The following is a 57,177-nucleotide window of genomic DNA, read 5'->3' as shown; positions in this document are numbered from 1 at the left end:
AGAGCCCCGTGGAGGAACAGTTGCTCCAGTACCTGGGCGGAGCTGGAGCTGGCCGCGCGGCCGTAGCGCTCGGCGTCGACCATGCCGTAGAGCATGGAGAGGAACAGTTCGGTAAACACCGCGGCAGTGATGTCGATGCGCAGTACGCCGCTTTGCTGGGCGCGCAGAAAGAAGGCGTCCACTGCTTCGGTGTAGTAGCTCCAGCGCTCGGTGGTGGCGGCCATGTCGAAGTTCTCCGCGCGGTACTGGAACAGCAGGAAGTTCAGCATGTCGCGGTGCTTGAGGTGCTCGGCAATCAGCTGGCGCAGCGCCGCCAGCGGTTCGGCCTGCTGCAGCTCGGAGGCCTCGAGGATCTGCCGGATCACCACATGCCCGTAGTCCTCCAGCATCGTCATCAGCCCATCGCGGGTACCGCAGAAGCGGTGCAGCGTGGCCTTGCTCACCCCTGCCGATTCCGCCAGCTCCTTCAGCGTCGCCCGCGGGCGGTCGACGATGGCAACGGCCAGCGCCTTGAGCAGACGTTCATCGTGGGCAGAGAGAGTCATTCGGGGCCTCTTGTCAGGTGGGCAGATCGTCTCATTGTGCAGAAAGAGACCTCTCTTTTGAAAGGTCATGGCACATTTTATACGCCACAGGAGCAAATGAGACATTCTTGACTCATTTCGGATTTGAAAGGATCATACGCACCTTTCCAGATAGATGAGACCCGGGTGAATCATGGGCAGGTTGCGTGCAGTAGGGACGATCAGTGCTTTGGTAGCGGCGCTGGCACTGGCAGGTTGCGGACAGTCCGGCGAGCCGCCGGCAGCCGCTGAGACGGCGCGCCCGGTGGATGTGGTGGCGATCGCGACCGAGCCCCTCACCCTGACGTCGGAGTTGCCGGGGCGTATCGAGCCGATGCGCGTCGCCGAAGTGCGCGCGCGGGTCGCGGGCATCGTGGTGCAGAAGCGCTTCGAGGAAGGTGCTGACGTGAAGGCCGGCGACCTGCTGTTCCAGATCGACCCGGCGCCGTTGAAAGCCGCCGTGTCCCGCGCCGAAGGCGAACTGGCGCGCGCCCAGGCCGCACAGCAGGAAGCCCAGGCGCGGGTGAAGCGCTACGAGCCGCTGGTGAAGATCGAAGCGGTCAGCCAGCAGGACTTCGATACCGCCACCGCCGACCTGCGCAGCGCCCAGGCTTCGGTGCGCTCGGCCCAGGCCGACCTGGAAACCGCCCGCCTGAACCTGGGCTATGCCTCGGTCAAGGCGCCGATTTCCGGGCGCATCGGCCGTGCGCTGGTGACCGAAGGCGCACTGGTCGGCCAGGGCGACGCCACGCTGATGGCGCGCATCCAGCAACTCGATCCGATCTACGCCGACTTCACCCAGCCGGTGGCCGATGCCCTGCGCCTACGTGAAGCGCTCAAGAGCGGCAACCTCCCCGCCGGACAGAGCCAGGCCCTGAGCCTGCGCGTCGAAGGCACGCAGTACGAGCGCCAGGGCGAGCTGCTGTTCACCGATATCTCGGTGGACCGCGGCACCGGCCAGGTCTCGCTTCGCGGCACGTTCGACAACGCCGACGGCCTGCTGCTGCCGGGCATGTACGTGCGCGTTACCGCCCCGCAGGGCACCGACGCCAAGGCCATCCTGATACCGCAACGCGCCGTGCAGCGCGCCACTGATGGCACCGCCCACGTACTGGTGATCGGCGAAGGCAGCCGCGTCGAGACCCGCCAGGTGCAGACCGGCGCCATGCAGGGTTCGCGCTGGCAGATCAGCCAGGGCCTGGCCAGCGGCGACCAGGTCATCGTCGGCGGCCTCACCGGCCTGCAGCCGGGCGCCAAGGTCGAAGCCCGTCACGCCCAGGAGCAACAGCAGGCATCGCGCCAGTAAGGCGAGGATCGCCGCGAGGAATTCCCCATGTCACTGTTCTTCATCAAGCGCCCCAACTTCGCGTGGGTGGTGGCGCTGTTCATTTCCCTGGCCGGCCTGCTGGCCATCCCGCTGCTGCCGGTGGCCCAGTACCCCAGCGTGGCGCCGCCGCAGATCACCGTCACCGCCACCTACCCCGGTGCCTCGGCGCAGGTCCTGGTGGACTCGGTCACCAGCGTGATCGAGGAGGAGCTCAACGGCGCCAAGGGCCTGCTCTACTTCGAGTCCACCAGCAACTCCAACGGCATGGCCGAAGTGGTGGTCACCTTCCAGCCCGGCACCAACCCGGAGCTGGCCCAGGTGGACGTGCAGAACCGCCTGAAGAAGGCCGAGGCGCGCATGCCCCAGGCCGTGCTCACGCAGGGGCTGGAGGTCGAGCAGACCAGCGCCGGCTTCCTGCTGATCTACGCACTCAACTACAAGGAAGGCTCCGCGCGCACCGATACCACCGCCCTGGGCGACTATGCCGCACGCAACATCAATAACGAGCTGCGCCGCGTACAAGGCGTCGGCAAGCTGCAGTTCTTCTCCTCCGAAGCCGCCATGCGGGTGTGGATCGACCCGCAGAAACTGGTCGGCTACGGGCTGTCCATCGATGACGTGGGCAACGCCATTCGCGGGCAGAACGTGCAGGTGCCGGCCGGCAGCTTCGGCGCCTCCCCCGGCAGCACCGAGCAGGAGCTGACCGCCACCCTCGCCGTGAAAGGCACACTGGACGACCCGGCGGAGTTCGGCCGCATCGTCCTGCGCGCCAACCCGGACGGCTCCACCGTCAAGCTCGCCGACGTGGCGCGCCTGGAAGTGGGCAGCGAAAGCTACAACTTCACCGCACGTCTGGACGGCAAGCCCACCGTGGCCGGCGCCATCCAGCTCTCCCCCGGCGCCAACGCGCTGCAGACCGCAGCGCTGGTGAAGGAACGCCTGGCCGAGCTGTCAGTGAACTTCCCTGACGACGTCGAATACTCAGTGCCCTATGACACCTCGCGCTTCGTCGACGTAGCCATCGAGAAGGTGATCCACACCCTGCTCGAAGCCATGGTTCTGGTGTTCCTGGTGATGTTCCTGTTCCTGCAGAACGTGCGCTACACGCTGATCCCGGCCATCGTGGTGCCGGTATGCCTGCTCGGCACGTTGACGATGATGTACCTGCTGGGCTTCTCGGTGAACATGATGACCATGTTCGGCATGGTGCTGGCCATCGGCATCCTGGTGGACGACGCCATCGTGGTGGTGGAGAACGTCGAGCGGATCATGGCCGAGGAAGGCCTCTCCCCGGCCGCCGCCACGGTCAAGGCGATGGGCCAGGTGTCCGGTGCGATCATCGGCATCACCCTGGTGCTGTCGGCGGTGTTCATGCCGCTGGCGTTCATGGCCGGTTCCGTGGGCGTGATCTACCAGCAGTTCTCCCTGTCGCTGGCGGTGTCGATCCTGTTCTCCGGCTTCCTCGCCCTGACCTTCACCCCGGCGCTGTGCGCGACGCTGCTCAAGCCGATCCCGGAAGGTCACCACGAGAAACGCGGCTTCTTCGGTGCGTTCAACCGTGGCTTCAACCGCCTGACCGAACGCTACACCCTGCTCAATACTGCGCTGGTGAAACGCGCCGGGCGCTACATGCTGATCTACGCCGGCATCGTCGCCCTGCTCGGCTACAGCTACCTGCGGCTGCCGGAATCCTTCGTGCCGGTGGAAGACCAGGGCTACATGATCGTCGACATCCAGCTGCCGCCGGGTGCCACCCGCGCGCGTGCCGATGTTACCGGCCAGGAGCTGGAGCAGTTCCTCAAGTCCCGCGAAGCCGTGGCCTCGTCCTTCCTGGTGATGGGCTTCAGCTTCTCCGGCATGGGCGAGAACGCCGCGCTGGCCTTCCCGACGCTGAAGGACTGGTCCGTGCGCGACAAATCGCAGTCCGCCGAAGCGGAAACCGCAGCGATCAACGAGCGTTTCGCCGGCATCAGCGACGGCGCGATCATGGCCGTGACCCCGCCGCCGATCGATGGTCTGGGCAACTCCGGCGGCTTCTCGCTGCGCCTGCAGGACCGCGCCGGCCTCGGCCGTGAAGCGCTGCTGGCGGCCCGCGACCAGTTGCTCGGCGAAGCCAACGGCAACCCGAAGATCCTCTACGCCATGATGGAAGGCCTCGCCGAAGCCCCCCAGCTGCGCCTGGAGATCGACCGCGAGAAGGCACGCACCCTGGGCGTCAGCTTCGAGTCCATCAGCAGCGCGCTGTCCACCGCCTTCGGCTCCGCGGTGATCAATGACTTCGCCAACGCCGGCCGCCAGCAGCGCGTGGTGGTGCAGGCCGAACAGGGCGACCGGATGACCCCGGAAGCCGTGCTCAAGCTCTACGTGCCCAACAGCGCCGGCGAGCTGGTGCCACTGTCCGCCTTCGTCAGCACCCGCTGGGAAGAAGGCCCGGTGCAGCTGGCGCGCTACAACGGCTATCCGTCGATCCGCATCTCCGGCGACGCCGCCCCGGGCGTCAGCACCGGCGAGGCCATGGCGGAAATGCAGCGTCTGGTCAGTGAGCTGCCGGCCGGCATCGGCTACGAGTGGACCGGCCTCTCCTACCAGGAGAAGGTCGCCAGCGGCCAGGCCACCCAACTGTTCGCCCTGGCGATCCTGGTGGTGTTCCTGCTACTGGTGGCGCTCTACGAGAGCTGGGCGATCCCGCTGTCGGTGATGCTCATCGTGCCCATCGGCGCCCTCGGCGCGGTGCTGGCGGTGACGGTCACCGGGCTGCCCAACGACGTGTACTTCAAGGTCGGCCTGATCACCATCATTGGTCTTGCGGCGAAGAACGCGATCCTCATCGTCGAATTCGCCAAGGAACTCTGGGAACAGGGCCACAGCCTGCGCGACGCCGCGATCCAGGCCGCGCGCCTGCGCTTCCGCCCGATCATCATGACTTCCATGGCCTTCATCCTCGGCGTGGTGCCGCTGGTGGTCGCCAGCGGAGCCGGCGCCGCCAGCCAGCGCGCCATCGGCACCGGGGTGATCGGCGGGATGCTCAGCGCCACGCTGCTGGGGGTGATCTTCGTGCCCATCTGCTTCGTCTGGATGCTGTCGCTACTGCGTCGCCAACCCACACCTGCGCATCAACCCACGGAGGCCGCGCAATGACCACCCTGCGCAAACCTGCCTTTACCGTCAGCAGCCTGCTGCTGGCGATGGTCCTGGCCGGATGCTCCATGGCGCCCACCTACGAGCGCCCCGAAGCACCGGTAGCACAGAGCTGGAGCGGCCCCGCCGCCCAGCCCGGTGCCGCGGCCAGCAACCTCGACTGGCAGACCTTCATCGTCGACAGCGAACTGCGCGAACTGGTGAACGTCGCCCTGGACAACAACCGCTCGCTGCGCCAGACCCTGCTGGACATCGAGCAGGCCCGCGCGCAGTACCGCATCCAGCGCGCCGACCGCGTGCCCGGCCTGAGCGGCGCCGCCAACGGCAACCGCCAGCGGCTGCCGGCGGACCTGTCCAACAGCGGCAGTTCGGCGGTGAGCAGCAGTTACCAGGTCGGTCTGGCGCTGCCCGAATACGAACTGGACCTGTTCGGCCGGGTGAAGAGCCTGACCGACGCCGCGCTGGAGCAGTACCTCTCCACCGAGGAAGCCGCCCGTAGTGCGCGCATCGCGCTGATCGCCGAAGTAAGCCAAGCCTACCTTACCTACGACGGTGCCCAGCGCCGCCACTTGCTCACCGAGCAGACCCTGGCCAGCCGCGAGGATTCGCTGGGCCTGATCAGCCAGCGGCGCACCGCTGGCGCGGCCACGGCGCTGGACTATCAGGAAGCGCTGGGGCTGGTCGAACAGTCCCGCGCGGAACTGGAAAGCAATGCGCGGCAGAAACAGCAGGCGCTCAATGCCCTGGTGCTGCTGCTTGGCACTGCCGACGCGGCCAAGCGAATCCCGCAGGTGCCGCAGGACAAGCCGATGCTGATCCAGGACATTGCGCCGGGCACCCCGTCCGAGCTGATCGAGCGGCGCCCGGACATCCTCGCCGCCGAGCACGTGCTCAAGGCGCGCAACGCCGACATCGGCGCGGCCCGCGCGGCGTTCTTCCCGCGCATCAGCCTGACCGGGAGCTTCGGCACCTCCAGCGCGGAGATGTCCGGGTTGTTCGACGGCGGCTCGCGTTCGTGGAGCTTCGTGCCGACCCTGTCGCTGCCGATCTTCGATGCCGGCCGCAACAGCGCCAACCTGGACCTGGCCAAGGTGCGCAAGGACTCGGCGGTTGCCGCCTACGAAGGCACCATCCAGACGGCGTTCCGGGAAGTGGCCGACGCCCTCGCGGCGACCGACACCCTGCGCCGCGAGGAAGCCGCGCGCAGGGCTTTGGCCAACACCACCAACGAAACCCTGAAGCTGGCCAAGGCACGCTACGAAGGCGGCGTCGACAGCCACCTGCGCTACCTCGACGCGCAGCGCAGCAACTTCGTCAACGAGTCGGCCTACATCGAGACCAGCACCCAGCGGCAGATCGCCCTGGTGGACCTGTTCCGCGCCCTCGGCGGCGGCTGGAGCGGAGGCGTCACGGCGCAGCGCTGATCTTCTGCCCTGCAGCGGCGGATAACGCCAAAAGCGTTATTCGCCCTACGAACAACCGGCTCGGGCCGGCGCGGCGTGTAGGGCGTATAACCCGGAACGGGTTATCCGCAGCTGGGCGATCAGCCGCCGAACACCGGCCGGAAGAAACTGCGCTCGTAGCTGAGGATGCAACGGGTTTCCTCCGCATAACGGAACGCGGCCTGGCACTCGGGATCGTCCATGGACCGCTGCCGGTAGCTTTCGTACTCGGCCAGGCTGGGGAAGGTGAACATCGCCAGGGCAATGTTGCTGGCACCCTCCGAAGGCAAAAAGTAACCGTGGTGCTGGCCGCCGAAGCGTTCCACCAGGGGGATCCATAGCCGGCCGTAGTGTTCGAACTCCTTGAGCTTGTACGGGTCCAGCACGTAACGCAGGTAACAGGTGACCATCTTGCCGACTCTCTTCTTCCATTGAATGGGACGGCCACTGTACCGGGCAATGCCGTTGATCGGTACAGGGAATCGACCTTGCGCGAGTGCTCTGTCCTTTATCACCCCGTCCGGCTCGATAGCCCGGTAGACTGGCCCCACCTTCATCCTCACCGGGGGCGCGATGCCCCTTCCCACGGGCGCTGGCGCAAGGCTGGCGCGGAGCACAAAGGCATGTACTTCGATATCTTTCTCGACCTCTTCGCGGCGCTCGCCTTCGGCGCGATGATCGGCATGGAGCGCCAGTGGCGCCAGCGCTTCACCGGCGTCGCCACCCACGGCCTGGTCGCCCTCGGTGCGGCCACCTTCGCCACCCTGCCCTTCCTCATGGGCGCAGAAGACCAGGTGGTGCGAATGTCCGCCCAGGTGGTCACCGGCATCGGCTTCCTTGGCGCCGGCGTGATCATGCGCGACGGTCTCAGCGTGCGCGGCCTGAGCACCGCCGCCACCATCTGGTGCACCGGCGCGGTGGGCGTGCTGGCAGGCAGCGGATTCCTCGCCGCGGCGTTGGTCGCCACGCTGCTCATCGTGCTGTGCAATCTCACCCTGCCCTCGGTGACCCGCTGGATCCAGCGTCACGCCCCCATCGAACCGAGCAGCGAGCGCTACTACACGGTCCAGGCGGTCACCGAGGCCCATCAGGAAGCACTGGTGCGCTCCACCCTGCTGCGCCGCCTCAGCGCCAATGGCCTCACCCTGCAGAGCCTGGAAAGCCATGCGCGCAAGACCGGTGGCGACGTGGAAGTGGCGGCTCTGGTACTGGCCCCCAACGACAAGGACAGCCTGCTTGAGTCGCTGGTTGGCGAGCTGGCCCTGGCGCCCTACGTATCGGCGGCCAGCTGGTCGGTCAGCGACGGGCCGCAGTGAACATCGCGCAATGAAAAAGGGAGCCCGTGGGCTCCCTTTTTTCGTCTCGTCTCGCGTCAGGCGAAGACGAAATACTTGCGCACCGTCTCGACTACTTCCCAGGTGCCCTTCATGCCCGGCTCGATGACGAACACGTCACCGGCGCGCAGATGGATCGGCTGCTCGCCCTCGGGGGTGATGACGCAGTAGCCGTCGAGGAAGTGGCAGTACTCCCACTTCTCGTAGTTCACCTCGAACTTGCCGGGTGTGCAGATCCAGGTGCCCATGATCTTGCTGCCGTCCGCCGATAGGTAGGCGTTGAGGTTGACGGTGTGAGGGTCGCCGCCGATGCGCTTCCACTTGGTGGCGTCCAGCACGGGCGTCGGGCAGGTATCGCGCAGCACGGTGATGAAATCGGACATGACAGCTCCAGGTCGTTGCAGTGAAGGTCCGCCACCCTAGCCACGAACCGCCGTCGGCAGTTGCCTGGATTCGACATCGATATGTCTGCCAGCGCTGCCCGTCCCGCTCTCATTCCTTGCTGACAGATTTGTCATCCGCCGCTCACCTGCCCGTTATCCGCGCTCCTACACGATGCCCGTGGCCCTCGCCACGCCTGGGCGAAAACAACAACAGCAGGCGGTCACCAACCATCCTGCCCTTAGGAGCACATCATGTACCAAAGCAAATTTCCGCTGGCGGCTTCGCTGCTGGTTCTGGGGGTCGCTTCGCCGAGCGTCTTCGCCGAGGCTGAGACCAAGGAGAAAGCAGAAGGCTTCCTCGAAGGTGCCAGCCTGGAAGTCCTCAACCGTAACCTCTACTTCAACCGTGACGCCCGCCACGGCCAGTCCGTGCCGCCGCGCGGCAACGGCTACTCGGAAGTCTGGGCCCAGGGGATCGTCGGCAAGTTCGAATCCGGCTTTACCCAGGGCACGGTCGGCGTGGGCGTCGACGCCTTCGCCATGGTTGGCTTCCAGCTCGACACCGGCGACGGACGCAACGGCGCCGGCAGCTCGGTGGACGTGCTGCCCACCGACAACGACGGACGCACCGAGAGCGACTACGCCAAGGCCGGCGGTGCGGCCAAGGTGCGCCTGTGGGACACCGTGCTGAAGGTCGGCGACGTGTTCCCGGAGACTCCCGTGGTGCACTACGGCGACTCGCGTCTGCTGCCCGAATCCTTCCGTGGCTTCACCCTCCAGAACACCACTCTCGAAGGCCTGACGCTGCAAGGCGGCCGTCTACACGCGATGAGCCAGCCACAGTCGCGGCAGATGGACGACGGCTTCGCCACCTTCTATGCCGGCCCGGTGGAATCGGCCTGGCTCGCCTACGGCGGCGGCGACTACGCCATCAACGATAACGCCAGCGTCAGCCTCTACAGCAGCCGCCTGAAGGACGCCTGGAACCAGTACTACTTCGGCACCGCGCTGAACTTCCCGCTCAGCGAGGCCGTGGAACTGTTCGGCGGCCTCAACTACTACAAGTCGCAGGATGAAGGCCGCGAGCTGCTCGGCGAGTTCAACACCAACATCTGGAGCGCCAGCGCCGGCGTGCATTTCGGCGCCCACCGCATCGCCGTCAGCCACCAGCGCAACAACGGCAACAACGACTTCGACTACCTGCGCCAGGCCGACTCGATCTATCTGGACAACTCCATCCAGTACAGCGACTTCAACTCGCCGAAGGAGCGCTCATGGATGGTCCGCTACGACCTCGACATGGCCACCTACGGCGTACCCGGCCTGAGCTTCATGACCCGCTACGCCCGCGGCACCGACGCCGATTACTCCAACGCCAACGCCGTGTATATGCGTCGCGACGACAGCGGCGACCCGCTCACGGACCAGAAGCGCTGGGAGCGCGATATCGAGGCCAGGTACGTGTTTCAGGAAGGTCAGCTCAAGGACCTGTCCGTTCGCGTGCGCCAGGCGACCACCCGCGCCACAGCCTTCGAATCTGACCTGGACGAAGTGCGGCTGATCGTCGAATACCCGCTGGCGATTCTCTGATGCCCCTCGCGTGGCGGGCGGATGACAGAATTGTCAGCTGTGACTCAGCCTCCCGTTAGGCGCGCCTGCGTATAACGGAAGTCATCACCGCCCCCAAGGCTCCTGGTGATGATTTCCCCGCAGCACTGCTCCTCTCCCTGGCGCTCCACGTGCCCTTTGGGGGGAGAGGAACTCTCGGCGCCCGCATGGGCGCCTTTTTTTTGCGCCGCGAAAACGCTCCCTGCCATTGCCTTGAAGCGAGACTGTAGGAGCGAGCTTGCTCGCGAACCGCACTCTGCCCCCCTCCCCGGCAAGTACGCTTGCAGGATGGGGCGGGCGGCGTTCCACGAGCGAAGCGATACCCATCGATTCCAGCGCTCCGACTCCGACAGCATAGGTATCGCTGCGCTCCACACCATCCTACGTTCGCGCTCCGCCGTGATTTCGATGGAGCCAGTAGGGCGCATAACGCGCCAGCATTATCCGCCGCCGTGGTATCGGCGGATAACCCGTTCCGGGTTATTCGCCCTACGCAAACATCGGCTCTCGCTTTTGCTCTTGAGGTCTTCCAGAGAAATTTTCGCACACGCCGAATGCTCCGTTCAGGAGGCCTCGTTGAAGCGGAGTTTCAGGGGTTGAGCGACATGGATGTCGCGAGAGCGCTGTCGGGCCAGGGATGGCCCGTCGAGGGGGACGCCAAGTTCGGGCCCTGAAACTTCGCTTCAACGAGGGTATTTTTCGCCCCAAGCGAAAAACCGGATGTCCGGGGCAAGACCTTTGCCTACTTTGGGTGGGGCGGCCATCCGTCGTTTGCCAAAGTGGGTTGCCCGAGGGGGCGAAACCAGAAGCCCGCGCGCACGCCAATGCGGCGCTGAAACAACCAAGCCCAGGCAGCAGGCCCGTAACACCAGAGCAAAGGAAAGGGCCGGCGTCTAAGAGAGCGAGCAAGACGTCAGGCCCCCTGCCCCTCCTCATCCCGCCGATGCATCCACCGATACAACGCCGGCAGCACCAGCAGCGTCAGCGTGGTAGAGGACAGGATGCCGCCAATCACCACCGTCGCCAGTGGCCGCTGCACTTCCGCCCCCGTGCCCGTCGCCAAGGCCATGGGCACGAAGCCCAGCGAGGCCACCAGCGCCGTCATCAGCACCGGGCGCAAGCGCGTCAGGGCGCCCTCGCGGATCGCCGCGTCGAGGTTGCGCCCCTCCTCCCGCAGGCTGCGAATAAAGGAGATCATCACCAGGCCGTTGAGCACCGCCACCCCCGACAGCGCGATGAAACCGACGCAGGCGGAGATCGACAAGGGAATATCGCGCAGCCATAGCGCGACCACGCCGCCGGTGAGGGCGAAAGGAATCCCGGTGAACACCAGCAGCCCGTCGCGGACGTTGTTGAACATCATAAGCAGCAGGGTGAATACCAGCAGCAGCGCCACCGGCACCACGATCTGCAGGCGTTGCGCCGCCGACTGCAACTGCTCGAACTGGCCGCCCCATGTGGTCCAGTAACCGGCCTGCAGCTTCACCTGCTGCTCGATGTTGCCACTGGCCTCGGAGACGAACGAGCCGATATCCCGCCCACGTACGTTGGCGCTGACCACCACCAGACGCTTGCCGTTCTCACGGCTGACCTGGTTCGGCCCCTGCACCAATTCCAGGCGCGCCACTTCGCCCAGGGTGATGAAGCCGATGCGCGAGTCGGTGGCGTTGGCCGGCGCTGGCACCGGGATGAGCATGCGTGACAGCGCGTCGATATCGCTGCGCAGGTTTTCCGGCAGACGCACGATCAGGTCGAAGCGGCGGTCGCCCTCGAACAGCGTGCCCGCCTCACGGCCACCGATGGCCACGGCGACGTTTTCCTGGATGTCACCGACATTCAGCCCATAGCGCGCTGCTCGCTGACGGTCGATGTTGACGGTGAGCACCGGCAGGCCGCTTGTCTGCTCGACCTTCACCTCGGACGAGCCCTGCACCTGACGTAATACACCGGCAATCTGCTCGGCAGTCTTGTTCAGCACGTCCATATCATCGCCGAAGACCTTCACCGCCACGTCGCTGCGCACCCCGGAAATCAGCTCGTTGAAACGCAGCTGGATCGGCTGCGACAACTCGTAGGCGCTGCCCGGCACGCCGTTGGCTGCCTCCTGGATTTCCGCCTCCAGCTGCGCGCGGCTCTTCTTCGGGTCGGGCCACTGCTCCTTGGGCTTGAGCATCACGTAGGCGTCGGAAATGTTAGGCGGCATCGGGTCGGAGGCGATCTCCGCGGTGCCGGTGCGGCTGAACATGCGCTGCACCTCAGGCACCTTGTCGAGCACCTGGCGCTCGAGCCTTTCCTGCATGGCCACCGATTGCGACAGGCTGGTCCCCGGCGTGCGCAGCGATTGCAGGGCGAAGTCGCCCTCGCCCAGGCTGGGCACGAACTCGCTGCCCATACGACTGGCGAGCAGCCCGGAAAGCACCACCAGCACGGCAGCGCTGGCAATTACCAGCGCGCGACGCGCCATCACCCAGTCCAGCACCGGCTCGTAGGCGCGGCGCGCACCGCGCATCAGCAGGTTCTCCTCTTCCTTGACCTTGCCGGTGATGAACAGCGCGATGGCCGCCGGCACAAAGGTCACCGAGAGGATCATCGCGCCCAGCAGCGCCAGCACCACGGTGAAGGCCATGGGGTGGAACATTTTCCCCTCGACGCCGGTCAGCGCGAAGATCGGCAGGTACACCACCATGATGATCAGCTGGCCGTAGATCAGCGCCCGGCGCGCTTCCTTCGACGCGGCGAAGACTTCGTGCAGGCGTTCGCTGCGGGTCAGCATGCGGCCGTGGTGCTGCTGCGCGTGCGCCAGGCGGCGGATAGCGTTCTCGACTATCACCACGGCGCCATCGACGATGATGCCGAAGTCCAGCGCGCCGAGGCTCATCAGGTTGGCGCTGATGCGATTGCCGAACATGCCGGTGAAGGTGAACAACATGGCCAGCGGGATCACCATGGCGGTGATCAGCGCCGCGCGGATGTTGCCGAGGAACAGGAACAGCACCGCGATCACCAGGATCGCACCCTCGGTAAGGTTGCGTTTGACCGTGGCGATGGCCTTGTCCACCAGTTGCGTACGGTCGTAGACGGTCACCGCCTTGACCCCGGCCGGCAGCGTACGGTTGATCTCGTCGAGCTTGGCGGCGGCGGCCTTGGCGACGGTACGGCTGTTCTCGCCAATCAGCATGAACACCGTGCCGAGCACCACTTCGCGGCCATCCTCGGTGGCGGCACCGGTACGCAACTCGCGGCCGAGATCGACCTCGGCAATGTTGCGCAGGCGTATCGGCGTGCCGTCGACATTGGCCACCACGATATTGGCGATGTCCTCCAGGCTGCCCACCTGCCCCGGTGCGCGCACCAGCAACTGCTCGCCGTTGCGCTCGATGTAGCCGGCGCCGACGTTGGCGTTGTTGCGCTCCAGCGCAGCGATCACATCCGCCAGGGTCAACCGGTAGGCCGCCAGCCGGCGGGTATCGGGCGCAACCTGGAACTGCTTGGCGAAGCCGCCGATGGTGTTCACCTCGGCGACGCCGGGCACGTTGCGCAGCTGCGGCTTGATCACCCAGTCCTGGATCACCCGCAGGTCGGTCGGCGTGTACTCGCTGCCGTCCTCCTTGCGCGCGCCCGGCTCGGCCTCGATGGTCCACAGGAAGATTTCCCCGAGGCCGGTGGAGATCGGCCCCATGGCCGACTCGACGCCCTCGGGCAGTTGCTCGCGCGCCTGCTGCAAGCGTTCGTTGACCAGTTGGCGGGCGAAGAACAGGTCGGTACCGTCCTTGAAGATCACCGTCACCTGCGACAGCCCCGAGCGCGAGATCGAGCGCGTCTGCTTCAGGCCCGGCAGGCCCGCCATGGCGGTCTCCACCGGGTAGGTGACGCGCTGCTCGGTCTCCAGCGGCGTGAAGCCCGGCGCTGACGTGTTGACCTGCACCTGCACGTTGGTGATGTCGGGCACCGCGTCGATGGGCAGCTGCTGGTAGCTGGCGATACCCAGGCCGGCCATGCCGAGGACAGCGAGCAGCACGAGATAGCGCTGCTCAATGGCGAAACGAATGATGCGTTCGAACATGGTCTCGCCCCGTCAGTGCGCGTGGGACGCCGAGCCCTTGCCCAGCTCCGACTTGAGAATGAAGCTGCCTTCAGTCGCCACCTGGTCCCCGGCGACAAGCCCGGCCAGCACCTCGACGAGACCTGCGCTGCGGACGCCGAGATCGACCGGCCGCGGGTCGAAGCCTTCTGCGCTGCGCACGAAGACGCTGGGTTTGCCCTCCACCTCCTGGATCGCCAACTCCGGCACCGCGACCGGCACCTGGCGCGCACTGCTGCTCACCCGCACATTGACGAACAGGCCGGGTCGCCAGGCGCCATCGGGATTGGCCAGGGTGATGCGGGCCACCGCGCTACGGGTCTGCTCGCCGAGCAGGTTGCCGACGTAGCTGACGCGGCCGTCGACCTGCATGCCGAGGTCCGCCGCCTCCACCCGTGCCGGCTTACCCACTTGCACTCGCGCCAAGTCCTGCGGCGCCACGCTGAAGCTGGCCCAGACCCGCGACAGGTCGGACAGCGTGAAAGCCGCAGTGGTCTCGCTGACCACCTCGCCGGGCACCAGGTGCTTCTCCACCACCACGCCGTCGAAAGGCGCGCGAAGCTCATAGCGATTGCCGCCAGCGCTGGCTGACACGCCGCTCAACGCGTTGGTCTTCTGCTGCGCGTTAGTCAGGGCGATGCGCGCTTCTTCCAGGTCCTGGCGCGCCTGCAGGTAGTCCTGCTCGGCGGAAATCTTCTCCTGCCACAGCTCCCGCTCGCGTTCGAAGGTCTTGCTCGCCAGGCTCGCCCGGCGCTGGGCAGCGGCCAGCTCGCTGCGCAATTCGGAAACCTGCTGGCTGGCGATCACTGCCAGCAGCTGACCTTTGTTCACGCTCTGCCCGAGGTCTACCGCCACCGACTCCACCACGCCGGGGGTGCGCGGCACGACATGGGCGGTGCGGTCCTGGTCGAAGCCGATCTCGCCGGGCAGGCTGAAAGCTTCGTTCAGCGCCTGCGGCCCGGCCGTGGCCAACTGGATGCCGGCAGCCTGTATCTGCGCAGGGCTGAGGTGCAGGCCCTCCTCTTCGCCTTCCGTATCCTGAACGGTGTGATGCTCGCCATCGACATGGCTGGTTGCTTCGGCATGACGCGTCGGCGCGGCGTTACCGTGGTGCTCGCCGTCCGCATGGGTCGCGTCCTCGAGGTGGCTGTCACCGGCCTGTTCGCTGCCCATCCAGGCGTAGGCGCTGACGCCCAGCACGGAGGCCAGCAGAACGGCGGCGGCAAAAGGGGTTTTCTTGATCATGGAAGCTCCGGGAAATTTCCGCCGGCGCCGCGCCGCAGCGCAAGCACCGCAGGGTGATTGAGAGTGCTGAAGAGCTCGTGGACGCACCAGTGCACGGGCACGCCGGTAATGGGTGCGGCAGCCGTTGGCGTCAGGCTCAGGAGCAGCAGGCCGAGCCAGGCCCGGCAACGGTTAGTGGGCCGCGCCGACATCGCCGTAGATCCTTTCGATCCGTCCCCAGGCGTCGCTGACCTGGGCCAGCGCGCGCAGGTACTGGTCGCGGGCGGTGATCAGCGTGCGCTGGGCGTCGAGCACTTCGAGGAAGCCGAACTTGCCCATCTCGAAACCGCGCGTGGCGCTTTCCACGGCGGTCTGGGCGCTAGGCAGGATGGTCTGGCGGAAGGTATTCACCTCACCCTGGGCGGTGCTCCACTGCTGCAGCGCCTGCTGGGTTTCCTGGCGCAAGCGCAGTTCGGTGGCGTTGCGCAGGTCGCGGGCCTGATCGGCGCGGCGGGATTCGGCGAGGATGTTGCCCTGGTTGCGGTCGAACAGCGGCAACGGCAGGCTGAAACCGATCACCGCGATGCGGTCGCGTTTGCCCTCCTCGATGGCCTCCTGGCTACCCAGGCTGACGTCGAGGTCGGGAATGCGCTGGGTCTTCGCCAGCCGCACGGCGGCTTCGCCCTCGTCGATGCGCCCCTGCGCCAGGCGCATTTCCGCGCTGTCGCCGAGACGACGCAGCAGCTCATCGGGATTTGGCAGCGCGGGCAAGGACCCGGCACTTTCGGCGCGCACGCCGGTGAAGTCCGGCGAGGCCCGCCCCATCAGCGCGGCCAGCGCCTGGTTGGCATCCGCGCGCTCGCGACGGGCGCGGTCCTGCTCCAGACGTACCTCGGCCAGTTGCACCTGCGCGCGGTTGGCCTCCAGAGGCGGCGCCTTGCCGGCGCGCACGCGCCCCTCAGCGGCGGTCACGCCGCGCTGTGCCAGCTCTACGGTCTGCTGCGCCAGGCGCTCCCGCTCCTGAGCGCGCAAGGCCGTGAAGAAAACCGCGATCACCTCGCCACGCAATTGGTTGCGCCGCGATTCAAGGCCCAGCGCTGCGACGTCCTGGCCGCGCTCGGCCAGCTCCACCCGCGCGCCGCGCTTGCCGCCCAGCTCCAGCGGCTGGCTGATGCCGAGGGTGGTGGTGCGATTGCGCGACTCGGTGCCCTCCTGCTCCCAGGACAAGGTCGGGTTGCGCAGCAGGCCAGCTTGATCGCGCAGCCCCTGGGCGATGCCGATTTCCCTGCCGCTGGCGGCTAGCTCAGGATTACCGCTGGCAGCGGCCTGCAGGGCCTCCTCGATTCCGATCTCGCGGGCCTGCGCCTTGCTTGGCAACTGCCAGAGCAACAACGCCAGCAGCATTGCCGGCGCGGCCCATCCATTACGTCTTGAAAACACGGCGAACCTCGCACGGTGGAGTCAACTTCGACGGCATGCCGTCATTTCCACCGGCGAATCTAGAAGTGCCTCTCTAGCGGCAAGGTGACTGGATAATTACAAACATGTAATTGGCCATCTGCCGACTTCCCGTTGTATGTATTTAAAAAGGCCACGCGCTTCTTCCAGGTAACTTCAGGAAACAATTCAACGAACTTCGGCGAAACCCGATCACTTCTGAAATTCCTTTAAGACCAGCCACCTACAGAACTTTCAGCATTTCTTCAGCAGCAAGAAATGCGACATCGCCACCGTTGACCCTGAAGTCGCTACAGCTTCTAGACTGCGCGCCTTTCTCGTTGTCGGCCTGAACTTTCCCTACGCCTGCGGCATCACTCTTCACGCAATTACCGGGTAACTATTCATGAAAATCCTGCTTATCGAGGACGACCACAAGACGGCCGATTATCTGCAACAGGGACTGAGCGAAAGTGGCTATGTCGTCGACCGCGCCGACAACGGCGTCGACGGCCTGCACCTGGCCCGCCAGTGCGCCTACGATCTGGTCATCCTCGATGTGAACCTGCCGCAGATGGACGGCTGGGGCGTGCTCGCCAGTCTGCGCCAGCACAGCGACATCCGGGTGATGATGCTGACCGCCCGCGGCCGCCTCACCGAGCGGGTGAAAGGCTTCGACCTGGGCGCCGACGACTATCTGCTCAAGCCCTTCGAGTTCCCCGAACTGCTGGCCCGCGTACGCTCGCTGATGCGCCGCAGCGAACGCATCGACCAGCCGCAGGTCCTGCAGATCGGCGGGCTGGAGCTGGACCCCGGCCGCCATCGCGCCTATCGCGACAGCCAGCGCATCGACCTGACCAGCAAGGAGTTCGCCCTGCTGCACCTGCTGATGAGCCGCAGCGGCGAAGTGCTCTCGCGCACGCAGATCATCTCGCTGGTCTGGGACATGAACTTCGACTGCGACACCAACGTGGTGGAAGTCACCATCCGCCGCCTGCGCGCGAAGGTCGACGATCCCTTCGCCGACAAGCTGATCCACACCCTGCGCGGGGTCGGCTACGTGCTGGAGCCCCGCGTATGAAGCCAGCCAGCCTGTCGCTGCGCATCGGCCTGTGGGTCGGCCTGTTGGGTTCGGTGCTGATGATCCTGCTGCTCACCCTGGCCTATCTCGCCCTCGACCATCAGCTGGACCAACGCGCCCACCGCGAGCTGGAGGACAAGCTCGGGCAACTGCGCCACGCGCTGGAGGCCGACCCCGGCCTCGCCGCCCTCCCCCTGCGCGGCCACGCCCTGCAGGACCAACTGATGGGCCACGACAACCTCAGCGCCGCGCTGCTCGATGAACGGCGCGGGCGAGCGGCGCAATTCAGCAGCGGGCCGCATGCCGATCTGCCGATACTCGATGAGTTCGCCGGCAACGGTCGCGCCTTCGGCTGGACCGCGCCGGACGGCCGCCGGCTGCTCACCGAACGCAGCCTTGTCCGTCTGCGCGACGGCAACAGCCTGCGGGTGTTCCTCACCCTGGATCGGCGCGACGACGACGCGCTGCTCGGCGCTTTCCTGCGTTCGGCCTGGCTAGCGGTGCCACCGCTGCTGCTGCTGATCGCCCTCGGCGCGCGCCTGGTGGCCAAGCGTGGCCTGCAGCCGTTGCGCCAGTTTGGTCAGGTTGCTTCGCTGGTCACCACTCAGGACCTCAGCCACCGCATTCCGCTGCAGGACCTGCCACGTGAGCTGGGCAAGGCGGCGCGGGCACTGAACCTGATGCTGCATCGGCTGGATGGCGGCGTGCAGCAGCTCACGCAGTTCTCCGACGACATCGCCCACGAACTGCGCTCGCCCATCGGCAACCTGCTGGGCAAGGCTCAGGTGACGCTGTCGCGGCCACGGGAAAAGGAAGAGTACGAAGCGGTGCTGGCGGCGAGCACCGAGGAACTGGAGCGGGTCGGTCGGATCGTCAGCGACATGCTGTTTCTCGCCCAGGTCAGCCATCCGCGCACGCTGCTGCCGCAGGAGCCGGTGCGGCTGGAAGAGGAGGCGGCGAAGGTCGCCGAACTGTTCGATTTCAGTGCCGAGGAGAAGTCGCTCTCCATCGTCATCGAAGGTAACGGACTGGTGGTGGGCGACCGCCTGATGATCCAGCGCGCCATTTCCAACCTGCTGTCCAACGCCATCCGCCACACGCCCGAGGGCGAGCGCATCAGCGTGCAAATTCGGGACGATGGCGAAGCCGTGACGCTGCAGGTGCAGAACCCTGGCGCAGGCATTGCCGCCGAGCACCTGGAGCACCTGTTCGAGCGTTTCTACCGGGTGGACAAGGGCCGCTCGCGCGCGCAGGGCGGCACGGGCCTGGGGCTGGCCATCGTGCGCTCGATCATGGACTTGCATCTGGGGTCGACCAGCGCGCAAAGCTCGGAGGAAGGGCCGACGCGCTTCCTCTTGACGTTTCCTTCCTCACCCGACTGAACGCCATCAGTTCAGGATCAGCGGGTGGCGCGGCAGGCGACGCGCTCAGTGCGGTACTCGATGGCCTGCTCGTCGCCGAAGGAATCCTTGTAGCGCAACTGCACCGGAATCACGCCGCAGTCGTTGCTCATGGGCGTTACTGCGACGACCTCGGCGATGTCCAGGTTCATCCCATAGGTGTACTGCTTCGCCTCGGCGATCTGCGTAGGCGACGGTGCGCTCTGGCGGGCCTGCATGGCTTGCTGGCGGGCCTGCTCCATGCGGGCGAAGGTGATGTCGCCGCCACCGTCGGCCAGGGCCAGGGAGGAAGCGCCCAGCAGGGCCGCGGTCAGAAAGATGCGGGAGAGTTTCATGGCAGTCACCTCGTGGTGGTTGAAAGTGACTCCACCTTAAGAGGCCGCCGCTAACGGGAAGCTGAGGCAAGGATGACGATTCGGTTATCCGGCACACGGGCTTCCCTGCCATTACAGGCAATTTCCACCACTCATCCGTGCATTTTCTCAACGGTGAACTCTCGGCGTCCGACAACTGTCTGTGTGCTGTCGGCCCCCCGGGTGGGTTTCCTGGCCATTGGCCACCCGGTCAGTTCTCAATAAGTTTCCCGGCCGACGTTTTCGCTCCCGCAAGGCGGGTTTCGTTCCAAGTCATGTGAAGATTGCCCATGTCCCTATCGCGTCGCTTCCCCGCACGAGTTTCTTCCCTCCAGACCCGCATCCTGGGTGCCTGCCTGTTCGCCGGTCTGCTGGCCGCAGGCGCCCCGGTCAGGGCCGAGGAGCCCGCCAGCAACGCGCGCTGGGTGAACGACAGCCTGAGCACCTACGTGCGCAGCGGCCCCACCGACGGCTACCGCATCGTCGGCACCCTGACCTCCGGCCAAAAGGTCCAGCTGGTCAGCACTTCTGGCGACTACAGCCAGGTACGCAGCGACAGCGGCAGCACCGTGTGGATCGCCAGCAAAGACCTGCAGGAGAAGCCCGGTCAGGCCGAGCGCTTGCCCTCGCTGGAACAGAAGGTCACCGAGTTGACCACCCAGTTGCAGACCATCGACGACTCCTGGAAAAACCGCGTGCAGGGCATGCAGGAAACCCTGGACGCGCGCAAGAAGCTCATCGACGAGTTGCAGGCCGCGCGCAGCGCGCTGGACGCCGAGCTGAACCAGGCACGCTCGCAGCTGCGTGATACCCAGGCGCAACTGGGCGACGAGAACAAGCAGGTGTTAATGCGCTACATGGCCTACGGCGGCAGCATCGCCGGCGCCGGCCTGCTCGCCGGGCTGATCTTGCCGACCATGCTGCGTGTGCGCCGCAAGCGCAGCACCGAGTGGGTCTGACGCTTCAGTCGATGCGCAGCTCGTATTGCCGATAGCCCAGGGCGTCGCTGCCCTGCGGCTCGAACCCGGCGCGCTCGTAGAGGCGCCGCGCCGGGTTATCAGGGCGCACGCTGAGCTTCAGTCGCGTGCAGCCTTCCTGCCGGGCATCGGCGATGTAGCGCTGCAAAAGCGCCGCACCGACGCCCTTTCCCCGCCACGCCACGCTGACGCCCAAGGTGCAAAGCTCTGCACTGCCCTCCTCGGGCAACCAGAAGCTGTAGCCAATACTCTCGCCTTCGTACTCCGCGATGGTCAGGCGCTCGAAGTGCTCCAGCCAGCGCGCGAGGTGCCGGTCGAAGTCTTCGCGCCAGCGCGCCTCATGGGCGGGCTCCCACTGGCGGATATAGGCCTCTTCGCCGCGCTGCACGTAGGGGACATCGGTGATATGGGCGAGGCGGAACGAGAGGTTCATTGCGGGCGTCCATGACCTTAAACCCCACGAGACTGACGATGCCGGCCAACAGAGGCAAGCGCCTTTGCGACTCACTCCCTCGCCATCCCAAAGCAATGCCGCGCCTGTGGAAACTCGCGCCCACGCACCTCGCTGGCGAAGCGTTCGGCCGCCGCGCCGATCAGCTCGTCCACCCGCACATACTGCTGGGCGAAGCGCGGGATCTGCTCGCCAGACAGTCCCAGCATGTCCTCGGTCACCAGCACCTGCCCGGCGCAAGCGGGTGAGGCGCCGATACCGATCACCGGGATCTCCAGCCGCTCGCAGACCTGCCGCGCCACCGGCTCCAGCACGCCCTCGAGCACCACGCTGAAGGCTCCGGCGGCAGCGACCGCATCAGCGTCGCGCAGCACCCGCGCAACGCCGGCTTCCTCCTTGCCCTGTACCTTGAAGCCGCCGAGGGCGTTGACCTTCTGCGGCATCAGGCCGATATGCGCCATCACCGGAATGCCACGCTCGACCAGGAAGGCGATGGTCTCGGCCATCTCCGCACCGCCTTCCAGCTTCAGCGCCTGCGCGCCACTTTCGGCGAGCACCCGCGCGGCAGCGAGGAACGCCTGTTGCGGCGAGGCCTGGTAGCTGGCGAAGGGCATGTCCACCACCACGCACGCCCGTTGCGAGCCCCGGACCACGGCGGCGCCGTGCGCAATCATAGTGTCGAGGCTGACGGCCAGGGTGTGCGGCATGCCGTAGAGCACCATGCCCAGCGAGTCCCCCACCAGTAGCATGTCGACGTGCGGGTCTAGCAACCGCGCCATGGGCGCCGAGTAGGCAGTCAGCACGACCAGGCTGCCGGGCTCGCGGCGCTGGCGGATGTCCAGGATCGACAGGCGTTGTTGCGGACGATGGCTGCTCATGGTGCTCTCCACGGGTGGCTGATATTGACCGGGGAAAGACGCTACCATCGGCCCTCCATGACCCACTTCCGACAGTGAGACAAGCTATGCCGTCAGCGGGACAGGATGCTCTGGCACTTCCCGGCTTCACTTCGCTGCCCCGCCCGGTGTGGCTGCGCGCCTTCGACATGCCTGCCGGCCACGAGGTGGAGACCCACTCCCATCCCTGGGGCCAACTGATGTACGCCGCCAGCGGCGTACTCGAGGCGACGACCGAACAGTACGCCTGCGTGATTCCACCGCGCCGGGCGATGTGGCTGCCGGCGGGCGTTCGCCACAGCGCCCGTGCGCGCACACTGGTGGTGCATCGCAGCTTCTACCTGGCGCCGGAACTGGCGGTCGGCCTGGGGCCGTGCCGCGTGCTGGAAATCTCGCCGCTGCTGGACAACCTCATCCAGCGCGCCAGCGAGTTCTCCCGCGACTACCCCGACGGAGGACCTGAAGCCCGGCTCATGCAGGTGCTGGTGGACGAGTTGCACAGCGCGCCGGACTCCGGCCTGGCCCTGCCGCTGCCGCGTGATGCCCGCCTGCGGCGCGTCACCGATCACCTGCAGGAATATCCCGGCGAACGCCTGGGCATCGAAGACTGGGCGCAGCGCGTCGGTGCCTCGCGGCGCACCCTGGCGCGACTGTTCCGCGACGAGACCGGGCTGTCGTTCCGCGAATGGCGCGAGCGGGTGCGACTGCTGGCAGCACTGCCGAGGCTGGAACGCGGCGAGTCGGTGACACTCATTGCCGGTGAGTTGGGCTACGAATCTACTTCAGCGTTCATCGAACTGTTCCAGCGCCAGCTCCACACCTCGCCTGGAGCTCTGGCGCGGCAGATGCGCGGACGCGACGGATAGGCCGGCGCGAGAAGAAGGAATTCGCGGACAAGGTCCGCTCCTGCGGGTTAACACCAGAATGCACAGACCGTAGGGCGCATAACCCGGAACGGGTTATCCGCCGATTGACCTGCGGTTCGCGAGCTCGCTTCTACGAAGAGCCGTATCGCCGCACCCTGTAGGAGCGAGCTTGCTCGCGAACGCCCAACGCAGGCCCTGCCGTAGGGCGCCGACGTCGGATGGGTGGAGCACAGCGATACCCATCCTACAAAGAGGGACGCGATAGGTTGGCGGCTGCTTGCGCGGACGTTGCCCCCCTCCTGCAGCAAGCCAAAGCAACATGAGAATCTCTTATGTTCATCACAAGAATATTGAGTTTGTCTCATGCAGCATCCACCGGGAAAATCTCGCCATCGTTGATTCAATGGAGAGATTCACATGGCGCTGGCACACAACCTCGGCTTTCCCCGCATCGGCCGCGACCGCGAGCTGAAGAAAGCCCAGGAAGCCTTCTGGAAGGGCGAACTGGACGAAGCCGGTCTGCGCGCTATTGGCCGCGAGCTGCGCGCCGCCCACTGGCAAGTGCAGAAGAACGCCGGCATCGACCTGCTGCCGGTGGGCGACTTTGCCTGGTACGACCAGGTGCTGACCCACTCGCTGACCTTTGGTGTCATTCCGGAACGCTTCCGTGGCCATGGCGAAGCCAAGCCCACCCTGCAGACCCTGTTCGCCATGGCGCGAGGCGTCAGTACGGGGTGCTGCGGCGCGCATGCCCAAGAGATGACCAAGTGGTTCGACACCAACTACCACTACCTCGTCCCCGAATTCAGCGCTGACCAGCAGTTCGAACTGAGCTGGGAGCAACTGTTCGAGGAAGTGGAGGAAGCCCACACCCTCGGCCATCAGGTGAAACCGGTGGTCATCGGCCCACTGACCTATCTCTGGCTGGGCAAAACCAAAGGGGCCGACTTCGACAAGCTGAATCTGGTCGAGCGCCTGCTGCCGCTCTACGGTCAGATTTTCCGCCGCCTGGCCGCGCAAGGCGTGGAGTGGGTGCAGATCGACGAACCGATCCTCGCCCTCGACCTGCCGCCGGACTGGAAGAACGCCTTCGAGCGCACCTACAACCTGCTGCAGAGCGAGCCGCTGAAGAAGCTGGTGGCCACCTACTTCGGCGGCCTGGACGACAACCTGGGACTGGCCGCCGGCCTGCCGGTAGATGGGCTGCACCTCGACCTGGTGCGCGCACCGGAGCAGTTCCCGACCATCCTCGACCGCCTGCCGGCCTACAAGATTCTTTCCCTCGGCGTGGTCAACGGTCGCAACGTCTGGCGCTGCGACCTGGAGAAGAGCCTGGAAGTGCTGCGCCATGCCCATGACCGCGTAGGTGATCGCCTCTGGGTCGCGCCGTCCTGCTCGCTGCTGCACAGCCCGGTGGACCTGGAGCGCGAAGACCAGTTGGATGCCCAGCTGAAGAGCTGGCTGGCCTTTGCCGTGCAGAAGTGCGCCGAAGTCGCCCTGCTCGCCCGCGCCATCAATCAGCCCGAAGCTCCGCAAGTCCTCGCCGCGCTGGAGCAGAGCCGCACCGTGCAGGCCAGCCGCGCTGCCTCGCCGCGCATCCACAAACCGGAGGTGAAAGCCCGTCTCGCGGCAGTGAAAGCCGCCGATAGCCAGCGCCAGTCGCCCTTTGCCCAGCGCATCGTCAAGCAACGCGCCGGCCTCAACCTGCCGGACTTCCCCACCACCACCATCGGCTCCTTCCCGCAAACCTCGGCCATCCGCCTGGCGCGCCAGGCCTTCAAGCAAGGCAAGCTCAGCGTCGCCGACTACACCGAGGCCATGCACAGCGAAATCCGCCATGCCGTGGAAATCCAGGAAAACCTGGGCCTCGACGTGCTGGTACACGGCGAGGCGGAGCGCAACGACATGGTCGAATACTTCGCCGAGCAGCTCGACGGCTACCTCTTCACCCGCTTCGGCTGGGTGCAGAGCTACGGCTCGCGCTGCGTGAAGCCGGCGGTGATCTTCGGCGACCTGAGCCGGCCGAAGGCGATGACAGTGGAGTGGATCCGATACGCGCAAAGCCTCACCAGCAAGGTAATGAAGGGCATGCTGACCGGCCCGGTGACCATGCTGATGTGGTCCTTCCCGCGCGAGGACGTCTCCCGCGAAACCCAGGCGCGCCAGCTGGCCCTGGCGATCCGCGACGAGGTCGTCGACCTGGAGCGCGCGGGCATCAGGATCGTGCAGATCGACGAAGCCGCCTTCCGCGAGGGCCTGCCACTGCGCCGCAGCGACTGGGGCCGCTACCTCGACTGGTCCACCGAAGCCTTCCGTCTGTGCGCCTCCGGCGTGCGCGACGAAACCCAGATCCACACCCACATGTGCTACAGCGAGTTCAACGACGTGATCGAATCCATCGCCGCCATGGACGCCGACGTGATCACCATCGAAACCTCGCGCTCGGACATGGAGCTGCTGGAAGCCTTCGAGAAGTTCGAATACCCCAACGAAATCGGTCCGGGCGTCTACGACATCCATTCGCCACGTGTGCCGGGCAAGGACGAGATGGTCAAGCTGCTGCGCAAGGCCGCGCAACGGATTCCCGCCGAGCGCCTGTGGGTCAACCCTGACTGCGGCCTGAAAACACGTGCCTGGCCAGAAACGGAAGCGGCGCTGGTTAACATGGTCGCGGCGGCCCGCGAGCTGCGCAAGGACCTGGCACTGCTGGGCTGAGAGGGCGCTGTATGCAGGATGGCGTGGAGCCTAGCGATACCCATCCTACGGGCTGAGGGCGATGACGTCCGCGTAGGGCGGATAACGCCCCAGGCGTTATCCGCCCTACGCTGCTGCTACCGCGGCGATCCGCCAGATGAGCGCAGCGACGGACAGGCGTACTCTTGGAGCCCTTCGAACCCAGTAATGCGGAACCAGACATGAAGCAGCTGCTCATCATCGGCATCGGCGCCGGCGACCCCGAGTACCTCACCGTGCAGGGGATCAACGCGATGAATCGCGCGGACGTGTTCTTCCTCATGGACAAAGGCGCGAGCAAGGACAAACTGATCCAGCTGCGCCGCGACATTCTCCAGCGCTACGTCTCCCGCATTGATTACCGCATCGTCGAAGCCGACAGCCCCGAGCGCGTGCGCGAAGGCGACTACGCCGGGCAGGTGCGCGACCTCAACCTGGCCAAACAGCAGGTGTTCGAACGCCTAATCGCGGACGAACTGCAGGACGGTCAGTGCGGAGCCTTCCTCGTCTGGGGCGACCCGTCGCTCTACGACAGCACCCTGCGCATCCTCGATGCCGTGCTGCGCGAGGGCCGGGTGAGCTTCGACTACCAGGTGATCCCCGGCATCACCAGCGTGCAGGCGCTCGCCGCGCGCCACCGGGTGCCGCTGAACGCCATTGGCCAGTCGGTGCAGATCACCACCGGCCGCCGCCTGGCCGAGGGCTTTCCGGCCAATGCCGAGAGCGTCGTGGTGATGCTCGACGCCGAGGACACCTACCGCCAGCTGGACGACCCGGAGCTGGAAATCTACTGGGGCGCCTACGTCGGCACGACAGACGAAATCCTCCGCAGCGGGCGGCTCGCCGAAGTCGGCGCAGACATCCAGCGCACCCGCCAGGCGGCCCGCGAGGCCAACGGCTGGATCATGGACACCTACCTGCTACGGCGCGCGCCGAAGGACGCCTGAGCAGCCTGCGCAAAAGCGGCTAGAGTCATTTCGTCGTGCCGCGACGGCTGGTCGCACGCACGGCGACCTGGCCCGGGGTCCAAGCCCGGCGAGGTCTATACTGATCCCGGCGCGCAGAAAGGAAATCCTCTGGCGCGCAGCCTTCGGCGGAGGATGGTCAATGAATGCACCTGGTCCCGTTGTTCGTCCGACGATCCTCATCGTCGACGATGCTCCCGAGAACCTCACACTCCTCTCGGAGCTGCTCAAGCTGCTGTACCGCGTCAAGGCCGCGCGAACCGGCGAAAAGGCACTGCAGATCGCCCAGTCCGACGATCCGCCGGACCTCATCCTGCTGGACGTGATGATGCCCGGCATGAACGGTTTCGAGGTCTGCCGACGTCTGCGTGAAGACATCCGTACGCAGCGAATCCCGGTGATCTTCATCACCACACAGGTCGCCGCCGACGAGGAAATCCGTGGACTGGAACTGGGCGCGGTGGACTACCTCACCAAACCGATCAACCCGCCCACCGTGCTGATGCGCGTGGACAACCAGCTGCGCATCAAGGCCGCCGCCGACTTCCTGCGCGACCAGAACGAATTCCTCGAACAGGAAGTGCAGCGCCGCACCCGCGAGCTGGCGGCGATCCAGGACGTCACCATCATCGCCATGGCATCCCTGGCCGAGACCCGCGACAACGAGACCGGCAACCACATCCGCCGCACCCAGCACTACGTCAGCGCGCTGGCCGAGCACCTGCATCAGCACCCACGCTTCGCCGCCGAGCTGGACGAGGAGACGCGGCAGCTGCTGTTGAAGTCCGCACCGCTGCACGATATCGGCAAGGTCGGCATTCCCGACCACATCCTGCTCAAGCCCGGCAAGCTCACCGCCGAGGAATTCGAGCTGATGAAGAAGCACACCACCCTGGGGCTCGATGCCCTGGAGAAGGCCGAGGAGCGCCTGGGCATGGACGTGCCCTTCCTGCGCCTGGCCAAGCAGATTGCCTACGGCCACCACGAGAAGTGGGACGGCTCGGGCTACCCCGAAGGCCTGGCCGGCGACGCGATCCCACTCTCGGCGCGGTTGATGGCAGTGGCCGATGTCTATGACGCATTGATCAGCAAGCGGGTCTACAAGCCCGCGATGTCGCACGCGGTGGCGGTGGAGTACATCCAGTCCCAGCGCGGCATGCACTTCGACCCGGACATCGTGGATGCCTTCCTCGCGCTGGAAGATGAGTTCCGCGGCATTGCCGAGCGCTTCAACGACAGTGATGGCGACCCGGCCGTGGCAACTCCGGGAGCCTGAAAGGCATAACCCGCAACGCTCGCGCCAACCCCGGCCAGGAGGCGGCCCGATGGTGAATCTGCTCGGCTATCTGCAGCGCCTGAAGCTGCGTACCCGGCTGGTGCTAGGGTTCGGCGGCATCCTGCTGCTCGCCCTGTTTCTCGGCCTTTACGGCCTGCATGTGCAGCGTCAACAGATCGAACAGATCAATGTGATCTACGAGAAAGAGATGCTCGGTCTTTCGCACATCGAGGCGGCCCGCGTTGCACTGGCGGGCATGGGACGCAGCATCCGCCAGTTCGTGCTGGCCGCCGACGAGAACGGCCGGGCGCAGGCAGTCAAGCAGTTCAACGAAGTTCGTAGCAATCTGCGCGAGGAAATCGAACTGGCGCGGCCGCTTATCTACCGGACCTCCGCCCAGCAGGGGCTGGTGCGATTCGAGGCCGCCTACGAGGAGTACCAGGATCAGATCAAGCATGTACTGGAGCTCAACGACCAGCCTATCCGCCGCGGACAAGCCACCGATCTGGGGGCCATCGCCCTGCTCTCCTCCACCGCATTGCAACGGCCGGGCGAGGTCGCCAACCAGGCGCTGGCCGAGGTGGCTCAGGTCAAGCGCCAGGGCGCGGACCTGGAAGTGAATCTGGCCACGGAGCGCTTTTACCGCAGTGTCCAGCTGACCATCTGGCTTCTGGTGCTGGGCCTTGGAGGCGGCGTGCTGTTCGGCATCCTGATCAGCCAGTCGATTCGTCGGCCGGCCGACCAGTTGCGGTTCTCGGTGGATGCCCTGAGCAAGGGCGAACTGGATGTGCAGGTACCGTTCCAGGATTACCCCAACGAAGTCGGCGAAATGGCACGGGCGATCACCGCCCTGCAGTCCGAAGCGCAACAGATGGCCGACCAGCGCTGGGTGAAGACCCAGGTGGCGACGCTCAGCGGGCAGATGCAGTCGGTCGCTGGCTCCAGCGAGCTGGGCGATCGCACCCTGACCGCCCTCGCGCCCTTGCTGGCGCTGCGCCGCGCCTCGCTGCACGTCCACGCGCAGGACAGCGAAGAGCTGGTCCTGCTGGGCAGCTATGCAGCGCCGCCAGACCTGCCCCGGCGGGTGCCCCTCGGCCAGGGTCTGGTCGGCCAGTGCGCCAAGCAGCGCGCGCCGATCCATCTGCACCAGCCCGATCGGCAACACGCGGGCGAGTATGCGCCGCCGCTGTTCCTCGATGTACTCCCGCTGATCCACGGTGAGCGCCTGGTCGGCGTACTGGCACTGGAGGGCCTGGAGGTGCTGGAGCCGATCCAGAGGTCGCTGCTGGACGAGTTCGTGCCGTTGCTGGCGATGAACCTGGAAATCCTCGAGCGCAACTCGCGCACCGAGCAATTGCTCAAGGAGACCCTGAGCCAGGCGGAACTGATGGAGCAACAGGCCGCCGCCCTCCAGGAAAGCGAAAAGCGCCTGCAGTACATCCTCGACTGCAGCCCGGTCAGCGTCGCCATCGCCACCCGCGAGCACCTGCACCTGGTGAATCCCGCGTTCGTCGAGAACTTCGGCCTGAAGGTCGGCGATGCCGCGGTCGGTCTTTATGTCGAGAGGGCCGAACGCGAGGAAATCTGGAACGAGATGCTGGCAGGCGAACAGATGATCGAACGCGAAGTCCGCATGTACGACAGCCACGGTGGCGAGCGCGACATCCTCGCGACCTACCTGCCCGTCCTCCACCATGGCGAGCCCGCCGTGCTCGCCTGGCTGTACGACATTACCGCGCGCAAGCTGGTCGAGCAGCAGACGCATCGCGCCAAGGAGCTGGCCGAGGAAGCGACCCGCGCCAAGAGCGAGTTCCTCGCCAACATGAGCCATGAAATCCGCACGCCGATGAATGTGATCATCGGCATGAGCAGCCTCGCCCTGAAAAGCGGCCTCAACACACGCCAGTACAACTACGTGCAGAAGGTCCACCGCTCTGCCGAGGGCCTGCTCGGCATCATCAACGACATCCTCGACTTCTCGAAGATCGAAGCCGGGATGATGAGCGTGGAGCACGTCGAATTCCGTCTGGAAGACGTGCTTGAGCAGTTCTCGGCGCTGGTCGGCTTCAAGGCCGAGGAGCGCTCCCTGGAACTGCTCTTCCAACTCAGCCAGGACCTGCCGACCTCCCTGGTCGGCGACCCGCTGCGCCTGGGCCAGATCCTGCTCAACCTGGGCAACAACGCAGTGAAGTTCACCGAGCACGGGGAGATCGTCCTTGGCATCGATCCCGTCGCTCTCGGCCCTCAGGACGCGGAACTGCACTTCTGGCTGCGCGACACTGGCATCGGCATGACCGCCGAGCAATGCGGGCGCATGTTCCAGTCGTTCATCCAGGCGGACTCCTCCACGTCGCGCCGCTACGGCGGCACCGGGCTGGGGCTGTCGATCTCCAAGAGCCTGGTGGAGCTCATGGGCGGACGCATCTGGGTGGAGAGCGAGCCGGGCAAGGGATCGGTGTTCCACTTCCACGCACATTTCGGCATCCCCGAGGCGGCCGCGCCTCGGCGCATGCTGCGGGCGGACGAACTGCTCGGGGTGCGCGCCCTGGTGGTCGACGACAACGCCTCGGCGCGGGAGATTCTCTCCGGCATGGCGCTCAGCTACGGCCTCGAAGTGGACGTCGCGCGCAACGGCAACGAGGCGCTGGAATGGATCAGAGAAGCGGAACAGCGGCAGCTGCCCTACCAGCTTGTGCTGGTGGATTGGCAGATGCCGGGCATGGACGGCATCGAGGTGGTCGCGCGGCTGCACGACGGCCACTGCGAGAGCGTCCCGGCGGTGATCATGGTGACCGCCTTCGGCCGCGAGGAAGCGCTCGATGCCGCCCAGCAACGCGGCATCGAGCTGGGCACGGTGCTGACCAAACCCGTGACGCCCTCCACCCTGCTGGAATCGATCAACATCGCCCTGGGCAAGCAGAGCGTCGTCGAGCCGCGCAGCCGCGAACGCCAGAGCGCCGCCGACGAGGCCATGGCCCGAGTCGCCGGCAGCCGGGTATTGCTGGTTGAGGACAACGAGCTGAACCAGGAGCTGGCGATGGAGCTGCTGGGCGATGCCGGCATCGAGATCGTACTGGCCTGCAATGGCCAGGAAGCGCTGGACCGGCTGGCCGTCGACCGGCATTTCGACTGCGTACTGATGGACTGCCAGATGCCCGTGCTCGACGGTTACGCGGCGACCCAGGCGCTGCGCCAGCGCCCGGAACTGGCGCAGCTGCCGGTCATCGCCATGACCGCCAACAACATGGCCGGAGACCGCGAACTGGCGCTGGCCGCTGGCATGAACGATCACATCGCCAAGCCCGTCGACCCGCCCGCGATGTTCCTCACCCTGTCGCGCTGGATCGAGCCGCGGCAGCGCCGGGACACTGCAAACGCGCCGGCGCCGACGGTATCGCCCGCCAGCCAGTTCGACCTGCCGGGCATCGACAGCCGCGCCGGGCTGGCCACCTGCGCCGGCAAGGCGGCACTCTACGAACGACTGCTGCAGCGCTTCCGCACCAGCTACCGAGGCTTCGTCGGCGAGTTTCGTGCCCTCGACTCCACGGCCGACCCGACTGCCCGTCGCCGCGCCGCCCACACCCTGCGCGGCGCAGCCGCCAACATCGGCGCCCTGGCGCTGGCACGGGCCGCCACCGTGCTCGAGGACGCCTGCCAGGGACCTTCCCCGGAAGAGCTGATCTCACGTCTGCTGTTCGATGTGCAGGCGCAGTTGGAAACGGTGCTGACTGGCCTGGCGAATCTCGGCGCAGCGCTCCCCGCAGTGCCTCCTGCAGAAGCGCCTGCTGCCGCCCTGCCAGACGAGCAGGTCACAGCCCTCCTCCAGCGGCTACTCACCTTGCTGGAAGACAGCGACACCAGTGCCGGCGAACTGATCGCCCGGCTGGGCAACGCGTTCTCGGACCCGCCTCGGGCCGGGCTGCTGCGGGAGATAACCGAAGCCGTCGAAGGATTTGACTACGAACGTGCCCTGACGCAGCTGCAACGGCTGCTGGACACAATGCCCGAGCCGCTGCGGCCGCAAGCCTGAGCGAGCCGCCTCAGAGCGTCCTGATCGAGGTACTGATCGCCCGTGCGCACTCGATGGCCGCCGGCGCCAGGCGGCGCTCGGCGTCTTCGCGGGTCCAGCGGCTGGTGGGCGCCACCACATGCACCGAAGCGACCGGGCGGCCCTGGCTGTTGCGCACCGGCGCGGCCACCGCCATGTCCCCCAGAAACAGCTCCTCGCTGTTGATCGCATAACCCTTGCGGCGGATCTCGGCGATCTCCGCGAGGATTTCTTCCAGCGACGTCCGAGTGTACTGGGTGTGGCTGGAAAGGTCGCTGCCCTGAAGCAACTCCAGCACCTCGTCATCGCTCAGCGCGCTCAGAAAGGCGCGACCCGAGGCGGTGCAATACATGGGGATGCGGCTGCCGATGGGCAGGTGAATCGGGATGAACTTGGGGCCCACGAAGCGCGCGACATAGAGCATGTCCGTGCGCACCGGCTCGGTGAGGTTGGTGGTCTCGCCGGTGGTCTGCGCCAGCTCCGCGAGGAAGGGGTTGGCCACGTCGACCAGGGTGTCGGCGGCGAGGTAGTTGTAGCCGATCTCCATCACCTGCGGCGTCAGCTGGAAGCGCTTGGTCTGCGGGTGCTTGCTCACGTACCCCAGCGCTTCGAGCGTGTGGATCATCCGCTGCGCCGAACTCTTGGTGATATCCGCAGCCTCGGCTACCTCCGCCAAGTTCATGGTGCGGTTGCGCGCGTTGAAGCCGCGCAGCACGGCCAGGCCCTTTTCCAGTGACTGGTTGAACAGGCTGTTTTCGTTGTCGCTCATGTCTCGTCCTTGGCAGGAAACATGCCTTTATCAGGCCACAAATATCGATATGCGATATTTATAAATCTCTTTACGATTCTTGTAAATCATTTATATTGCGACCAACGCCTCCTGCCGATACTTGAGGCTATCCATAACGCATAAAGACAACAAATCCGCGTCAAATGGGAGTTCACCAATGCATCCTCGCCTCCGCGTGTTTTCCTGCGCCCTCGCGCTCGTCGCCAGCTGCGCTGCATCCTTCGCCGCCCAGGCCGAACCTCTGAAAGTCGGTGCTACCGCCACCGGCGTGCCTTTCACCTTCCTCGACGTCAAGACCAACAGCATCCAGGGCATGATGGTCGACTCCGCTCAGGCCGTGGCCAAGGCCGGCGGCTTTGACGTGGAAATCGCCCAGACCACCTTCGCCGCGCTGATTCCCTCGCTCACCGCTAAGAAGATCGACCTGATTTCCGCCGCCATGCTGCGCACGCCCGAGCGGGAGAAAGTGGTGCAGTATTCCGACCCGGTGTTCGAGTACGGCGAAGGCCTGGTGGTGCGCGCCGACGACGACAAGGCGTACACCAGCATGGATGACTTCAAGGGCGAAGTGGTTGGCGCCCAGGTCGGCACCATCTTCATCGACAAGCTCAACCAGCGCGGCATCTTCAAGGAAGTGCGCGGCTACGACTCCCTCGCCGACCTCACCCGCGACCTGGCGCTCGGGCGCATCAAGGCCGGCTTCGGCGACCACCCGATCCTCGCCTACCAGATGGCCAAGGGCAGCCTGAAGAAGGTACGCCTGGTGGACAGCTACCAACCGCAGATCAAGGGCGAAGTCTGCCTGATCCTGCGCCAGGGCGACCCGCAACTGCTCGCCCAGGTCAACCAGGGCATCGCCAGCATCAAGGCCGACGGCACCCTCGCCGCCATCATCGGCAAGTGGCACCTGGACTGACGTCCGCCGTTCTCCCCGCCGCTCCCACGACTCATCCGTACCTTTCGCCGGAGCCCTGCGCCCGGTGAAGGGTGGCGGCCGCCCTCAGTTTTCCGCTCACGGAGCCCCTATGTTTCTCCAGAATGCTCTGGACTTCCTGCCCATTCTCCTGAGTGGCGCAGTGGTCACCGTGCAGGTCACGATTGCATCGTTCCTGCTCAGCTCGCTCATCGGCCTGGCCTTCGCCCTGATGATGGTGTCGAAAATCCGCGCCGTGGCGCTGTTCGGCATCTCAGTGGTCAACGTGATCCGCGGCCTGCCGATCATCGTGCAACTGTTCTACATCTACTTCGTGCTGCCGGACTTCGGCGTGCAGCTTTCCGCCATGCAGGCCGGCATCATCGGCCTGGGCATCGCCTACTCGGCGTACCAGGCGGAGAACTTCCGCGCCGGCATCCAGGCTATACAGCAAGGACAGATCGAAGCCGCCGAATCCCTCGGCATGCGCGGCCCGATGATCATGCGCCGGGTGGTGCTGCCGCAGGCCTTCCGCATCGCCCTGCCACCCTACGGCAACACCCTGGTGATGATGCTCAAGGACTCCTCGCTGGTGTCCACCATCACGGTGGCCGAGATGACCCGCGCCGGCCAGCTGATCGCTTCCTCGACCTTCGAGAACATGACCGTCTACACCCTGGTCGCCCTGCTCTACCTGGCCCTGAGCCTGCCGCTGTCGTTCGCCCTGCGCCGCCTCGAAGCGCGCATCGCCACGAGGAAGAAAGCATGATCCGCATCCAGTCGCTGCACAAAAGCTACGGCAGCACCCGTGTCCTCGAAGGCATCGACCTGTCGGTGGAAAGCGGCCAGGTAGTGTGCCTGATCGGCCCGTCCGGCTCGGGCAAATCCACCCTGCTGCGCTGCATCAACGGCCTGGAAACCTACGAGGGTGGCGACATCCTGGTGGGCCAGGAGCGCGTCGACCGCCACGCCAACTCCATTCATGAAATCCGCACCCAGGTGGCGATGGTGTTCCAGCGCTTCAACCTGTTCCCCCACCGCACCGCGCTGCAGAACGTCATGGAAGGCCCGGTGTACGTGAAGAAGGAGCGCCCGGACGCCGCCCGCGAACACGCCCGTGCCCTGCTGGAAAAGGTCGGCCTGAGCCACCGCATGGACGCCTACCCGGACGAACTTTCCGGCGGCCAGCAGCAGCGCGTCGCCATCGCCCGCGCCCTGGCCATGCGCCCCAAGGCGATTCTCTTCGACGAGCCGACCTCGGCGCTGGACCCGGAGTTGGTGGGCGAAGTACTGGCGGTGATGCGCAAGCTCGCCGACGAAGGCATGACCATGGTGGTGGTGACTCACGAGATGGGCTTCGCCCGCGAAGTGGCTGACAAGGTCTGCTTCCTCTATGGCGGCCGCATCGTCGAGGAAGGCACCGCCAAGGATGTGCTCGGCGCGCCGAGCCAGCCGCGCACCCAGGAATTCCTCCGGCGCCTGCTCAACACCGACGGGGGCCAGGCATGAACGCCCAGCCCCTGGCGCTGCCGCCGTCGCTCTGGGCGGCCACCGCGAACGCCGGCCCGGCCACACCGGCGCTGGCTGAAGACAAGCAGGTCGACGTCGCCATCGTCGGCGCCGGCTACACCGGGCTGGTGACCGCCCTGCACCTGGCCCGCAACGGCGTGCGCGTCTGCGTGCTGGATGCCGGCGAGCCGGGCTGGGGCGCTTCCGGGCGCAACGGCGGGCAGGTGATCCCCGGCCTCAAGCATGACCCGGACGACCTGCGGCGCATGTTCGGCGGCGACAAGGCCGAACGCCTTATCGAGGTCGCCGGCGGCGCTGCCGATGAAGTCTTCGAGCTGATCCGCCGTTACGACATCGACTGCGAAGCTACCCGCAAGGGCTGGATCCAGCCCGCCGCCTCGCCCGCCGCCCTGCGCGCCATCGAGAAGCGCGCCGGGCAGTGGCGCCAGCGTGGCGTGCCGGTGGAGATGCTCGACAAGCGCAGCGTTGCCCAACGCATCGGCAGCAACGACTACCTCGGCGCCTGGGTCGACCCGCGCGCCGGCAGCGTCCAGCCGCTGAGCTACGTGCGCGGCCTGGCTCGAGCCGCATTGACAGAGGGCGCCGCCATCCACGGCCACAACCGCATAACCAACCTGCGTCGCCACGGCAGCGGCTGGCAGCTCAGCACCGATAACGGGCACAGCGTGACCGCCGAACGGGTGATCCTCGCCACCAACGGCTACACCGACGACCTTTGGCCGAAACTGCGGCAGACGGTGATCGCCGCCAACAGCTTCATCGTCGCCACCAGGCCCTTGCCGGAAAACCTGCGGCGCAGCGTGCTGCCCAATGGCGAAGTCTGCTCGGATGCGCGCCGGCTGCTGCTGTACTTCAAGCAGGACGCTCACGGCCGGCTGTTGTTGGGAGGTCGCGGCCCGTTCGCCGAGCCACGCTCGCCCGGCGACTGGCTGCACCTGAAACGCTCCCTGATGGGCCTGTTCCCGCAGCTGGCCGAGGTGGAGTTCGAGTACCAGTGGAGCGGCCGCGTGGCGCTCACCCCGGACTTCATGCCACGGCTGCATGAGCCGGCGCCGAACCTGAGCATCCTGCTGGGCTACAACGGCCGCGGCATCGCCATGGCCTCGACCCTGGGCCGTCACCTGGCAGAACGTGTGCTGGAACGCGAGAAGGACTTCCCCTTCCCCATCACCCCGGTGCGGCCGATTCCCTTCCACGGCCTGCAGCGCCTTTACCTGGGCGTGGGCATCGCCTGGTACCGGCTGCTCGACGCCATTCTCTGAGAGTGCCCGGCCTGGCGTCTTCGTCAGGCCGGACTGCCTTCCTGCAGCGCCGCCAGATAGGCGCGCGGCGGCTGCCCGGTGTGCTCGCGAAAGCAGCGATAGAACACCGATAGCGAATTGAAGCCCACCGCGAACGCCAGTTCGTCGATGCGCGCCGCCGGCTCCTCGCGCAGGCGCTCCAGCAGATGACCGATGCGCGCCTGGTTCAGGTAGCGGTAGAAGCTCTGCCCGAGCACCTGGTTGAGCAGGTAGGAAATCTGGTTGCGCGTATAGCCGGTGGCCCGCGCCAGGCGCTCCAGGTCCATCTCCGGGTCGAGATAGGGATGGGCGCTGCCGAAGTAGGACTCGATATCCAGCAGCATCTTCCCCACCTGGGCCGAGTTCAGGCCCAGGCGACGCTGCTCCTTGACGCCCTCCTCGCGCTGCTCGCGCACCGGCGTGGCGTACTCGTGGACGCGCCAGATCAGGCCGTCGCGCACGGTGATCGCCTCGCTGGCACGGAACGAGGCCAGCCGGCTGCTGCGCCGCAGGGTCAGGCGCGAGCGGTACTGGATGAACGCCGTGTCGCCATCGGCGCGAATCTGGTCGATGTGTTCGATGTGATGCTGCGGGCTGCGCGGCATGGCTGTGCGGATATAGCCGGGCAGCTCGCTGGCGGGGATTTCCAGGTCGTTGTAGAAGTCGCAGTACTGCACCTGCGGATGAAACATCGCCAGCACGCCTTCGACGTCGCGGTTCATCCAGCACTGGTGGTAGCGCGTGACCACTTCGCGGGTGCGCTCGGTTTCATCGTTCATGGTTTTCCCTCCGCCTGGGCCGCAGCGTAAGGCGTGGGCTGCGCGCTGCACAGCGCCGCGGGTCCGCAGCGGCATCGCCGATTCCGCCCGTGCACGGAAGAACGACGCAAAGCCGCGCCGCGCCTAGTTTTCGACCAGGGCCGAGAACAACAGAACAAGGCCCGTTTCCCACCTGCCGATCGCATTGGCGCCGCGCAAGCCGGCGTCCTCCAGGAGTGAAGATGAACAAGCGTGCTTTGGGTTGTCTGGCCGGCCTGCTGGCCGGTGTCGCGCTGCCGGTGCTGGCGGCGCCGCAAGAGGTGCATTTCGCCAACTGGGCCGACTACATCGGGCCGACCGTGCTGCAGGACTTCCAGAAGGAAACCGGGATCAGGGTGGTGCTCGACGCCTTCGAGTCCGACGAAGTGCTGGAGGCCAAGCTGCTCACCGGGCATTCGGGCTTCGACGTGGTGGTGCCCTCGGCGGACTTCCTCGCCCGCCAGCTCAAGGCCGGCGTCTATCGCCCGCTGGACAACGCGCTGCTGCCCAACCGCAAGAACCTCGACCCCGACCTGCTGGCCCGCGTAGCCCAGTCCGACCCGGGCAACCGCTTCGCCGTGCCCTACCTCTGGGGCACCGTCGGCATCGGCTACAACCCGGCGAAAATCAAGGCCGCGCTGGGCGCCGATGCGCCGCTGGACTCCTGGGACCTGGTGTTCAAGCCGGAGAACCTCGCCAAGCTCAAGGGCTGCGGCGTGGCCTTCCTCGACTCACCGGCGAAGATCCTGCCGCTGGCCCTGCACTACCTGGGCAAGGACCCCAACAGCAACAACCCGGCGGACTACGAGGCCGGCACCAAACTGCTGGAAAGCCTCAAGCCCTCGGTGACCTACTTCAGCTCGACCAAGTACATCGCCGACCTCGCCAATGGCAACGTCTGCGTGGCCATCGGCTTCTCCGGCGACGTGCTGCAGGCGCAGAAAAGCGCGCAGGAAGCCGGCGGCGCGGTGGATGTCGAGTACAGCGTGCCGAAGGAAGGCACGAACATCTGGTTCGACAACCTGGCCATCCCCAAGGACGCCCGCAACCCCGAAGGCGCCCATGCCTTCATCAACTACCTGATGCGCCCGGACGTGATCGCCAGGACCAGCGACTACCTGCACTACGCCAACGCCAACGTGCCGGCCAAGGCGCTGATGGACCCGAAGGTCCGCGAAAACCCGGCGGTCTACCCCAACGCCGAGCTGGTCAAGGGCATGTACGTCAGCCTGCCGCCGAGCCCGTCGATCCTGCGCCTGATCACCCGCGACTGGAGCCGGATCAAGTCCGGGGTCTGATACTCGACGCCTTCATTGCAAAGCAGCAGCCCCGGTCGCCCCTGGCGTCCGGGGCTTTCTGCATTCGAGCGGACGCCTTTTTCACGGCGATTCCCAAGCCTTGCGGAAAGTGGATAGAACGCAATCGGGACTCCCGCCGACACTAGCCTCGCCTGGCAGCAAGACGCTGCATGTGCACCCATTACAAATCCAAAAACACCCGAGGCTTGTATGACCACCCCCGCCGAGCAACTGGAGCAACGGCTGAAGCAACAGAAAATCACCGAAGTCGAATGCGTGGTGAGCGACCTCACCGGCATCGCCCGCGGCAAGATTTCCCCCACCAACAAGTTCCTCGGCGAGGGGGGCATGCGTCTCCCCGAAAGTGTTCTGCTGCAGACGGTCACCGGCGACTTCGTCGATGACGACGTCTACTACGACCTGCTGGACGAAGCGGATATCGACATGGTCTGCCGTCCCGACCCGGATGCCATCTTCCTGGTGCCCTGGGCGCTGGAACCGACCGCGATGGTCATCCACGACACCTTCGACAAGGTCGGCAATCCCATCGAGCTGTCCCCGCGCAACGTGCTCAAGCGCGTGCTCAAGCTCTATGCCGACAAGGGCTGGAGCCCAGTCGTGGCGCCGGAGATGGAGTTCTACCTGACCAAGCGCAGCAGCGACCCGGACTTCCCGCTGGAAGCACCCGTCGGCCGCTCGGGCCGCCCAGAAAGTGGCCGCCAGAGCTTCTCCATCGACGCCGCCAACGAGTTCGACCCGCTGTTCGAAGACGTCTACGACTGGTGCGAACTGCAGGGCCTGGACCTGGATACGCTGATCCACGAGGACGGCCCGGCGCAGATGGAAATCAACTTCCGTCACGGCGACGCGCTGAGCCTGGCCGACCAGATCATCGTGTTCAAGCGCACCATGCGCGAAGCCGCGCTCAAGCATGACGTCAGCGCCACTTTCATGGCCAAGCCGATCACCGACGAGCCCGGCAGCGCCATGCACATTCACCAGAGCGTCCTGGACATCGCCACCGGCCAGAATATCTTCGCCGCTGAAGACGGCTCCATGAGCCAGCTGTTCCTGCATTACATCGGCGGCCTGCAGAAGTACATCCCGAAAGTGCTGCCGATGTTCGCGCCCAACGTGAACTCCTTCCGCCGTTTCCTGCCGGACACCTCCGCGCCTGTGAACGTGGAGTGGGGCGAAGAGAACCGCACCGTGGGCCTGCGCGTCCCCGCCGCGCCGCCGATCGCCATGCGCGTGGAAAACCGCCTGCCGGGCGCCGACGCCAACCCGTACCTGGCGCTGGCCGCCAGCCTGCTCTGTGGCTACCTGGGCATGATCGAGCAGATCAACCCCAGCGCCGCCGTCCAGGGCCGTGCCTACGAGCGCCGCAACCTGCGCCTGCCGATCACCATCGAGGACGCGCTGCAGCAGATGGAAGACTGCGCCGTGCTCAAGGAATTCCTCGGCGAGAAGTTCGTGCAGGGCTACGTGGCGGTCAAGCGCACCGAGCACGAGAACTTCAAGCGCGTGATCAGCTCCTGGGAGCGTGAGTTCCTGCTGCTGAGCGTCTGATTCCGCGTCACCGACTTCACAACAACAATTCGGGAGTCCCCATGAGACTGCTGCGCACCCTTGCGCCCTTCGCCCTGGCAGCCCTTGCCTCGGCCGCACACGCTGCACCGACGGTCAGCATCTACAACTGGACCGACTACATCGCTCCGGACACCCTCGTGGGCTTCCAGAAGACCACCGGGGTCAAACCGGTGTACGACGTCTTCGACTCCAACGAGACCCTGGAAGGCAAGCTGCTGGCAGGCCGTTCCGGCTACGACGTGGTGGTGCCATCCAACCACTTCCTGACCCGCCAGGTGCAGGCCGGCGTGTTCCTCGAACTCGACCGCAGCCAGTTGCCGAACTGGAAGCACCTGGACCCGACGCTGCTCAAGCTGCTGGAACAGAACGACCCGGGCAACAAGCACTCGGTGCCCTACCTGTGGGGCACCAACGGCATCGGCTACAACGTCGCCAAGGTCAAGGAAGTGCTGGGCGTCGACAAGATCGACTCCTGGTCGGTGCTGTTCGAGCCGGAGAACATCAAGAAGCTCCAGGCGTGCGGCGTGGCCTTCATGGACTCGCCCGACGAGATGATCCCCTCGGTACTCAACTACCTGGGCCTGGATCCCAACAGCACCAACCCGGCGGACTATCCCAAGGCCGAGGCGAAGCTGGTGGCGGTGCGCCCGTACGTCACCTACTTCCACTCGTCCAAGTACATCTCGGACCTGGCCAACGGCAACATCTGCGTGGCCTTCGGCTACTCCGGCGACGTCTTCCAGGCCGCCGCCCGCGCCAAGGAAGCCAAGAACGGCATCGAGATCGCCTACAGCATTCCCAAGGAAGGCGCGAACCTGTGGTTCGACCTGATGGCAATTCCTTCCGATGCCGGTCATCCGGAGCAGGCTCTGGCGTTCATCAACTACGTCCTCGATCCGAAGGTGATAGCCGGCATTAGCGAGTATGTCGGCTACCCCAGCGCCAACGCTGACGCCAAGACCCTTCTGCCCGAGGAAATGCAGAACAACCCCGAGGTCTACCCGAGCCAGGCCGTGCTCGACAAGCTGTACATCGCCAAGGCGCCGCCGCCCAAGATCATGCGCCTGATGACCCGCAGCTGGAGCAAGATCAAGTTCAACCAATGAAACGAGAAAGTCCCATGAAGCACACCGAGGAGCACGCCGCGTCCTATTACGCCGCGACCGCCCGTGATCGTCAGCAGTACCCTTCCCTCAACGGGGATGTGCGGGCGGACGTCTGCGTGATCGGCGGCGGCTTCACCGGCGTGAACGCCGCCCTGGAGCTGGCCCGTCGCGGCCACTCCGTGGTGCTGCTGGAAGCCCGGCGCATCGGCTGGGGAGCCAGCGGGCGTAACGGCGGGCAGTTGATCCGCGGCATCGGCCACGACGTCAGCGGCTTCGCCAAGTACGTCGGCGAAGAAGGCGTGCGCTACCTGGAGCAGGCGGGTGTCGATTCGGTGGCCCTGGTCGCCGAGCGCATCGCCGAACTGGGCATCGAGTGCGACCTGCGCTGGGGCTTCTGCGAGCTGGCCAATACCCCGGCGCAGTATGCCGCCATGGTCCGCGAGCAGGAGTCGCTGAGCACCTCGGACTACCCGCACGAGACCCGTCTGGTGCCGCCAGAGCGCATGCGCGAAGTGGTCGCCAGCGATCTCTACGCCGGCGGCCACATCGACATGGGTTCGGGCCATCTGCACCCGCTCGACCTGGTGAAGGGCGAGGCCCGCGCGGCCAAGGCCTTCGGCGCGCAGATCTTCGAGCAAAGCCCGGTGCTGCGCATCGAGCATGGCACCACGGCCGTGGTGCACTGCGCCCAGGGCCGCGTGCTGGCGAACACCCTGGTGCTTGGCTGTAACGCTCACCTCGACGAGCTGGAGCCGAAGCTCACCGGCAAGGTACTGCCCGCCGGCAGCTACGTGGTGGCCACCGAGCCGTTGTCCGAGGAACTGGCAGCGCAGCTGATCCCGCAGAACATGGCGCTGTGCGACCAGAAGGTCGGGCTGGACTACTACCGCCTGACGGCCGACCGTCGCCTGCTGTTCGGCGGCGCCTGCCACTACTCGGGGCGCGACCCAGCGGACATCGGCGCCTACATGCGGCCGAAGGTGCTCAAGGTGTTCCCGCAGCTGGAGCAGGTGAAGCTCGACTACCAGTGGGGCGGCATGATCGGCATCACAGCCAATCGCTTCCCGCAGGTCGGCCGGCTGAAGAACCATCCGAACGTGTACTTCGCCCAGGGCTATTCCGGCCACGGACTGAACGTCACACACTGGTCAGCCAAGCTGCTCGCCGAAGCCATCCACCAGGGTGAGAGCAAGGGGCTGGACCTGTTCAGCGCCGTGCCGCACCTGACCTTCCCCGGCGGCAAGCTGCTACGTTCGCCGCTGCTGGCGCTGGGCATGGCGTGGTATCGGGTGCGCGAGTTGCTCGGCTGATCGCTGGCGCTGCTGTAAACGAAAAAGCCCCCGATTCGGGGGCTTTTATCTTCTGCGGCGGACTGCATCCGTGATGGTCCGGCGCGCTGGCTGTCGCAGGCACGGCCAGCTCCTACACGGAAGGTCCGTAGCTCCATAGTAGGAACGGGCCATGCCCGCGATCCGCGGACAATGTCCGCGCCCATGACGGGTCGCCGCTACCAGACCCGACCGCCCTGCTTCGCCGTGGTCTTCGGATACTCGCCGAACAGCGCGAAATACGACTGGGAAAAACGCCCCAGGTGCCAGAACGACCACTTCATCGCCACCTCGGCCACGGTCATGCCGGATTCCGCAGCGGCCAGCAGGTCGCGGCGCGCGGCGTTCAGGCGGCGATTGCGCAACCAGACAATGGGCGGAATGCCGGCATAATGCAGGAACGACTGCTGCAGCGTACGCGGAGAAACGCCCACCTTGGCGGCGAGATCAGCCATGCCGAATTGCTCGTCGGGGCAGTCGTTCACCACTTCCTTGACCCGCTGCACCACACGTTTGGCCTGGACGATGGAACGCGCGCGGCGTTCGCCATCCAGGGGCGCTTCGCACAGCAGCGAGAAACAGTGGGAGACGATGCTCTGGGCCATGCCCGGCGCATCCATTGGATCGTCACCGGACGAAGCGCCGGTGAGCAGGTTGCTCAGCGAGGTCGCCACCGACTGGCAGTGGCCCGAGCGCAGCGGCGTCAGCACCAGGTCGGCAAACGCGTCGGCCGGCTGGCCCCAATTCGCCGATTCCTTGATTACCACCGCCACCTCGCGGTAGTTCTCGGGAGTGACCCAGGCGTTGCGGGTTTCCCCGTCGAGCAGGTAGAGGGCGTTGTCGGACATGTCGAAGCTGAATACCAGCGCGCCGGGCGGGGCGTGGAATTCCTGCTCCACGCGCAGGTTCATCTGCTCTTCAAAGAGCTCGATCCCCTCGACTTCGGCGTGCAGGATGCGCCCGGCAAATCGCCCGGCGGACATCTGCGTGTACTGCTGTTCCCAACCAGGAATGGCTATGCGCTGCTGATCTACTTCTTGTGCTTCGACAACCCGGATCGCCATACCCAGCCCTGCTGGTTTTTTCAGATGGGGAAGGCTAACAACCGGCGTGATACCCGTGCAAGATCTCGAACAGCAATGGCGCGCGCTAATTACTCGCTCAGACGAGAAATCCGCCGACCGGAGCTGGCAATCAGGTCGGTCGCCCGCGCACGCAGCTGGCCGCAACCACCATCGACATCCTGCCCGGCGCTGTTGCGCACCTTGGTCAGTACGCCGCGACTGTGCAGGTAGCGGACGATCTCGACGATGCGTTCAGCGTCCGGGCGCTGGTACTGGTCGCCTTCCAGCGCGTTGAAGGGGATCAGGTTGAGCACGCCGAACTTGCCCTTGAGCAGGCGCAGGATGCCGTCGAGTTCTTCCTGGCTGTCGTTGATGCCCTTGAGCAGCGTCCACTGGTATTGGATCGGGTAGTCCGTGGCGCGCGCATAGGCCTCGCCCTGCTCCACCAGTTCCTCGGGCGTAAGCTTCGGAGCGCGCGGCAGCAGGTGCTCACGCAGCTCGGCGTTGCTGGTATGCAGCGACAGCGCCAGGGCCGGCTTGATCCGCTGCTGGGGAAGGCGCTCGAAGACGCGCGGGTCGCCGACAGTGGAGAACACCAGGTTCTTGTGGCCGATACCGCCGTCGGTGCCGAGACGGTCGATGGCTTCGAGCACGTTATCGAGGTTGTGCGCCGGCTCGCCCATGCCCATGAACACCACCTTTTTCACCGGCCGTACACGCCGTGCCAGCACCAGCTGGGCGACGATTTCGGTGGTGGAAAGCTGGCGCAGCAGACCGCTCTTGCCGGTCATGCAGAAGCGGCAGCCCACGGCGCAGCCAACCTGGGTTGACACGCACACGCCGCCGCGCGGCAAGAGCACGCTCTCCACCATCTGCCCGTCGGCCAGACGCACCAGCAGGCGCTCGGAGTTGTCGCCACCGGGATGACGCGAATGAATGGTCGCCAGGGCGTCCAGCTCGGCGGCGATCTGCGCCACGCCATTGCGCACACTCAGCGGCAGGAAATCCTCGGTCGCCTGCCGCTTGGTGCCGGCATCCAGCGGCCTGCCCTGCAGCCAGGCGCGCAGCATCCGAGCGCGGTGCATGGGCAGCGCGCCGAGGTCGGCGAGGCGTTGTTCGAGGTCACAGATTCGCATGGGGCGCGAATCCTACCACCCGGCGCCGATGCGGCGTAGCGCTGCCGGTCGAAGGCGCTGAAATATCCGTCGTAGAGGCCTCGCTATGGCAACCCCGCGCATCCTCCTTTGAGATTCGTCTTATTCAGCAACCGTTCATCGGGCCCTACAGTGCCGCCGCCCCCAATCCAATGCAAAAAGGGGCATTTGCATACAAGGAGTAAGCATGAAGAATTTCCTGAGCGCCGCCGCACTCGTCTCGGTCGCCGCACTCGCCACCGGCTGCACCAGCTACAACGTCAGCCAGCCGATCGCCCCGATCGCCGGCGCCGTCAAGACCGACCTGAAGGCAGACGTCGCCGTCGGTGGCCCGATCAGCGGCCAGTCCCAGGTCAACATCCTGTTCGGCTTCATCAAGTTCGGCGGCGACAGCCAGTATGCCGATGGCGTGACCTACGGCGCCGAAAGCGGTTCGGGCATGAGCCTGGCTGCCTTCGACCCGGTTTCCTCGGTCAAGGCTGCTGCCGCGTACAAGGCCGTGAAGAGCTCCGGTTCCGATCTGATCGTTGCGCCGCGCTACGAAGTGAACGTGCAGGATTACTTCATCTTCAAGAAGGTGGACGTCAAGGTCACCGGCAACAAAGGCAGCATCAACAACATTCGTTGATGGACGCCGGGCGGGGCACGGTGCCCCGCCTTCGGCTGGAGCGAATGCGGAGGCAATGCTAGGGTCAGCGCATTTCACTACAGGACGCCGCCATGCACAGGACCGCCCCAATCCTATTCGCTGTTCTCCCTCTCCTCGTCACGGGCCTCGCCCAGGCCGCTCCACCGGACTTTGACGCCAAGGTGAACAAGCTCGCCCAGCAGGTCATGCGCGAGCAGAACATTGCCGGCCTGGCCATAGGCGTCACCGATCACGGCGAGCAGCGCTTCTACAACTTCGGCGTGGCGTCGAAGGAGAGCAAGCAGCCGGTGAGCAGCGACACGCTGTTCGAGATCGGCTCGGTGAGCAAGACCTTCACCGCCACCCTCGCCGGCTTCGCCCAGGCCGCGGGCAAGCTCAAGCTGGAGGACAGCCCGACGCGCTATCTGAAGGAGCTGCGCGGCAGTGCGCTGGACAAGGTGACGCTGATCCAGCTCGCCACCCACACCGCCGGCGGCTTCCCGCTGCAACTGCCCGACGAGGTGAAGACGCCCCGGCAGCTCACCGACTACTACAGGAATTGGCAGCCGCAATACCCCGCCGGCAGCCAGCGCAGCTACGCCAACCCCAGCATAGCCCTGCTCGGCATCGTCACCGCGAAAGCGCTCGACGTGCCGTTCAAAACCGCGATGCAGCGCAACGTGTTCGCGCCGCTGGGGCTGAGCAACACTCACATCGACGTGCCGGTCACCCGACAAGCCATCTACGCCCAGGGATACGACAAGGACGATTCGCCGGTACGGGTGAACCCCGACCAGATCGCCGACGAGGCCTATGGAGTGAAATCCAGCAGCCGCGACCTGCTGCGTTTCGTCCAAGTGCAGCTGGGCGAGGTGAAGCTCGGCGACAAGTTGCGAGCGGCGGTGGACGCCACGCGCACCGGCTACTACCAGGTTGGCCCGATGACCCAGGACCTGATCTGGGAGCAGTACGCCTACCCACCCAAGCTCGCCGAACTGCAGCAGTACAACGGCAGCAGCATGCTGGACACCCAGCCGGTGACCGCCCTGCGCAAACCGCTGCCACCGCAGCAGGACGTCTGGGTGAACAAGACCGGCGCCACCGGCGGTTTCGGCACCTACGTCGCCTTCGTCCCGTCGAAGCAGCGAGGCATCGTCATCCTCGCCAACCGCAACTATCCCAATGAAGTGCGGGTGAAGCTGGCCTGGGACATTCTTTCGAAACTCGATTGAGCCGCCGTGCCAGCGGCGACGGCGAATAACCCGTTCCGGGTTATTCGCCCTACGAGGCCGCGCATGGTCGACCCGCTCTGCGGTGCTTTTCGTAGGAGCGAGCTTGCTCGCGAACAGCCCTGCTGCGGTGCCACGCGGTTAGCGAGCAAGGACTGGGCGTCCCCCTCGGTCCTGCAGCCCGACCGTGCTTGGGCGCCGCGCCTGTATCGATGGCGATGATGTTCTGAATCAAAATGCCGGTAATGCTCCCTGGCCGCGGAAGCGTTAGCGTGGTGCCCTGACGAAATCCGCCACCCGAGGATCAGTGCCTTGCCCCGTCTCCCACTGCAACGCGCGCCCATCGACGACTACAGCCACTCGCCGCATTACATTGCCGGGAGATTCCGCAACCTCAAGGCACGCCCGGCCGATATGCCTGAACCGAGCGCAAAAGTGCTCTGGGATGTGCTGTTCAACAAACCGAAGAACACTGTACCTCGCGCCCCGGTGCCGGTGCGCGCGCTGAGCCGCGACGAACTGGAGCAGGCGCCCGACCGCAGCCTCTACCGCCTCGGCCATTCCACCCTGCTGATCAAGTTGCGCGGCGGCTGGTGGCTGACCGACCCGGTATTCTCCGAACGCGCCTCGCCCTTCAGCTTCGCCGGACCCAAGCGCTTCCACGCGCCGCCGATTGCCCTGCACGACCTGCCACCGATCCGCGGTGTGATCCTCTCCCACGACCATTACGATCACCTCGACCGCGCGACCATCGCCGTGCTGGCCGAGCGCGCGGAGGTCTTCATCACCCCGCTGGGCGTCGGCGACCGCCTGCTCGACTGGGGCGTGCCGGCAGAGAAAATCCGCCAGCTGGACTGGTGGCAGAGCACCACGGTGGACGGCTTGTGCCTGACCGCGACACCGGCGCAGCATTTCTCCGGCCGCGGCGTGCGCGACGGCAACCGCACTCTGTGGTGCTCCTGGGTCATCGAGGACGACAGCCTGCGCATCTTCTTCAGCGGTGACACCGGCTATTTCGACGGTTTCACCGAGATCGGCCGGCGCTTCGGTCACTTCGACCTGACGTTGATGGAAACCGGTGCCTACAACGAACACTGGCCCTATGTACACATGCACCCGCAGCAGACCGTACAGGCGCACCAGGACCTCAACGGCCGCTGGCTGCTGCCGATCCACAACGGCACCTTCGACCTGGCCATGCACGCCTGGTACGAACCCTTCGAGCGCGTACTGGAAATCGCTGGCGAGCGCGGGCTCACCGTCACCACGCCGATGATGGGTGAGCGCATCGACCTCGAGGCGCCCCATCAGGGCGAGCGTTGGTGGCGCGGCGTGGTGGCCGAGGAAGCCCGTGCACCGGCGCCGCGCTGTGGCAGCCGCGCTGCACGAGAAAACTGAGTCCTTGCAGGTTGCGAAATCAGTCGCTGGCCAACTCGAATAGTTGCCAGCGCACTGAGCTGACGCCCTTCTCCAGGCTGATGCGACTGACCATGCGCTCCAACTGGCCGGCGGCACCATGGCCACCGAGCAGCTCGGCACGCACTTCCAGTTTCGCCGGGTTGGCCTGGTCCTCGCTGTGCAGCGATTGAAGGCGCAGTTCGCTGCTGTCCAGGCTGTGCAGCATCAGGCTGCGCACCTGGATCTCGTCTTCGGCGCGACAGATGATGGCGACGCCATAACGCTGCTCCGCCTCGCTGGCCGGCAGGACGTCCTGATGGTTGATGCGCTGCGCGATGTCACGCAGCAGGATGTTGGCGCAAAGCACCACCACGCTGCCCAGCGCCGCTTCCAGCAGCAACCCCATGCTGCACAGCACACCGATGGCGGCGGTGCACCAGAGCGTTGCGGCGGTGTTCAGGCCACGCACGTTCAGGCCATCGCGCATGATCACGCCACCACCAAGGAAGCCGATCCCCGACACCACGTACGCAGCGATACGCGGCGCATCGGCCGATAGCCCCGGCATGGCCTGGGTCATCAGCACGAACAGACAGGCACCGGTGCTGACCAGCGCGTTGGTGCGCAGGCCGGTGAGGCGCTGGCGCAGCTGGCGTTCGGCGCCGATCAGGGCGCCCAGAATGAGTGCCGCGGCAACCCGCAGCAGGAAGATTTTCCAATCCATACTCCACCTCGTTCGCGGCGCACGGCCGCCCCATGCGCCGAGCGATGCCGGCGCGTATTCGGGTGGTGAATTGCGAGAGGGCGAAGGGCCGGATCGGCCCCGCAGGGGAATGGTGAGACGTCATCCCGTGACGGGATGCGTATCGCCACTGTCCGCAACGCAGCGAGACAGTGGCAGGGTTCTGCCGGACGGCTCGCTGTTCAGGCCTGTCGCAATCGACCAGGGCAAGTGTCCAAGGCAGGACTCCTTCGTGAATTAAAAAAAGCGACCGGACCCGGTGTGAGCACTGCCCGGGACAGCTCCGGCCGCGAGTCGTCATCATCGCCGAGCTGCCTTAAGGTTTCCTTAGCCGGCTATCGGCCCTACCATGAGCACCCGCACGAACATCACTGGTTATCTGCATGTCGTCCACCGTCACCACCCGGGAACACTGGATCATCAGCGAGAAGGGCCAGCTGTTTGCCCAGGACTGGACGCCCACCGAAACCGTCGGCGAACCCATCCTGCTGCTGCATGACTCGCTCGGCTGCGTGACCTTGTGGCGCGATTTCCCGGAGCAGCTCGCGCGCAGAACCGGTCGCCAGGTGATCGCCTACGACCGCCTCGGTTTCGGCCGCTCCGAGCGCTATCCCGGCGCTCTGCCGCTGGACTTCATAGACGATGAGGCGCGCACCTTCATCCCCCTGGTGCAAGAGCACTTCGGTTTCGAGCGTTGCGTGGTGTTCGGCCACAGTGTCGGCGGCGCCATGGCGGTGGCCTGTGTGGCACAGCATCCGCAGACCTGCGCGGCGCTGATCACCGAATCGGCCCAGGCCTTCGTCGAGCATCGCACCCGCGATGGTATCCGCGCCGCCGAAGTGGAGTTCGCCCGCGAAGGCCAGTTTGAGCGCCTGCAGAAGTACCACGGCCACAAGGCCTTCTGGGTGCTGCGTGCCTGGGTCGATACCTGGCTTTCCGAGGATTTCAGCGACTGGAACCTGGATGCTGAACTGGCGCAGGTGAAGTGCCCGATCCTTAGCATGCACGGCGAGCAGGACGAGTACGGCTCGGCCGCACACCCGGAGCGTTTAACCTCGGTCCCCGGCGTGCCAACGATGCTCAGGCTGCTGCCCGACTGCGGCCACGTTCCGCACCGCGAGCAACAGCCGGCGGTGCTACAGGTGGTCGACGAATTCCTTCAGCGTTATCTGCCCTAGGCCCCGTCGCGCGTGGGCTACGGCGGCTACCGTCTGGCTGGAAAGTTGAATCTAATTCTGCGCGGCACAGTCACAGCGACAGACTGATTTCGCTTCGCAGGTAGGTTCGCACATGTGCCGCCTTCTTCTTCCGTTGTTGCTGCTCACCCTGTTGGCGCCCTCTTCCTTCGCCGCCTCCATCGGCACCTCCACCGACGAGAAAGCCCAGGCCGCGGTGAACAAGGCCGAAGTGCTGGAGCAGCAGGTCGCCCACCCGGCGTCGGCGGTGACCAGCCCGGCGCCCATCAGCAAATCCGAGGTCAAGGCGCTGGACCCAGCCGGCAAGGCGCCGCTGGACGACGCCATCGTCTGCCTGTCGCGGACCATCTACTGGGAAGCCAAGGGCGGCGGCAAGGCGGACATGGAGGCAGTGGCCAACGTGGTGCTCAACCGCATGGGCCACGGCGGCTTCCCCGACACCGTGTGCGGCGTGGTAAAGCAGGGCCAGGCACAGAAGCACTGCCAATTCTCCTGGTGGTGCGACGGTCGCTCCGACCAGGTAGAAGAGAAGAACCGCTATGACATTGCCAAGGAAATCGCCCGCCGGGCGCTGAACCAGCAGCTGCGCGACCGCACGCGCGGCGCCATGTACTTCCACGACCGCCACGCCTCGCCTGGCTGGGCGAAGGAATACATCCGCACGGCAGAGACCGACGAGTTCGTCTTCTACAAGCCGCGCGGCAGTAACGCGCGCTAGCCCGCAGAGCCGTCGCGCTGCGCGTCCATCCAGCGCACCAGGGCCTCGCCGAATTCCGGCGGCGCCTTGCGTCCGACACGGCGAGCCAGGTCCAGCACGGTCTGCTGGGCCAGGGCTTCTTCCATGCGCTTCTGCGCGGTGAGCATGACCGCGTGGATAGAGCAGGTGCCGCACGTCGCCCACTCCGGCGGCGAGCCTTCGAACACGGCGCAGCGGCCACGGATGTCGCGGCACTCGAAGATCAGCTTGTCGCCGTCGATGGCCTTGACGATATCCAGTACGGTGATTTCGTCCGCCGGACGCGCCAGGCGGAAGCCGCCGCGCACGCCTTCGGTGGCCGCGACCAGCCCGGCCTTGGCCAGCTTGGTGAAGACCTTGGCGAGCAGCTCCTGGGGCACCCCCTGAAGTTCCGCCAGCATCCGCACGCTGGATTCACGGCTGTCGCCCTTCTCGTCCGTCAGGAACAGCAGGCAGTGGATGCCGTACTCCACGCCCGCACTGTACAAAGCCATTACAAACTCCGACTACATCAGTCGCATTATTTTCAAGCCCTGCCGGGCCTCCGGCAAGCACTTAAGCATGCATTCTGACGATCTGTCACCCGCAGCACGCGGGCCACGACTATCCAGCGCGCCCCACCTCAGTACAGAAGCAGCGGCGGATGCCCGCCCCAACCGTGACGAATGGTCGGAGTTTGCCGCAGAAATCGGTTGCGCCGCATAACTACGACAAATATAGTCGCAGTTATCCGGGGCGAGCCAGGAAGCGAACCGCTCCGATATCAGGCACTCGGGAACCCCACCACCTGGATTCATCCTTTTCGTCGGAGAGCACCATGAAACAACGCATCCTGATCGTCGGCACCGGTTTCGCGGGCATGTGGAGCGCGCTGAGCGCCGCGCGTCTGCTCGACCTGCACCAGCGCGGCGACATCGAAGTCGCGGTCCTCGCGCCCCAGGCCGAACTGCGCATCCGCCCGCGCTTCTACGAGCCCAACGTGCACCAGATGGCCGCGCCACTGGGCGACCTGTTCGGCGCGGTGGGCGTGAGCTTCATCCAGGGCAGCGCCGAGCAGATCGATGTCGACGGCCGCCAATTGGACTACCGCGACGCCAGTGGCAAGGTCGCCACCCTGGGCTTCGACCGCCTGATCCTCGCCAGCGGCAGCAAGGTCGCCCGCCCCGCCCTGCCGGGCATCGAGCATGCCTTCGACGTGGACGACATCGACCAGGCCGTGCGCCTCGAAAGGCACATCCGCGCGCTGCACCAACTGCCGGAATCCGAAGCGCGCAACACGGTGATCGTGGCCGGCGGCGGCTTCACCGGCATCGAGACCGCCACTGAAATGCCGGCGCGCCTGCGCGAAGTGCTCGGCGCGGACGCCAAGGTGCGCGTCATCGTGGTCGACCGCGGCGCCGAGATTGGCAGCGCACTGGGCGCCACCTCGCAGTCCGTGGTGGCCGAAGCCTCCGCCGAGCTGGGCGTGGAATGGCGCCTGAAGTCCTCGGTGGAATCCATCGACGAGAACGGCGCGACCCTCTCCAGCGGCGAGCGCATCGAGGCGAAAACAGTGATCTGGACCGCCGGCGTACGCGCCAGCTCGCTGACCGAACAGGTTGCCGGCGAGCGCGACCGCCAGGGCCGCCTGCACGTGGACCGCAACCTCAAGGTGATCGGCCAGGACGCGGTGTTCGCCACCGGCGACACGGCTTACGCCGCGACGGACGAAGTCGGCAACTACGCACTGATGACTTGCCAGCATGCCATCTCTCTGGGCCGCTCGGCCGGTAACAACGCCGCCGCCGACCTGCTGGGCGTGGCGCCCATCCCTTACAGCCAGCCCAAGTACGTGACCTGCCTGGACCTGGGAGCCTGGGGTGCGCTGTTCACCGAAGGCTGGGATCGCCAGGTGCGTTTCCAGCGTGAGGAAGGCAAGAAGATCAAGACCGAGATCAACACAGTATGGATCTACCCGCCGGCCGACGATCGCGCCACCGCGCTGGCAGCCGCTGACCCGATGATTCCGGTCGTGGCCTGATGCGTTGAGCAGAGCCCCGGTTGGCGCAAGCCTTCCGGGGATTATTCATGCCCGAATCACATGATCTTCCCTGTAGGAGCAACTGTATTCTTCTGAAAGTCCGCGTCTGGGTTTTCCCTCTCCCACGCCCTGAAGGGAGAGGGTTAGGGTGAGGGGCGATCCGAGCGCAAAGCTATCTGTTAGGAACGGGCAATACCCGCGACCCGCGAGCAGAGCTCGCGAAATCCTCGCAGCCAATCTCAAGTCACCTGCGATCACCGTGATCTGACCTGAGCGCCTGCCTTGCCGGCGGATCGCGAGCGTGGCTCGCTCCTACAGGCGTTGCTTGTTTCGCGGCGCGCAGAGGGATTCAACCATCCGCGCCAACGTATCGATCACTTCCTCGCGCCCCAGCAGCGGCTGAGCCTCGCTCAGGTAGCGCGCAGTGGTGTACTGGACGGAGTTGATGACCACGAAAAGCACCGCCGGCAGGTTGTCGATCCGGTAATCGTCAAAGTGGCGCATCAGGTACTGCCGGCACACCTCCATCATCTGCCGCTCCAAGGACTGGAACACCGGCGCGGAATTGAGCCGGTGCCAGTGTCGCAGCAACTCGCGCTGCGCCGCATCGCCCTCCACCTGCTCGAAGATGCCCTCCAGCACCGCGCGGGTCACGCTGCCGATGTCTGCACCCAATAACGGCGTGACGCGCTGGTGCACCACCTTCATCAGCGTGCCGGCACGCTGCATCAGCAGGGCCTCGACGATCATCTCCTTGTTGGCGAAGTACTGGTAAAGCGAGCCGACGCTCACCCCGGCGCGGCGCGCCACGTGGTTGGTGGTCAGGCCGTCGAGGCCGCGCTCGCCAATCTCCAGCGCCGCCGCCTCGACCAGCACCGCCACCATCTCGCTGGCGCGCTGCTGCGTGGGTTGCTTCCTCATGCCTGCCTCCTGGTGCGAGCCGGATGCGAGTTGAATGCGAGCAAATACTCGCAATAGCGTAATTCGAGGCATTCGCCCGGCCACCCAACCAAGGTATGAATCGATGAGCGCAACCGCCCTGCCAACCCGCCACGGCGCCGACCTGCAGCGCGCCCGACGCACCGCCGCGCCGGTCAAACGTTTCCTCAAGGGACCAAGCGAGCCGGATGCCGCCACCTGGCAGGCCATCGGCGAATCCCTAACGGTAGGCGATGCGCCCATGGATGCGCTGGTGGATTGGATGTTCGATGTCGGGCTCGGCGCCGGTATGCGCCTGTACGAAAAGGCGCTGAGCCAGGGCATCGCCACCATCCCCGAGGCACCCGAAGCGCTGAAGACCTTCTTCGGTCAGGTCGACACGCTGCCCGCCTGGGTCGACCTGCAACGCCTCGAAGAGGGTGCCCGCGCCTGCGGCCTGTCCGGGCTCACCGGCATGCGCGTACTGCGTGACCTGGGCCTGCTGGCCGGCTACCAGGCTTCCGGGATCAACCGCACCCTGGTGCTCACCGGCGCGCTGGAGAAAGGCCCGCAGCGGCGCATCGCGGAAACCACCAAATGGTGGATCGACTGCACCCGTCCCGGCGGCATGGCGCGCGGCGCGGCGGGTTATCGCAGCACGCTGCATGTCCGGCTGGTGCATGCCCTGGTGCGACGGCGGGTTTCACGTCTGGAAGAGTGGGACTTCGCCCAGGACGGCCTGCCAGTCAACCAGGGCGACATGCACGCGACCTACCTGGCCTTCTCGGCGATCTTCCTGATCGGCCAGCGCATGCTGGGTGTGCTCCTGAGTCGGCGCGAGCGCGAAGCCATCATCCACCTCTGGCGCTACATCGCCTGGCTGATGGGCGTCGAGGAGCGCTGGCTGCGCGACAGCGAGAATGACGCGATCCGTGCGCTCTACCACAACCTGCTGTCCCAGGCGCCGCCGGACGACAGCAGTCGCATCCTCGGCTCGGCACTGGTGGACGAGCCGCTGCAACGCCACTACACCAACTTCGCCTGGCTGCGCGGACATTTGAACCGGGCCATCCACCTGAGCATCGCCGGCACCTTCATCGATGCCGACGGCCGTCGCGCCCTCGGCCTGCCCGGCGGCAGCCTGCCCTGGTACCCGCTGCTGACCGCGCCGCCGCGTTTCCTCTTCCACTGCCTGCTACGCGCAGTGCCCGGCGGCCGCGGCTGGCTGGTGCGCCACGGCCTGCAAAGCCAGGAGGACTACCTGCTCACCCTGTTTGGCGGTGCCGATCCACGGCTGGTCTCGCCGACTCACTTGGCAGCCGAAGACGCACGTCCCTGAACGCTGTACGACGAAAAATACGGCACTCGAAGCGCCCTTTCGCGCTCCATTGACGGGAAGGCCTTCGAGGAATTGCCATGAGTACACCACCGGAGCTGCTGGAACTACCGCCTGACCTGCACTACGTCGACGACAGCCTGCCAGGCATCAGCCGGCGACGGCTGCGCGGGCGCTTCGCCTACTTCGACCCCGGCGGCGAGCGCATTCGCGTGGAGGCGGAAATCCAGCGCATCAACCAGCTCGCCATTCCGCCGGCGTACATCGATGTATGGATCTGCATCGACCCGCTCGGCCACCTGCAGGCCACCGGGCGCGACGTGCGCGGGCGCAAGCAGTACCGCTACCACCCGCGCTGGACCGAGGTGCGCGACAGCGCCAAGTACGAACGCCTGCTGCGCTTCGGCGAGAGCCTGCCAGCTCTGCGCCGACGCATCGCGCAAGACCTGGCGCAGCCGGGACTGGGGGCGAAAAAGGTCATGGCCACCGTGGTCGAACTGCTCGACCGCACGCTGATCCGCATCGGCAACCAGCGCTACCGCAAGGAGAATCGCTCTTTCGGCCTCACCACGCTGAGTAATCGCCATGTCGAGGTTCAGGGCGCACGCATCCGCTTTGCGTTTCGCGGCAAGAGCGGCGTGAAGCACAGCGTGGACATCGAACACCCGCGCCTGGCGCGCATCCTCCGGCGCTGCCTGGAACTGCCCGGCCAGCAACTCTTCCAGTACCTGGATGAACAGCGTCAGCGACACATGATCGATTCCCGGGATATCAACGCTTACCTGCGCGAGCACGCCGGCGAGGAATTCACCGCCAAGGACTACCGAACCTGGGCCGGTACCACCCTGGCCCTGGAGTACTGCCGCAAGGCCCGCTGGGAGAACGAGAAAAGCGCCAACCGCCAGCTCAAGGCAATCATCCAGCAGGTCGCCAACGAGTTGGGCAACACCCCGGCGATCTGCCGCAAGTGCTACGTGCATCCACGGGTGATCGAAGCCTTCCTCGCGGGCGAGCTGGTCGGCCTGCGCAAGGCGCGCAAGCGGCAAAATCTCAGTGCCGAGGAAGCCACCCTGCTCGGGTTCCTGGCCCGGCCGCCGTCATGAGAAATCAGGAGGCAACGCGCGCGAGGGCAACGACAGCAAGATTGTTCAAGCCAGGGGCGGCGTTTTTCTGCCACGCTGACGGCACTTAACTGCCTGCAAGAAACGTCCATGCCCCAAGACCAGCTTCCTTCCCGCGCCTTCCTCAGGGGCGCCATCGACATCATGCCGCTGTCGCTCGCGGTCCTGCCCTGGGGCCTGCTCGCCGGTTCCCTGGCCATTGACGCCGGGCTTTCGCCGCTGCACGGCCAGGGCCTGTCGGCCATCGTCTTCGCCGGTGCCGCGCAACTGGTAGCCATCGGAATGCTCAAGGGCGGCGCCGGTTTCTTCTCGATCATGATCACCACGCTGTTGCTGACTTCGCAGCACCTGCTCTACGGGATGACGTTGCGCCCGGTGATAGCCGGCCTGCCGGGGCGCTGGCGCGCGGGGCTGGGCTTTCTGCTCACTGATGAATTGTTCGCCTTGGTCAGCGGCCATGACCGCAACACCTTCAACCGCTGGTACGCGCTGGGCGTCGGCCTGACGTTCTACATCGCCTGGAACCTCTTCACCCTCGCCGGCGTGCTGGTGGGTACCAACATTCCCGGCCTCGAGCACCTCGGGCTGGACTTCTCTATCGCCGCCACCTTCGTCGCGCTGATCGTGCCGGTGGTGAAGAACATCCCGACCGTGGTCTGTGTCGCCGTCTCGCTGTTCTGCTCGGTGCTGCTCAGCTACTGGCAGATCGGCTCGGCACTGGTGCTTTCCGGCCTGGCGGGGATGTTCGCCGGCTTCCTCTGCCAGAAATTCTCGGGGGTGCGCGCATGATGGCCTGGGCAGTGATCTTCGGCATGGGGCTGATTGTGTTCTTCAACCGCTACGTATTCCTCGAACCGCGCCTGCCGATCCGCCTGGGCAGCAACGTGCGGCAGTTCCTCGGCTTTGCCGTGCCGGGGATGCTCACGGCGATCTGCGGACCGATCGTGTTCCTACCCGAGCACCAGCTGAACCTGCGCCAGGACAACCCCTACCTGCTCGGCGCCATCGTCGCCGTGGCGCTGGTGCTGTGGACGCGCAACGTGCTGCTCAGCGTGCTGCTCAGCATGGGCGCGTTCTATCTGCTGCGCTGGTGGCTATAGGGGCTGGCGGCAAAGGCCCGAAAAAAAGCCCCGGCACATGACCGGGGCTTTTTCATTCAGGGCGGGCCGTCAGGGATTGGCGATTTCACCGCGCTGCCACTGCTCCTCGCGGCTGGCCAGGCCCTGACCGATATCGCTGAGCGAATCTGACTTCAACTGTGACGGAAGCGGATCGAGGCCCACGCTGGCGAATACCTGGCCGTAGGCGTTGCGCAGCTCGGCATAGGCCAGGTCGCGCTGCAGGTCAGCCTGCAGGTTGTTCAGCTCGCCCTGGATCAGCTCCAGTTCGCCGATGCCCTGGGCCTGGTGACGATTGCGCA

Annotated in this window: 47 protein-coding genes and 1 pseudogene (1 of these 48 only partly in view); 31 read left to right on the top strand and 17 right to left on the bottom strand. The window is 65.8% G+C overall.

Annotation, left to right across the window (positions count from 1 at the left end):
* Positions 1–545, bottom strand: partial view of a TetR/AcrR family transcriptional regulator gene (locus tag IB274_RS05090; protein ID WP_192430970.1) — the 5' portion only. It extends 13 nt beyond the left edge of the window; only the first 545 of its 558 coding nucleotides appear in the window; its start codon is at positions 543–545; its stop codon lies beyond the left edge, outside the window.
* 172 nt (positions 546–717) lie between these two features.
* On the opposite strand from IB274_RS05090, the gene IB274_RS05085 reads away from it, so the two are divergent.
* The 3 genes from IB274_RS05085 to IB274_RS05075 are packed head-to-tail and all read left to right on the top strand — an operon-like array spanning position 718 to position 6,452.
* The gene (locus IB274_RS05085) at positions 718–1,869 is read left to right on the top strand and encodes a MexC family multidrug efflux RND transporter periplasmic adaptor subunit (protein ID WP_192430969.1); all 1,152 of its coding nucleotides are present in this window, start codon (positions 718–720) and stop codon (positions 1,867–1,869) included.
* Between the two features lie 27 nt (positions 1,870–1,896).
* Positions 1,897–5,028 (top strand): efflux RND transporter permease subunit, encoded by a 3,132-nt coding sequence (locus tag IB274_RS05080; RefSeq protein ID WP_192430968.1) that lies wholly within the window; start codon positions 1,897–1,899, stop codon positions 5,026–5,028.
* Positions 5,029–5,033: 5 nt separating this feature from the next.
* Positions 5,034–6,452: an efflux transporter outer membrane subunit gene (locus IB274_RS05075; RefSeq protein ID WP_192431467.1), complete on the top strand. Its 1,419-nt coding sequence runs from the start codon at positions 5,034–5,036 to the stop codon at positions 6,450–6,452.
* A gap of 119 nt (positions 6,453–6,571) precedes the next feature.
* On the opposite strand, the gene IB274_RS05070 is transcribed toward IB274_RS05075, so the two are convergent.
* A complete protein-coding gene (locus IB274_RS05070; RefSeq protein WP_192430967.1) occupies positions 6,572–6,880 on the bottom strand; it encodes an NIPSNAP family protein in 309 nt (102 codons plus the stop codon).
* Positions 6,881–7,093: 213 nt separating this feature from the next.
* Between IB274_RS05070 and IB274_RS05065 the strand changes: the two genes are divergently transcribed.
* Positions 7,094–7,786, top strand: coding sequence for an MgtC/SapB family protein (locus IB274_RS05065; RefSeq protein ID WP_192430966.1), 693 nt, complete (start codon positions 7,094–7,096; stop codon positions 7,784–7,786).
* 56 nt (positions 7,787–7,842) lie between these two features.
* On the opposite strand, the gene IB274_RS05060 is transcribed toward IB274_RS05065, so the two are convergent.
* On the bottom strand, positions 7,843–8,187 hold the full coding sequence (locus IB274_RS05060) for a cupin domain-containing protein (protein ID WP_184595441.1): 345 nt from the start codon (positions 8,185–8,187) through the stop codon (positions 7,843–7,845).
* A 252-nt stretch (positions 8,188–8,439) separates the two neighbouring features.
* Here IB274_RS05060 and IB274_RS05055 point away from each other — a divergent pair, with 252 nt between their 5' ends.
* Complete coding sequence (locus IB274_RS05055) at positions 8,440–9,777, top strand: OprD family porin (RefSeq protein WP_225614693.1); 1,338 nt, start codon at positions 8,440–8,442, stop codon at positions 9,775–9,777.
* A gap of 931 nt (positions 9,778–10,708) precedes the next feature.
* Here IB274_RS05055 and IB274_RS05050 read toward each other — a convergent pair.
* The 3 genes from IB274_RS05050 to IB274_RS05040 form a co-directional block, all read right to left on the bottom strand.
* Positions 10,709–13,858, bottom strand: coding sequence for a CusA/CzcA family heavy metal efflux RND transporter (locus IB274_RS05050; protein ID WP_192430965.1), 3,150 nt, complete (start codon positions 13,856–13,858; stop codon positions 10,709–10,711).
* 12 nt (positions 13,859–13,870) lie between these two features.
* Positions 13,871–15,121 (bottom strand): efflux RND transporter periplasmic adaptor subunit, encoded by a 1,251-nt coding sequence (locus IB274_RS05045; RefSeq protein ID WP_225614692.1) that lies wholly within the window; start codon positions 15,119–15,121, stop codon positions 13,871–13,873.
* Positions 15,122–15,292: 171 nt separating this feature from the next.
* A complete protein-coding gene (locus tag IB274_RS05040) occupies positions 15,293–16,504 on the bottom strand; it encodes a TolC family protein (RefSeq protein WP_192431464.1) in 1,212 nt (403 codons plus the stop codon).
* Positions 16,505–16,943: 439 nt separating this feature from the next.
* Here IB274_RS05040 and IB274_RS05035 point away from each other — a divergent pair, with 439 nt between their 5' ends.
* Both IB274_RS05035 and IB274_RS05030 read left to right on the top strand, forming a co-directional pair.
* Positions 16,944–17,618, top strand: coding sequence for a heavy metal response regulator transcription factor (locus tag IB274_RS05035; protein ID WP_192430964.1), 675 nt, complete (start codon positions 16,944–16,946; stop codon positions 17,616–17,618).
* The gene (locus IB274_RS05030; protein WP_192430963.1) at positions 17,615–19,000 is read left to right on the top strand and encodes a heavy metal sensor histidine kinase; all 1,386 of its coding nucleotides are present in this window, start codon (positions 17,615–17,617) and stop codon (positions 18,998–19,000) included. Before IB274_RS05035 ends, IB274_RS05030 begins: the two co-directional genes overlap by 4 nt.
* Before the next feature lie 17 nt (positions 19,001–19,017).
* Here the strand turns inward: IB274_RS05030 and IB274_RS05025 are convergent, their stop codons facing one another.
* On the bottom strand, positions 19,018–19,353 hold the full coding sequence (locus IB274_RS05025; RefSeq protein ID WP_192430962.1) for a co-regulatory protein PtrA N-terminal domain-containing protein: 336 nt from the start codon (positions 19,351–19,353) through the stop codon (positions 19,018–19,020).
* A gap of 308 nt (positions 19,354–19,661) precedes the next feature.
* Between IB274_RS05025 and IB274_RS05020 the strand changes: the two genes are divergently transcribed.
* Entirely contained in the window at positions 19,662–20,330 is a 669-nt protein-coding gene (locus IB274_RS05020) for a TIGR04211 family SH3 domain-containing protein (RefSeq protein ID WP_192430961.1), read from the top strand.
* Between the two features lie 4 nt (positions 20,331–20,334).
* Here the strand turns inward: IB274_RS05020 and IB274_RS05015 are convergent, their stop codons facing one another.
* Both IB274_RS05015 and panB read right to left on the bottom strand, forming a co-directional pair.
* Positions 20,335–20,781 carry a GNAT family N-acetyltransferase gene (locus IB274_RS05015; RefSeq protein ID WP_192430960.1) on the bottom strand — a complete coding sequence of 149 codons (447 nt, stop codon included), beginning with the start codon at positions 20,779–20,781 and terminating at the stop codon, positions 20,335–20,337.
* 71 nt (positions 20,782–20,852) lie between these two features.
* The gene (gene panB / locus IB274_RS05010; protein WP_192430959.1) at positions 20,853–21,677 is read right to left on the bottom strand and encodes a 3-methyl-2-oxobutanoate hydroxymethyltransferase; all 825 of its coding nucleotides are present in this window, start codon (positions 21,675–21,677) and stop codon (positions 20,853–20,855) included.
* A gap of 86 nt (positions 21,678–21,763) precedes the next feature.
* On the opposite strand from panB, the gene IB274_RS05005 reads away from it, so the two are divergent.
* The 5 genes from IB274_RS05005 (at position 21,764) to IB274_RS04985 (ending at position 31,565) form a co-directional block, all read left to right on the top strand.
* Positions 21,764–22,561, top strand: coding sequence for an AraC family transcriptional regulator (locus IB274_RS05005; protein WP_192430958.1), 798 nt, complete (start codon positions 21,764–21,766; stop codon positions 22,559–22,561).
* Positions 22,562–22,978: 417 nt separating this feature from the next.
* The gene (metE, locus tag IB274_RS05000) at positions 22,979–25,276 is read left to right on the top strand and encodes a 5-methyltetrahydropteroyltriglutamate--homocysteine S-methyltransferase (RefSeq protein WP_192430957.1); all 2,298 of its coding nucleotides are present in this window, start codon (positions 22,979–22,981) and stop codon (positions 25,274–25,276) included.
* Positions 25,277–25,476: 200 nt separating this feature from the next.
* Positions 25,477–26,241, top strand: coding sequence for a precorrin-6A synthase (deacetylating) (gene cobF / locus IB274_RS04995; RefSeq protein ID WP_192430956.1), 765 nt, complete (start codon positions 25,477–25,479; stop codon positions 26,239–26,241).
* A 160-nt stretch (positions 26,242–26,401) separates the two neighbouring features.
* Entirely contained in the window at positions 26,402–27,535 is a 1,134-nt protein-coding gene (locus IB274_RS04990) for an HD-GYP domain-containing protein (protein WP_192430955.1), read from the top strand.
* A 49-nt stretch (positions 27,536–27,584) separates the two neighbouring features.
* Positions 27,585–31,565, top strand: coding sequence for a response regulator (locus tag IB274_RS04985; RefSeq protein WP_192430954.1), 3,981 nt, complete (start codon positions 27,585–27,587; stop codon positions 31,563–31,565).
* Positions 31,566–31,575: 10 nt separating this feature from the next.
* On the opposite strand, the gene IB274_RS04980 is transcribed toward IB274_RS04985, so the two are convergent.
* Positions 31,576–32,352, bottom strand: coding sequence for an IclR family transcriptional regulator (locus IB274_RS04980; protein WP_081516971.1), 777 nt, complete (start codon positions 32,350–32,352; stop codon positions 31,576–31,578).
* Between the two features lie 178 nt (positions 32,353–32,530).
* On the opposite strand from IB274_RS04980, the gene IB274_RS04975 reads away from it, so the two are divergent.
* From IB274_RS04975 to IB274_RS04960, 4 genes are all read left to right on the top strand, one after another.
* Positions 32,531–33,289, top strand: a complete 759-nt coding sequence (locus IB274_RS04975) for an ABC transporter substrate-binding protein (protein ID WP_081516970.1) — start codon at positions 32,531–32,533, stop codon at positions 33,287–33,289.
* A gap of 109 nt (positions 33,290–33,398) precedes the next feature.
* A complete protein-coding gene (locus IB274_RS04970) occupies positions 33,399–34,055 on the top strand; it encodes an amino acid ABC transporter permease (RefSeq protein ID WP_138214369.1) in 657 nt (218 codons plus the stop codon).
* Positions 34,052–34,795 (top strand): amino acid ABC transporter ATP-binding protein, encoded by a 744-nt coding sequence (locus tag IB274_RS04965; protein WP_192430953.1) that lies wholly within the window; start codon positions 34,052–34,054, stop codon positions 34,793–34,795. The genes IB274_RS04970 and IB274_RS04965 overlap by 4 nt, the downstream gene beginning before the upstream one ends.
* Positions 34,792–36,078, top strand: a complete 1,287-nt coding sequence (locus IB274_RS04960) for an NAD(P)/FAD-dependent oxidoreductase (protein ID WP_192430952.1) — start codon at positions 34,792–34,794, stop codon at positions 36,076–36,078. The genes IB274_RS04965 and IB274_RS04960 overlap by 4 nt, the downstream gene beginning before the upstream one ends.
* Positions 36,079–36,101: 23 nt before the next feature.
* On the opposite strand, the gene IB274_RS04955 is transcribed toward IB274_RS04960, so the two are convergent.
* Positions 36,102–36,875 carry an AraC family transcriptional regulator gene (locus tag IB274_RS04955; RefSeq protein ID WP_192430951.1) on the bottom strand — a complete coding sequence of 258 codons (774 nt, stop codon included), beginning with the start codon at positions 36,873–36,875 and terminating at the stop codon, positions 36,102–36,104.
* Positions 36,876–37,096: 221 nt separating this feature from the next.
* Here IB274_RS04955 and IB274_RS04950 point away from each other — a divergent pair, with 221 nt between their 5' ends.
* The 4 genes from IB274_RS04950 to IB274_RS04935 all read left to right on the top strand — a co-directional run bounded on the left by IB274_RS04950 (position 37,097) and on the right by IB274_RS04935 (position 42,197).
* Entirely contained in the window at positions 37,097–38,191 is a 1,095-nt protein-coding gene (locus tag IB274_RS04950) for a polyamine ABC transporter substrate-binding protein (RefSeq protein WP_192430950.1), read from the top strand.
* 210 nt (positions 38,192–38,401) lie between these two features.
* The gene (locus IB274_RS04945; protein WP_192430949.1) at positions 38,402–39,760 is read left to right on the top strand and encodes a glutamine synthetase family protein; all 1,359 of its coding nucleotides are present in this window, start codon (positions 38,402–38,404) and stop codon (positions 39,758–39,760) included.
* A gap of 41 nt (positions 39,761–39,801) precedes the next feature.
* Positions 39,802–40,887, top strand: coding sequence for a polyamine ABC transporter substrate-binding protein (locus IB274_RS04940; protein WP_192430948.1), 1,086 nt, complete (start codon positions 39,802–39,804; stop codon positions 40,885–40,887).
* A 14-nt stretch (positions 40,888–40,901) separates the two neighbouring features.
* Positions 40,902–42,197: an NAD(P)/FAD-dependent oxidoreductase gene (locus IB274_RS04935; protein WP_192430947.1), complete on the top strand. Its 1,296-nt coding sequence runs from the start codon at positions 40,902–40,904 to the stop codon at positions 42,195–42,197.
* A gap of 197 nt (positions 42,198–42,394) precedes the next feature.
* Here IB274_RS04935 and IB274_RS04930 read toward each other — a convergent pair whose 3' ends face one another.
* Both IB274_RS04930 and IB274_RS04925 read right to left on the bottom strand, forming a co-directional pair.
* On the bottom strand, positions 42,395–43,279 hold the full coding sequence (locus IB274_RS04930; protein WP_192430946.1) for a helix-turn-helix domain-containing protein: 885 nt from the start codon (positions 43,277–43,279) through the stop codon (positions 42,395–42,397).
* Positions 43,280–43,368: 89 nt separating this feature from the next.
* The gene (locus IB274_RS04925) at positions 43,369–44,415 is read right to left on the bottom strand and encodes an RNA methyltransferase (RefSeq protein WP_192430945.1); all 1,047 of its coding nucleotides are present in this window, start codon (positions 44,413–44,415) and stop codon (positions 43,369–43,371) included.
* A 205-nt stretch (positions 44,416–44,620) separates the two neighbouring features.
* Here IB274_RS04925 and IB274_RS04920 point away from each other — a divergent pair, with 205 nt between their 5' ends.
* The 3 genes from IB274_RS04920 to IB274_RS04910 all read left to right on the top strand — a co-directional run bounded on the left by IB274_RS04920 (position 44,621) and on the right by IB274_RS04910 (position 47,688).
* Positions 44,621–45,061, top strand: coding sequence for a hypothetical protein (locus IB274_RS04920; protein ID WP_192430944.1), 441 nt, complete (start codon positions 44,621–44,623; stop codon positions 45,059–45,061).
* Positions 45,062–45,153: 92 nt separating this feature from the next.
* Entirely contained in the window at positions 45,154–46,293 is a 1,140-nt protein-coding gene (gene ampC, locus IB274_RS04915) for a class C beta-lactamase (RefSeq protein ID WP_192430943.1), read from the top strand.
* 309 nt (positions 46,294–46,602) lie between these two features.
* Complete coding sequence (locus IB274_RS04910) at positions 46,603–47,688, top strand: MBL fold metallo-hydrolase (protein WP_192430942.1); 1,086 nt, start codon at positions 46,603–46,605, stop codon at positions 47,686–47,688.
* Between the two features lie 19 nt (positions 47,689–47,707).
* Here IB274_RS04910 and IB274_RS04905 read toward each other — a convergent pair whose 3' ends face one another.
* Entirely contained in the window at positions 47,708–48,412 is a 705-nt protein-coding gene (locus IB274_RS04905; RefSeq protein ID WP_192430941.1) for an MgtC/SapB family protein, read from the bottom strand.
* 401 nt (positions 48,413–48,813) lie between these two features.
* On the opposite strand from IB274_RS04905, the gene IB274_RS04900 reads away from it, so the two are divergent.
* Entirely contained in the window at positions 48,814–49,608 is a 795-nt protein-coding gene (locus IB274_RS04900; protein WP_192430940.1) for an alpha/beta fold hydrolase, read from the top strand.
* Between the two features lie 112 nt (positions 49,609–49,720).
* Positions 49,721–50,344: a cell wall hydrolase gene (locus IB274_RS04895; protein ID WP_192430939.1), complete on the top strand. Its 624-nt coding sequence runs from the start codon at positions 49,721–49,723 to the stop codon at positions 50,342–50,344.
* Here the strand turns inward: IB274_RS04895 and IB274_RS04890 are convergent.
* The gene (locus IB274_RS04890) at positions 50,341–50,856 is read right to left on the bottom strand and encodes an RrF2 family transcriptional regulator (protein ID WP_192430938.1); all 516 of its coding nucleotides are present in this window, start codon (positions 50,854–50,856) and stop codon (positions 50,341–50,343) included. The two genes, IB274_RS04895 and IB274_RS04890, sit on opposite strands and share 4 nt — an antisense overlap.
* A 323-nt stretch (positions 50,857–51,179) precedes the next feature.
* Between IB274_RS04890 and IB274_RS04885 the strand changes: the two genes are divergently transcribed.
* Entirely contained in the window at positions 51,180–52,382 is a 1,203-nt protein-coding gene (locus tag IB274_RS04885) for an NAD(P)/FAD-dependent oxidoreductase (protein WP_192430937.1), read from the top strand.
* A 312-nt stretch (positions 52,383–52,694) separates the two neighbouring features.
* On the opposite strand, the gene IB274_RS04880 is transcribed toward IB274_RS04885, so the two are convergent.
* Positions 52,695–53,303 carry a TetR/AcrR family transcriptional regulator gene (locus tag IB274_RS04880; RefSeq protein WP_192430936.1) on the bottom strand — a complete coding sequence of 203 codons (609 nt, stop codon included), beginning with the start codon at positions 53,301–53,303 and terminating at the stop codon, positions 52,695–52,697.
* Between the two features lie 103 nt (positions 53,304–53,406).
* On the opposite strand from IB274_RS04880, the gene IB274_RS04875 reads away from it, so the two are divergent.
* The 4 genes from IB274_RS04875 to IB274_RS04860 all read left to right on the top strand — a co-directional run bounded on the left by IB274_RS04875 (position 53,407) and on the right by IB274_RS04860 (position 56,857).
* On the top strand, positions 53,407–54,639 hold the full coding sequence (locus tag IB274_RS04875; protein ID WP_192430935.1) for an oxygenase MpaB family protein: 1,233 nt from the start codon (positions 53,407–53,409) through the stop codon (positions 54,637–54,639).
* Between the two features lie 77 nt (positions 54,640–54,716).
* Positions 54,717–55,739, top strand: a complete 1,023-nt coding sequence (locus IB274_RS04870) for a DNA topoisomerase IB (RefSeq protein ID WP_192430934.1) — start codon at positions 54,717–54,719, stop codon at positions 55,737–55,739.
* Positions 55,740–55,847: 108 nt separating this feature from the next.
* On the top strand, positions 55,848–56,546 hold the full coding sequence (locus IB274_RS04865) for an AzlC family ABC transporter permease (RefSeq protein ID WP_192430933.1): 699 nt from the start codon (positions 55,848–55,850) through the stop codon (positions 56,544–56,546).
* Complete coding sequence (locus IB274_RS04860) at positions 56,543–56,857, top strand: AzlD domain-containing protein (protein WP_192430932.1); 315 nt, start codon at positions 56,543–56,545, stop codon at positions 56,855–56,857. Before IB274_RS04865 ends, IB274_RS04860 begins: the two co-directional genes overlap by 4 nt.
* A gap of 69 nt (positions 56,858–56,926) precedes the next feature.
* On the opposite strand, the pseudogene IB274_RS04855 reads toward IB274_RS04860, so the two are convergent.
* Positions 56,927–57,177, bottom strand: a pseudogene (locus IB274_RS04855) (transporter); the annotation flags it as partial.

It is taken from the genome of Pseudomonas sp. PDM18 (assembly GCF_014852585.1).
Lineage (GTDB): Bacteria > Pseudomonadota > Gammaproteobacteria > Pseudomonadales > Pseudomonadaceae > Pseudomonas.
This window is presented reverse-complemented; position numbering and strand designations above follow the sequence as displayed.

What these genes read in the sequence shown, in the direction of transcription:
- IB274_RS05085 (WP_192430969.1), top strand. Translation starts at nt 718, where the DNA reads ATGGGCAGGTTGCGTGCAGTAGGGACGATCAGTGCTTTGGTAGCGGCG.
- IB274_RS05080 (WP_192430968.1), top strand. Translation starts at nt 1,897, where the DNA reads ATGTCACTGTTCTTCATCAAGCGCCCCAACTTCGCGTGGGTGGTGGCG.
- IB274_RS05070 (WP_192430967.1), bottom strand. Translation starts at nt 6,880, where the DNA reads ATGGTCACCTGTTACCTGCGTTACGTGCTGGACCCGTACAAGCTCAAG.
- IB274_RS05065 (WP_192430966.1), top strand. Translation starts at nt 7,094, where the DNA reads ATGTACTTCGATATCTTTCTCGACCTCTTCGCGGCGCTCGCCTTCGGC.
- IB274_RS05060 (WP_184595441.1), bottom strand. Translation starts at nt 8,187, where the DNA reads ATGTCCGATTTCATCACCGTGCTGCGCGATACCTGCCCGACGCCCGTG.
- IB274_RS05055 (WP_225614693.1), top strand. Translation starts at nt 8,440, where the DNA reads ATGTACCAAAGCAAATTTCCGCTGGCGGCTTCGCTGCTGGTTCTGGGG.
- IB274_RS05050 (WP_192430965.1), bottom strand. Translation starts at nt 13,858, where the DNA reads ATGTTCGAACGCATCATTCGTTTCGCCATTGAGCAGCGCTATCTCGTG.
- IB274_RS05045 (WP_225614692.1), bottom strand. Translation starts at nt 15,121, where the DNA reads ATGATCAAGAAAACCCCTTTTGCCGCCGCCGTTCTGCTGGCCTCCGTG.
- IB274_RS05040 (WP_192431464.1), bottom strand. Translation starts at nt 16,504, where the DNA reads ATGCTGCTGGCGTTGTTGCTCTGGCAGTTGCCAAGCAAGGCGCAGGCC.
- IB274_RS05035 (WP_192430964.1), top strand. Translation starts at nt 16,944, where the DNA reads ATGAAAATCCTGCTTATCGAGGACGACCACAAGACGGCCGATTATCTG.
- IB274_RS05030 (WP_192430963.1), top strand. Translation starts at nt 17,615, where the DNA reads ATGAAGCCAGCCAGCCTGTCGCTGCGCATCGGCCTGTGGGTCGGCCTG.
- IB274_RS05025 (WP_192430962.1), bottom strand. Translation starts at nt 19,353, where the DNA reads ATGAAACTCTCCCGCATCTTTCTGACCGCGGCCCTGCTGGGCGCTTCC.
- IB274_RS05020 (WP_192430961.1), top strand. Translation starts at nt 19,662, where the DNA reads ATGTCCCTATCGCGTCGCTTCCCCGCACGAGTTTCTTCCCTCCAGACC.
- IB274_RS05015 (WP_192430960.1), bottom strand. Translation starts at nt 20,781, where the DNA reads ATGAACCTCTCGTTCCGCCTCGCCCATATCACCGATGTCCCCTACGTG.
- panB (WP_192430959.1), bottom strand. Translation starts at nt 21,677, where the DNA reads ATGAGCAGCCATCGTCCGCAACAACGCCTGTCGATCCTGGACATCCGC.
- IB274_RS05005 (WP_192430958.1), top strand. Translation starts at nt 21,764, where the DNA reads ATGCCGTCAGCGGGACAGGATGCTCTGGCACTTCCCGGCTTCACTTCG.
- metE (WP_192430957.1), top strand. Translation starts at nt 22,979, where the DNA reads ATGGCGCTGGCACACAACCTCGGCTTTCCCCGCATCGGCCGCGACCGC.
- cobF (WP_192430956.1), top strand. Translation starts at nt 25,477, where the DNA reads ATGAAGCAGCTGCTCATCATCGGCATCGGCGCCGGCGACCCCGAGTAC.
- IB274_RS04990 (WP_192430955.1), top strand. Translation starts at nt 26,402, where the DNA reads ATGAATGCACCTGGTCCCGTTGTTCGTCCGACGATCCTCATCGTCGAC.
- IB274_RS04985 (WP_192430954.1), top strand. Translation starts at nt 27,585, where the DNA reads ATGGTGAATCTGCTCGGCTATCTGCAGCGCCTGAAGCTGCGTACCCGG.
- IB274_RS04980 (WP_081516971.1), bottom strand. Translation starts at nt 32,352, where the DNA reads ATGAGCGACAACGAAAACAGCCTGTTCAACCAGTCACTGGAAAAGGGC.
- IB274_RS04975 (WP_081516970.1), top strand. Translation starts at nt 32,531, where the DNA reads ATGCATCCTCGCCTCCGCGTGTTTTCCTGCGCCCTCGCGCTCGTCGCC.
- IB274_RS04970 (WP_138214369.1), top strand. Translation starts at nt 33,399, where the DNA reads ATGTTTCTCCAGAATGCTCTGGACTTCCTGCCCATTCTCCTGAGTGGC.
- IB274_RS04965 (WP_192430953.1), top strand. Translation starts at nt 34,052, where the DNA reads ATGATCCGCATCCAGTCGCTGCACAAAAGCTACGGCAGCACCCGTGTC.
- IB274_RS04960 (WP_192430952.1), top strand. Translation starts at nt 34,792, where the DNA reads ATGAACGCCCAGCCCCTGGCGCTGCCGCCGTCGCTCTGGGCGGCCACC.
- IB274_RS04955 (WP_192430951.1), bottom strand. Translation starts at nt 36,875, where the DNA reads ATGAACGATGAAACCGAGCGCACCCGCGAAGTGGTCACGCGCTACCAC.
- IB274_RS04950 (WP_192430950.1), top strand. Translation starts at nt 37,097, where the DNA reads ATGAACAAGCGTGCTTTGGGTTGTCTGGCCGGCCTGCTGGCCGGTGTC.
- IB274_RS04945 (WP_192430949.1), top strand. Translation starts at nt 38,402, where the DNA reads ATGACCACCCCCGCCGAGCAACTGGAGCAACGGCTGAAGCAACAGAAA.
- IB274_RS04940 (WP_192430948.1), top strand. Translation starts at nt 39,802, where the DNA reads ATGAGACTGCTGCGCACCCTTGCGCCCTTCGCCCTGGCAGCCCTTGCC.
- IB274_RS04935 (WP_192430947.1), top strand. Translation starts at nt 40,902, where the DNA reads ATGAAGCACACCGAGGAGCACGCCGCGTCCTATTACGCCGCGACCGCC.
- IB274_RS04930 (WP_192430946.1), bottom strand. Translation starts at nt 43,279, where the DNA reads ATGGCGATCCGGGTTGTCGAAGCACAAGAAGTAGATCAGCAGCGCATA.
- IB274_RS04925 (WP_192430945.1), bottom strand. Translation starts at nt 44,415, where the DNA reads ATGCGAATCTGTGACCTCGAACAACGCCTCGCCGACCTCGGCGCGCTG.
- IB274_RS04920 (WP_192430944.1), top strand. Translation starts at nt 44,621, where the DNA reads ATGAAGAATTTCCTGAGCGCCGCCGCACTCGTCTCGGTCGCCGCACTC.
- ampC (WP_192430943.1), top strand. Translation starts at nt 45,154, where the DNA reads ATGCACAGGACCGCCCCAATCCTATTCGCTGTTCTCCCTCTCCTCGTC.
- IB274_RS04905 (WP_192430941.1), bottom strand. Translation starts at nt 48,412, where the DNA reads ATGGATTGGAAAATCTTCCTGCTGCGGGTTGCCGCGGCACTCATTCTG.
- IB274_RS04900 (WP_192430940.1), top strand. Translation starts at nt 48,814, where the DNA reads ATGTCGTCCACCGTCACCACCCGGGAACACTGGATCATCAGCGAGAAG.
- IB274_RS04895 (WP_192430939.1), top strand. Translation starts at nt 49,721, where the DNA reads ATGTGCCGCCTTCTTCTTCCGTTGTTGCTGCTCACCCTGTTGGCGCCC.
- IB274_RS04890 (WP_192430938.1), bottom strand. Translation starts at nt 50,856, where the DNA reads ATGGCTTTGTACAGTGCGGGCGTGGAGTACGGCATCCACTGCCTGCTG.
- IB274_RS04885 (WP_192430937.1), top strand. Translation starts at nt 51,180, where the DNA reads ATGAAACAACGCATCCTGATCGTCGGCACCGGTTTCGCGGGCATGTGG.
- IB274_RS04880 (WP_192430936.1), bottom strand. Translation starts at nt 53,303, where the DNA reads ATGAGGAAGCAACCCACGCAGCAGCGCGCCAGCGAGATGGTGGCGGTG.
- IB274_RS04875 (WP_192430935.1), top strand. Translation starts at nt 53,407, where the DNA reads ATGAGCGCAACCGCCCTGCCAACCCGCCACGGCGCCGACCTGCAGCGC.
- IB274_RS04870 (WP_192430934.1), top strand. Translation starts at nt 54,717, where the DNA reads ATGAGTACACCACCGGAGCTGCTGGAACTACCGCCTGACCTGCACTAC.
- IB274_RS04865 (WP_192430933.1), top strand. Translation starts at nt 55,848, where the DNA reads ATGCCCCAAGACCAGCTTCCTTCCCGCGCCTTCCTCAGGGGCGCCATC.
- IB274_RS04860 (WP_192430932.1), top strand. Translation starts at nt 56,543, where the DNA reads ATGATGGCCTGGGCAGTGATCTTCGGCATGGGGCTGATTGTGTTCTTC.